Here is a 56,687-nt window from a genome sequence, read left to right on the forward strand (position 1 = left end):
TGTTTCAAAAGGTGTACTTTTTGAGCAGAAAAAAGGGGCCAATCAGAATTGGTATCAGAAGAGATATATTTGGGAAAAATAAGCCATAAGGAGGGACATAGATGGAAGAACATAAAAATCAGAGCAGAGGACTGCTGGAATATCTGGCATCTCATACAGGCTGTATGTATATATCGGATCTGCGCTGCCCGGATCATACAGCGAAACTAAAGGAAATTCTTCCGGAGGTTCCGCTTATGGATTACAGTGCATGGGAATGGAACGATGCTGTTTTTTATATTACGGGCGAAAAGCGAAGCTTTCAGACCCAGAAGGAAGCGCAGGAGCATCTGTGTCAGTATCTGGAGCAAGGCGTGGCGGAGGAAGCGAAATAAGAGACGATCAGGGCAAAGGGAAACCTTTGCTCTTTTTTTTATAAATAATAAATAAATTTTACTGGCGGGAAAAATGAAAAGACAGAAAAACATTGATTTTTCGGGAAGAAAAAGGATTTTTTTAAAAACAGGACGATTCTTGTCTTTTCTTTGAAGAAATGGTATAGTAAAAAAAGGATTTTATGCGTATTTTGACAGAATAAAGAAAAAGGTGTGGAGCAGTATGAACAATCCGATCATTACCCTGGAAGGGGTAGAGAAAAAATATGGAAGCAACCATGTCGTAAAGAATATGAACCTGGAGATCGCCGAAGGGGAATTTCTGACACTGCTGGGGCCTTCCGGCTGCGGAAAGACGACCACCCTGCGTATGATCGCCGGTTTTGAGGAAGCCACCAGCGGCATCATCAAGGTGGAGGGAGAACGTATCGAAAATAAGGAGCCTTTCCAGAGAAACGTCAACACAGTATTCCAGAATTATGCTCTGTTTCCGCATATGACAGTATTCCAGAATGTGGCCTATGGCCTGACCATTAAAAAAGTGCCGAAAAAGGAAATTGAGGAGCGGGTCATGGAAATGCTGCAGATGGTGCAGCTAGAGGGCTATGAGAAAAGAAAGCCCGATGCCCTTTCCGGCGGCCAGAAGCAGAGGGTAGCCATTGCCAGAGCGTTGGTAAACAGGCCCAAGGTGCTGCTTTTGGACGAGCCTCTGGGGGCTTTGGACCTGAAACTGAGAAAGCAGATGCAGATCGAGCTGAAACGGCTTCAGAAAAAGCTGGGAATTACGTTTATCTATGTTACTCATGACCAGGAAGAGGCCTTGACCATGAGCGATCGTATCGCTATCATGCGGGATGGACGCATTGAGCAGATGGCTTCTCCTAAGGAAATTTATGAGCATCCCGCCACAAGATTCGTGGCAGGCTTTATTGGTGAGTCCAATATTTTTGACGGCAAGGTCATTGACGTGAAAGATGGACTGCTGTGCGTGGAAACAGAGGCGGGCAGACTTCTGGTTCGCGGCGAGTATTTCGAAGTGGGCGAACAAATGCATGTATCTATCCGCTCTGAGTATCTGGAGGTTTCCACATCCCATGTGGAAGGATTTACCATAGAGGGCAAAGTCAAAGACTTTATTTATCAGGGGTCTGTGGTAAAGACCGCTGTGGATCTGGCCAACGGCCAGGAAGTAAAGTATTCCCGGTTTGAACAGGACCAGACAGTTTCTCCCGGGGAAAAGGTTTATGTATACTGGCGGCCGGAAAAAGCGGTTGCCATTAAGAAATCAGAGCGGGAGGCGGTGGAATGAGTACATATACGGCACCGAAAAAGAAAAACCTGCTGCCGAAGCTGGCTATGGCCGGACCTGTATCTGTATGGATGATCCTTTTTGTGACCATTCCCATGCTGTATGTCATTTTCATCAGCTTTATGTCCCGTGGGGTCTTTGGGGATGTGGTCTATGAGTTTTCCATGGAAAGCTACCAGACCATTCTGGACCCGACCTATTTCCAGGTTATCCTGAAATCCTTGAAGGCGGCGGGGATGACGACAGTATTATGTCTTTTGATCGGCTATCCTTTTGCCTATATCATTGCCAGAAAGCCTAAGGATGTGGCAGCGAAGATGATTACGCTGCTGATGATCCCTTTCTGGACCAATTCCCTGATGCGTCTGAACAGCTGGCTGCTGCTGTTCCAGACCAGCGGCCCGGTCAATAATTTTCTGGTAAACACAGGGATTGTGGATAAGCCCATCTCCTTTATTTATACGGACGAGCTGGTACTGATCGGTTTGATTACCAATATGCTGCCTTTTGCGGTGCTGCCTATGTACAGCACCATTGAAAAGCTGGAAAAATCCATGCTGGAGGCGTCGGCGGACCTGGGGGCCAACCCCAGAACGACCTTCTGCCGGATTACCCTGCCCATTACCTTCCCGGGCATCTTTTCCGCCATTATCCTGACCTTTATCCCCAGTCTGGGGATCTATACCGTAACGGATATGCTGGGCGGCGGCAAGGTCCTGTTTATTGGTAATATTATCAAAAACCAGTTCGGCTCTATCCGAAACTGGCCTCTGGGGGCGGCGCTTTCCGTGCTTTTGATTGTGGTGACCATGCTGCTGATCTTTATTTACACCAGATTCGCCAAGATCGAAGATATGGAGGTGGTGTAAATGGAGGGCGTATCCAATCGAGCGAAAAAAGAAAGAAGAAACCGTATTCTGGGAGACATTTACGCCTTTTTGGTCTATGCTATCCTGTATATCCCTATTGCGGTAATGATGGCCTTTTCCTTTAACAACCAGAGATACAATTATTATTGGAATGGCTTTACGACCCAGTGGTATGGCAAGCTGCTGAACAACTCGGCGCTGCTTTCCAGTCTGTGGTACAGTTTGATTATCGCGGTACTGAGCACCATTATTTCCGTTGCCATTGGCACCATCGGCGCTCTGGGCCTGAAAAAGTATGAGTTCCGTGGGAAAAAGGCTGTCAACAATATGCTGTATATCCCCATTATCGTGCCGGAAATCGTTATGGCGGTGGCACTGCTGGTTATCTTCATGAAAATCGGCCTGTCTTTGGGGCTGGGCAGTATTTTGATCGGCCACTGCACCTTCTGTATCCCCTACGCGGTGGTAACCATCAAGGGGAGAATCAGCGGCGACAGCAATACGCTGGAAGAAGCGTCCATGGATCTGGGGGCCAACCGTGTCCAGACATTTTTCCGGGTGACACTGCCCAATATTTTCCCCGGTGTTATGAGCGCGGCGTTTTTGTCCTTTACCCTGTCCTTTGACGACGTCGTTATGAGCAATATGCTGGCAGGGGCCAGACAGTCCACGCTGCCGGTGCTGATCCTGTCCATGAACAAGAGCGGCATTACGCCGGATGTGAACGCGTTGGCGACTATCATGATTCTGGTCATCGTTGCGGCGATGATTTTGAATAACATTATCCAAAGCTCTTTGAAGAAAAGAAGAGCAAAGTATTAAAAGGGAGGTCTTTATTATGAAAAAGTTACTGGCAATGCTGCTGGCAGGCGTGATGACACTGTCTCTGGCAGCCTGCGGCGGTTCCACAGACGCGGACACTGCCACAGACGACACAAACGCGGAAGCAAGTACTGAGCTGAATATTTATATGTGGCAGCAGTACATTTCTGACGATCTGATTTCTGCGTTTGAAGAAGAAAACAACTGTACTGTAAACCTGTCCTACATGAGCGACAACGCGGATGCCATCAATAAGCTGACAGCAGGCGGCGGCGACGAATACGACCTGATTATGACCTGTGACGCTTACATGGAATCCCTGATTGCGGGCGGCTATGTAGAAGAAATCAATCTGGACAACGTACCCAATTCCGCCAACATCAACGACGCGTACTGGGTATCCAAAGGCTACTGCGTACCTTACCTGATGAACTACATCTATGTAGTTTATGATTCCGAGACATGTCCTATCGAGATCACAGGTTACAACGACCTGATCGATCCCGCCCTGAAGGGTCAGATCTCCACCATCGACGGCGCTAGAAACCTGTTCCCTATGGCTCTGGTAGCTCTGGGCTATGATCCTAACTCCACCAGCGAGGAAGAAATCGCCGAAGCTTATGAATGGCTGGTAAAATTCAACGACAACGTAGCCGCTTACGGCAACGCGGAACAGAACCTGACCAACGGCACAGTATCCGTTGCAGTTACTTATGACGGCAACGCATCCTGGGCAATGGCAGAAAAAGATACCATCAAGATCGCTGACTTCACAGACGACGCAATCCAGCTGGGTATGGACCTGTATGTAATCCCTACTGGCGCGAAACATGTAGATCTGGCAGAAAAATTCCTGAACTACATCTGCGATCCTGAGGTAATGGCAAAGAACCTGGACGAATTCCCTTACTCCTGCCCGAACGACGCGGCAGTAGCGGCAGCTTCTGAAACATACCAGAACGACCCCGCTAGACAGTTCGATTATAAAGAAAACGTATTCTTCCAGGAAGACGTTGGTGACGCTATCACCATCTACAATGACTACTATCAGAAACTGAAAGTTGGAGAATAAGAATGATGTTAAAGTTTGACGAACAGAAACAAATTGACAGCGTAAACGGCGCGCTGGCTCTGCGCCCGCAGATCGAGGAGATCGTGGGCAAAATCTGCGCCGAGGGATACCGCAATATCTGCTGGCTGGGGATCGGCGGCACATGGGCTTCCTGCCTTCAGGCGGAAGTACATATGAAGGAGATGTCCGCTCTGGATTTCTTTGTGGAAAACGCGGCGGAATACATCACCACCGGCAACAAACGGGTTGGCAAGGGCACCATTGTGATCCTTTCCTCTGTTACCGGCAGCACCATTGAAATGGTGGAGGCTGTAAAGAAGGCCCAGGCAGACGGCGCAAAGGTCTTTGGCTATATTGACAAGGAGACGGCGGCACTGGCGGAAATGGTGGATTACTGCATTTCCTATCCCGCCAATGAACAGCTGAAGTTCTTCATGACAGCGGACGCTTTTATGAAAAACGCGGGCGAGTTCCCGGAATATGACGCTTTTTACGCGGAAATGGACCAGTACCTGGCAAAAGGTCTGGTGGAAGTGGAAAAAGCGGCCGATGACTTTGCCCAGGCTTACGCCGAAAAGCACTGCGAGGATCAGATCCATTATTTCGTAGGGGCCGGCAATCAGTATGGCGCTACTTATTCCTATGCTATGTGCTATTGGGAGGAACAGCACTGGATCAGAACAAAATCTATCCACAGCGCGGAGTTCTTCCACGGCATGCTGGAAATCGTAGACAAAAATACGCCTGTGACCGTATTTATGAGCGAGGATTCCCAGAGAAAGCTGAGCGAGAGAGTAGCGGCTTTCCTGCCGAAGGTCTGCGCAAACTATACCATCATTGATACGAAGGATTACGCCATGGCTGGCATCAGCGAAAAATTCCGCGGCCATATCAGTCATCTGGTGATGCACGCTGTCACCAACCGCATTGATGTGCATATTGAGCGGATCAACTGCCATCCCATGCCCATCCGGAGATATTACAGACAGTTTGATTATTAAAATCTGATTGTCCCAAGGCTGCTGTGAAGAAATTTGCGGCAGCCTTTTTTCACAAAAAACCTCTTGGGAAAAAGGAGGAAGATCATGAGACTGGGATTGTTTACCTGCGGGTACCAGCGGTACTCTCTGGAGAAAGCCTTTGCGGACGCCCGGCGCTTTGGCTATGACTATATCGAGCTTTGGGGCGGTTTCCCCCACGCCTGTGTGGAGGATTTGAAAACGAATACAACGGCACAGATCCGTGCCTTGACAGATAAATACGAAATGCCGGTGGAATGTTTTACGCCGGAGCATAACGCCTATCCCTTCAACTATATGATGGGCAGTGAGGCCCAATGGGAGCGGAGCATGTCCTATCTGGAGGATGCCATCGACGTTACGGCGGAGCTGGGGGCGAAGAAGATGCTTTTTTCCGCCGGACATGCCGGCTACGAAGCAAGGGAGAAAGAAATTTTCGCCCGATTGGAAAAAAGCCTGCGCAGGTTGGCGGATTACGCACAAAAACGAGACGTGACACTGATATTGGAGCCATTGACGGTCTATGAAAGCAACGTCATCTGCGGCCTGCGGGATCTGGACCGGGCCCTGACGGCGGTGGAGCACCCCCATCTGGCGGGGATGTGCGATCTGGCGGTGCCCTTTACGACGGGGGAACCGGCGGCGGAATATGTAAAAAGACTGGGAAAACGGTTCCGGTACCTGCATATCATTGACAACGACGGCGTCAGCGACAGCCATCTACTGCCGGGAGAGGGAAGGATTCCCCTGCGGGAGGTATTGACGGAGATCCGACGGGCAGGATACGATGGGCAGGCTACCATTGAACTGGTGACGGGCTATCTGAAGGAGCCTTCTGTTTACGCGGGACTGGCCATGAAAAGAATACGGGAAGCATTGGAGGAAGACTAATGGAGAAAAAAATCAGAATCGCCGCGGCAGGCGACAACTGTATGGATGTTTATGATAAGGAAGGGACGGCCTATCCCGGCGGGAACCCCCTGAATGTGGCGGTCTATGTGGCAAGACTGGGAGGAGAATCCACCTATGTGGGTGCTGTGGGAACGGACCGCTACGGCGAAATGATGATAGAAGCCATCCGGAAGAAAGGTGTGGATGTGTCCCACTTAAAGGTACTGGAAGGTAATACCGCCGTGACCCATGTGGAGATCGTGGACGGTGACCGTATCCTGGGCGAGTATGAGGAAGGTGTGCTGGCGGATTTCCGGCTGGAAGAAGAGGATCTGGACTTTCTCAGCGGGTACGATATGGTGGTTTCCGGTCTGTGGGGCATGTGCGAGCGGCAGCTGCCGGCCCTGAAAGCGCGGGGAGCGGTCATTGCCTTTGATTTTGCTACCAAGCCGGAGGACCCGGTGGTGGATATCGCCATTGGTTCCGTGGACTACGCTTTTTTCGCCGATGACGAAAAGAATGAGGAAGAACTGAAGGAATTTATGAGAAAAATGTATGCCAGAGGCCCGAAGCTGGTGGTGGTGACCAGAGGCGAAAAGGGCAGTATGGCTTACGACGGGGAGCGGTTTTATACCCATGGCATCGTACCCTGTCAGGTGGTGGATACTATGGGCGCGGGAGACAGCTTTATCGCCGGGTTCCTCTATGCTGTCTGTCAGGGGAAATCTGTTCCCGAGGCCATGGCGGACGGCGCTGCCAACAGCAGTATTACCATTGGCTATGCTGGGGCGTGGTAATGGGGAAAATGCTCTGGACGGCAGAGTTTTCCAATGATATAATGAGATAAAATTTCATATCTACAATCCACAGATAGAGAGGAAGCCGGTGAAAGACCAGCACTGTACTCAGCAACCGTGAGCGCCTTCGGGCGTAAGTCGGGTCGTCTGTATCTGGGGAGTTTATGCGAACCTCTGTGTGGCGGAGCGAAAAGCTCGTGGCAGCATGAACTGCAAATATTGTACGTTTTTTTCCAGCAGTTTGTGTCGAGGTGCGCCTATATTTGGGCGGCCTCGTTTTTTTTCGTACGCCAAAAAAGAGACGGGGCAAATTATGGAAGGAGACGGTATATGAAGAGAAAAGCAGGAAAGACTTTGGCGGCGGCATTTGCTCTGGCGGCGGCTCTCAGCGGCTGCGGCGGCGCCCAGACAGAGCAGGAGACAAAGGACAAGGCAGTGCTGGCGGTCAGCTTTGGCACCAGCTATGAGGACAGCCGGGAAAAAACCATCGGCGCAGTGGAAACGGCCTTACAGACGGCGTTTCCCGATTATGAGGTGCGGCGGGCCTTTACCAGCCAGACCATCATCGACATTCTGGCGGAGCGGGATGACATTCAGATTGACAACGTGACGGAGGCTTTGGAGCAGGCCGTTGCGGACGGGATCGAAACACTGGTGGTACAGCCTACCCATTTGATGAGCGGCTATGAGTATATGGATTTGGCCAAGGAACTGACGGAGTATAAGGATTCCTTTATCCAGGTGGCGCTGGCAAAGCCGCTGCTGAGCGGTGAGGCGGACTTTGACGCAGTGGCGGAGGCCATTGTGGCGGATACGGCCGCTTACGCCCAAGAAGGCACTGCCATCTGCTTTATGGGCCACGGCACGGAGGCCGATGCCAACGGTGTTTATGAGAAATTGCAGGAAGTCCTCCGGGAAAAAGGTCATGAGAATTACTTCATCGGTACTGTGGAGGCGGAGCCTTCTTTCGAGGATGTGCTGGCGGGAATCAAGGCTGGCGGCTATACCCGCGTGGTGCTCCAGCCCTTGATGCTGGTGGCGGGAGACCACGCCAATCAGGATATGGCGGGGGATGGCGAGGATTCCTGGAAAACCTGGTTCACCAAAGAAGGCTATGAAGTGGAATGTGTGATCCGCGGTCTGGGAGAGATTCCGGCCATTCAGGAACTTTATATCACCCATACCCAGGCGGCTGTGGACAGCTTAGAAGAATAAGGACATAGGCGCATGGATACTCTCGTGGAACACCAACAGAAGAGGAGGTTCATGCGCTTTTTTTCAATAAGAAAGGGAGGAAGGACAAAAATGAAAAAATTATGGATGATGGTACTGCTGCTGGCACTGTGCGCCGGATGCGGCACGGGACAGACACAGGATGACGCGGAAAATGCGGCACCCGGAACAGAAGTCAGCCAGACAGACGGCTATACAGAGGGGAAATATTTTATTGATGTAGATTCCAGTTCTACCATGTTCAAAGTAGTCAGCGCCGTATTGAATGTGGAAAACGGCGAAATGACGGCGGATCTGACTTTAAGCGGACAGGGCTACGGCTATTTGTATATGGGCACCGGAGAAGAGGCCCAGCAGGCCCCTGCGGAGGAGTACATCGGCTATATAGAGGGCGCGGACGGGGCCTATACCTATACTGTCCCGGTTGCCGCTTTGGATCAGGAAATTGACTGTGCTGCATGGAGCATCAAAAAAGAAGCATGGTATGACCGTGTGCTGGTATTCCGTTCCGAAACCATCCGACCCTGGGTGGAGGACGGCACCTATACAGTTGAAGCCACATTGGAGGGCGGCGGCGGAAAAAGCACCATCACTTCTCCTCTGACACTGACCATTCAAAATGGGCAGATGACGGCAAGAATCGAATGGAGCAGCCCTTATTATGATTATATGGTAGTGGATTTTGTGGAATATCTGCCGGTGAACACGGAAGGGAATTCCGTTTTTGAAATCCCGGTGAAGCTGGATACGCCTATAGAGATTACGGCGGATACCATCGCTATGAGCGAGCCCCACGAAATCGACTATGTTCTGACACTTTCCGGGGACACCCTCCAGAAAGCCTGAGAAGAAAGGATGGTAGCGGATGAAAGGAAGGTTATTCCGGCTTTGGAAGGCAGCGGTGATATTCCTGCTGATGGCCTTTCTGGCCGCCTGTGGAAAGACAGCCGAGGAAACGGCAGAGGGAGCGGGCCATTCCTGGGAGGAACTGGCTTTTGAGGAAACGGTGCCGCTGGAGTATGCGGAGAATTTTTCCATTACAAAAACAGAAGAGGGCTATGCGCTCATTTCCATTGCGGAGGAAGGCGATTATCTGGTGGTGCCGGAAGGAATGGAGATTCCCGCGGCGGTGCCTGCGGAGGTGGCTGTGATCCAGCAGCCGGTAGAGAACGCCTATCTGGCGGCGACATCTACCATGGCCTATTTTTGCGCCATGGATGGGCTGGACGCTCTGGCCTTTTCCGGCGTGGAGGCGGACGGCTGGTATCTGGAGGAAGCCGGAGAAGCCATGGAAGAGGGCAGGCTGGTGTTTGGCGGAAAATATAATTCCCCAGACTATGAGCGGCTTGTGGCGGAGGGCTGTCCTCTTGCTATTATGTCTACCATGATCTATCATACACCGGAGGTCAAGGAAAATTTGGAGGATTTAGGTATCCCTGTTCTGGTGGATCGTTCCAGCTATGAATCCCACCCTCTGGGGCGGACAGAATGGGTCAAGGTTTACGGGACACTGCTGGGGAAAGAAGCACTGGCGGAAGAACTGTTTTCGGAACAGACAGCCCGGCTGTCGGAAATCCCGGAGGAAGCCGATACCGGCAAGAAAGTGGGATTTTTCTACATCAGCAGCAGAGGATACGCCAATGTGCGCAGGACGGGGGATTATGTATCCCGGATGATCGAGCTGGCGGGAGGAGAATACCTTTTCCCGGATCTGGGCGGCGGGGACAACGCTCTGTCTACCATCAATCTGCAAATGGAAGAATTTTACGCTGCCGCCAGAGAGGCGGATGTGCTGATCTATAACAGCGCCAGCGGCCAGCCCCTGACTTCCATAGAAGAACTGCTGACACTGTGCCCTCTGCTGGAGGACAGCAAAGCGGTGCAGAATGGGGATGTATGGTGTACCGCGGAAAATATGTTCCAGTCTACCATGAACCATGGGGATATGATCGGAGAATTCCGGACGGCCATTCTGGGAGAGGACGACACCGGACTGGAATACCTTTACAGACTGAATTAAGAAAGGAGGGGCAGGATGGAACAGCGGAAAAAACTGACATGGACCATTTGTTTTCTGGCCATGGCCGCGGCGGCGGCAGTGCTTTTTATCTGGAATCTGAACGCCGGCACCGTCCCCCTTTCCGTGGGATATGTGGCGGAGATTCTGCGGGGAGGTCATATGGGAGAGGCAGCCTACCGCATTGTCTGGGATATCCGCCTGCCCCGTATTCTGGCGGCGCTGCTTTTAGGCGGCGCTTTGTCTGTTTCCGGGTTTTTGCTCCAGACCTTTTTTCAGAACCCTATCGCGGGGCCGTTTGTACTGGGGATCTCCTCCGGCGCCAAGCTCATTGTGGCGCTGACTATGATTTTTCTGCTGGGACGGGGAATCATGGTTACTTCCGGCGCCTTGATTCTGGCGGCTTTTGCGGGGTCTATGGTCTGCATGGCCTTTCTTCTGGTGCTGAACCGAAAGGCCGGGAGTATGGCGGTATTGATTATCGGCGGCGTTATGATTGGATATATCTGCTCCGCCGTAACGGATATTGTGGTGACCTTTGCCAGTGACGCTGATATTGTGAATCTGCATAACTGGTCCATGGGCACTTTTTCCGGTACGAACTGGGACAACGTGCGGATCATGACACCGGTGGTGCTGGCCGGTGCGGCGGGGGCTTTCTTCCTTTCCAAGCCCATTTCTGCTTACCAGCAGGGCGAGGACTATGCCAGAAGCGTCGGCGTAAACGTCCGGCGGTTCCGGATCTGGCTGATTTTGCTCTCAGGGCTGCTGTCCGCTTGCGTGACGGCCTTCGCCGGGCCCATTTCCTTTGTGGGTATCGCGGTGCCTCATCTGGTGAAAAGCCTTTTGGGAACATCGAAGCCAATTCTGGTGATTCCCGGCTGTTTTTTAGGGGGCGCGGTGTGCTGTCTGCTCTGCGACCTGATTGCCCGGACCATATTTGCCCCTACGGAGGTCAGCATCAGTTCCGTGACGGCAGTATTCGGCGCGCCGGTGGTGATCTGGCTGCTTGTGACACGGCGGAAGGAGCGTTGAGATGGAAGAGAAAAGAGAAAGAATCCTGCGGGCGGAAGATCTGTCAGCGGGGTATCAGAAAAAGGCCGTGGTACAGGGAGTAACACTCTCTTTGGAAGCGGGAAAAATATTGACGCTGGCAGGCCCCAACGGCAGCGGGAAGTCCACACTGCTCAAAACGGTGGCGGCGCAGCTTTCGCCGGTAGGCGGCATGGTCTGGCTGACGGGAAAGCCTCTGGCGGAGTTTTCCGGCAGAGAATTGGCCCAAAAACTGGCTTTGGTACTGACCATGCAGCTGCGGACGGAGCGCATGACCTGCTGGGACGTGGTGACGGGAGGCAGGTACCCTTACACGGGGCGGCTGGGTCTTTTGTCGGAGCAGGACCGGCTCAAGGCGGAAAAAGCCATGGAAATGGTGGGGGCACTGGAACTGCGGGAGCGGGATTTCAACGCCATTAGCGACGGTCAGCGCCAGCGGGTGCTGTTGGCCAGAGCCATCTGTCAGGAGCCGGAAATCATTGTGCTGGACGAGCCCACCAGCTTTTTGGACATCAAATACAAAATAGAACTGCTGTCGGTGCTGCGGCGTCTGGCGAGAGAGGAGAAAACGGCCATTCTCCTGTCTCTTCATGAGGTGGAGCTGGCACGGAAAATTTCTGATGAGGTGCTTTGCGTCAAGGACGGCGGGATCTTGGAGGCCGGGCCGCCGGAGCTGGTGCTGTCGGAGGAGGGCATCTGCCGGCTCTATGACCTGAAAAGAGAGGAATACCGGGCCTATTATGGGCAGGAACGTCTGGAGCATTATATTGAGACCGGCGGAAAGCGTCTGCGCTGCGGCTATACCACAGGCACCTGCGCCGCTTTGGCGGCGGCCGCGGCGGCACAGATGCTTTTTTCCGGCAGTGCGCCGAAGAAGGTGGGGCTGATTACTCCGAAGGGTATTCCGGTGGAGGTAAGCCCCGTCCATTGTTCTCTGGAACGGGAGACAGCCCGCTGTGCCGTAATAAAGGACGGCGGAGATGACATTGACGCTACCACGGGGGCGGAGATTTTCGCGGAGATAAAGCGGCGGAAAGAACCGGGGATTTTGATACAGGGCGGCAAAGGCGTAGGCCGGGTCACAAAGCCGGGACTGGATCAGCCCGTGGGAGAGGCCGCTATCAACCGTGTGCCCCGGCAGATTATCCGGGCGGCAGTGGAACAGGTCATGGAAACCATGGAAGAGGAAGGCGGCCTGGAGATCACCATTTCTGTGCCGGAAGGCGAAATCATCGCCAAAAAAACTTTTAATCCACAGCTGGGGATTGAGGGCGGCATTTCCATCATTGGTACCTCCGGTATCGTGGAGCCTATGAGTTTACAGGCGCTGCTGGACACGAAAAAGATAGAACTGCGGCAGGTGGCGGTACAAGACCCGAAGCGTGTGGTCTTTACACCGGGAAATTACGGTATGGATTTTTTGCGGGAATATCTGGCAAGGGAAACGGAAGGCGTTCCTGTGGTGGTCTGCTCCAATTTTATCGGAGAACTGCTGGATGCCGCCGGCAGTGACGGAGTGGAACAGGTACTGCTGGTGGGACATATGGGCAAGCTGGTAAAACTGGCGGGGGGCGTTATGAATACCCACAGCCGCTATGCCGACTGCCGGACGGAGCTGTTCTGTGCCCATACCGCTGTCTGCGGCGGCACAAAAGAACTTTGTCAGGCACTGATGGCAGCGCCGACCTCGGACGCCTGTGTGGCGATCCTGCAAAAGGCGGGCCTTTGGGACGCGGTGAGAGACAGCCTTCTGGCAGCCATCCAGCGTCAGCTGGACCGGCGGACGGGCACGGGCTGTCAGGCGGGAGCGGTGCTGTTTTCCAATACCTACGGCCTTCTTGGCATAACGGAACAGGGGGCGGAAATCCTGAAGGATTGGAAGGAAAAGAAAGGAGATGCCTTATGATACATTTTGTGGGCGCAGGCTGCGGCGCGCCGGATCTGATTACCCTGCGGGGAGCGGAATTGCTCCGGCAGGCGGATGTGGTCATTTACGCGGGAAGTCTGGTCAATCCGGCACTGCTGGCGAATTGTAAGGATGGCTGTCAGATTTATAACAGCGCCGAAATGACACTGGAAGAAATCATAGAGGTCATGGCGGCGGCGGAACAGGCGGGAAAGGCTGCCCTGCGGCTTCATTCCGGGGACCCCTGCCTGTATGGGGCCATCCGGGAGCAAATGGAGAGACTGGAAAAATTTGGCATACCTTATGATGAAACGCCGGGGGTTTCCAGCTTCTGCGGCGCGGCGGCGGCTCTGGGCGCGGAGTATACTCTGCCCGGCGTCAGCCAAAGCGTGATTATCACCAGGCTGGCGGGGCGCACACCGGTGCCGGAAGGGGAGGAACTCTGGAGACTGGCGTCCCACGGCGCGTCTATGGTGATTTTTCTTTCCACAGGCATGCTGGAAGAGGTGGAGCGTCAGCTGATGATGGGGGCCTATGACGAGGATACCCCGGCGGCCATTGTCTATAAAGCCAGCTGGCCGGAGGAGCGTGTTCTGCACTGCCGGGTAGGAAATCTGGCCCGGACGGCGGCGGAGGCGGGCATCCGCAAAACGGCCCTTGTTCTGGTGGGAAAGTTTTTGGCAGGAACAAAGGAGCGCAGCAAACTCTATGACCCGGCCTTTACCACGGAATACCGGAAGGGGACGGAAAAATGAGACTGGAATATCTTTCTTTTACGGACCGGGGAGAGAAAATGGCCCGAAAGCTGGCGGCGGCTTTGGGTGGGTCTGTTTCCCGTTGCGGCGTGGAATATAGCCTTTCCGGATGGACGAAACAGCAGTTTCAGGAGGCGGAAGGTCTGATTTTTGTCGGTGCGGCGGGAATCGCCGTCCGGGCGGTAGCGCCGTATCTGCGGGGAAAGGACAAAGACCCGGCAGTGGTGGTTGTAGATGAGCGGGGGCAGTTTGTCATCCCGATTTTGTCCGGTCATCTGGGCGGCGCCAACGATCTGGCCCGTGAGATTGCCGAAGTCTGCGGCGCGGTGCCGGTCATTACCACAGCCACGGACTGCGGCGGCGTATTTGCCATCGACGCATGGGCCAGACACCAGAACTGTGCCGTGGAGGGCGTGAAGGAGATCAAAAGGATTTCCGGGAAACTCCTTTCCGGCGGAGAAACCCGGATCAAAAGTCGCTGGCCTGTTGCGGGGACGCCGCCTTTGGGCGTGACCCTGACAGAAGGAAGTGACTGGGACGCCCATGTGGATATTTGCCGGGGCGAGAAGGAAGGCCTTTGGCTCATTCCCCGGATTGCGGTGTTAGGCATAGGATGCCGGAGGCACACCCCGGCGCAAAAGCTGGAGTCGGTTCTGAAAGAATTGCTGGAAGAGACCGGCGTCAGCGAAAAAGCTCTCTGTCTTGCTGTCAGCATCGACTTGAAACGGGAAGAAGCGGGCATTTTGGAGTTTTGTAAAAATCACGGCCTGCCTTTTCGCTGTTTTTCGGCAGAGGAACTGGCGCAGGCGGCAGGAGAATTTACTCCTTCCGATTTTGTGGAACAGGTGACGGGTGTGGATAATGTTTGCGAGAGAAGCGTGGTACTGGGCGGCGGCAAACTGCTGCGGCGGAAGATGGCCCGGGACGGCGTGACTATGGCGCTGGGGCTACGGCCCTTCGCGCCGGACTGGAGGTGGAAGAATGGGTAAGGTTTTTGTGGTAGGCATCGGCCCCGGCAGCGCGGAGTATATGACGGCGCAGGCCCGGGCCGCGTTGGAAGGGGCGGATGTCCTTTGCGGGTATCATGTATATCTGGAGCTGGTAAAGCCTTTGTTCCCGGAAAAAGAAACTTATATTACCTCCATGCGGCAGGAGCGTCAGCGGTGCCTTTGGGCTCTGGAACGAGCCGCCGGAGGGGATACCGTTGCCATGGTATGCAGCGGTGACGCCGGAGTATACGGTATGGCGGGGCTTTTGATGGAGCTTGGCGATCTGTTTCCGCAGGTGGAGCTGGAAGTGGTGCCGGGGGTGACGGCGGCGCTCTCCGGGGCAGCTGTACTGGGAGCGCCCCTGGGTCATGATTTTTGTGTGATTTCTCTTTCGGATTTGCTGACCTCCTGGGAGGTCATTGAACAGCGTCTGCGTTGTGCCGCCTGGGGAGAATTTGCTCTTTGTATTTACAATCCCTCCTCCCAGAAGCGGGCCGGATATTTGAGGCGGGCCTGTGATATTTTGCTGGACGCGGGAAAGGACGGAAAGACCGTCTGCGGCTGGGTGCGCAATATCGGCAGACAGGGACAGGAAAGCCGTCTGCTGACACTGGAAGAACTGAGGGAGGAACAGCTGGATATGTTTACCACTGTCTTTATCGGGGCGGAAAGCACAAAATACTGTTCCGGCCGGATGGTAACGCCAAGGGGGTATCGTGGATGCTGAAGATTGCCATTTTTGGCGGCACCACGGAAGGTCGTCTCCTTTCCTATGAACTGGCAAAAGAAGGGGCGGCGGTAACGGTGCTGGTGGCTACGGAGTACGGCGCCGAGGAACAGGGAGAAATGGCTGGCATCCGTGTGCTGACTGGGAGGAAAAACACCGAAGAAATGGCGGCGATACTGGCGGGGCAGGCGCTTTGCGTGGACGCCACCCATCCCTACGCCCTGGAGGCCAGCGGGAATATCCGGGCCGCCTGTGAGCAGGCCGGGGTGCCCTATGAACGTCTGCTGCGGCAGGAAAGTCCCATGGCGGAGAGGGCTGTCTATGTGGCGGACGCCAAAGCGGCGGCGGACTATCTGTCCGGACGGGAAGGGAACATCCTCCTGACCACAGGAACAAAGGAACTGCCGGACTTCGGTAGCATAGAGCGGGAGCGGCTGTTTCCCAGAGTCTTGCCTATGGCGGAAAATCTAGCGGTCTGCGAAAGCGAAGGCATCCCCCGCCACAATATCATCGCCATGCAGGGGCCCTTCTGCCGGGAACTGAATGAGGCCATTATGCGGCAGTTTGACATCCGTTTTCTGGTGACAAAGGACGGCGGCAGAGCCGGGGGATTCCCGGAAAAGCTCCGGGCGGCGGAGCGTACCGGCGTTTTGCCGGTGATCCTGCGCAGAAAGGCAGAGCGGGGAAAGAGTTTTGAGGAAATTTTGGCGTTATGCAGGGAGGCGATCAGATGCGGGTCATTTTAACGGCCATGGGCGGCGGCTGGGAGGACAGCCTGACGATGGAATGTAGGAAGGCCTTGGCGCAGGCCGATCTTATCATTGGCGCGAAACGCCTGCTGGATGCACTGCCGGAGGAACTTTCGGCCAAAAAAAAGGCGGCGGTAAAAGCGGAAGAGATTCTGGCGGCGCTGGAGGAAGGCGAAGCGGTCTGCTGTATCCTGTTCAGCGGGGACACGGGATTTTATTCCGGCACAAGACTGCTGCTGCCCCAGTTGGCAGAACGGGGAATTCCGGCGGAGGTACTGCCCGGTGTTTCCAGCGTTCAGATTCTGGCGGCCCGCCTGGGACGGCCCTGGCAGGAGTGGAAACTGGTGTCAGCCCATGGCCTCTCCTGTGATCCGGTGACGGCGGTCATGGAAGGAAAGCCTGTTTTTTTTCTGACGGACGGGAAAAACAGCCCGGCGGATTTGTGCCGGAAACTGACGGAAGCAGGGCTGGGAGAACTGGAAGTTATGACAGGTGAAAATCTGGCAGGGCCGGAGGAGCGCATTGGGAAATGCAGCGCCGCCGAGGCGGCCGAAAAGGTGTTTTCTCCTCTTTCGGTGATGCTGGCGGAGGCGGCGCCCCAAGGGGAATATACCGGGCCGGGCATCCCTGATGACGTTTTCCTGCGGGGAAAGGTGCCCATGACAAAGAGGGAGGTTCGTGCCGCCATACTGGCAAAGCTGGCGGTTCGCCCGGAGGATGTGGTCTGGGATGTGGGCGCCGGTACCGGCAGTGTCAGCGTGGAACTGGCGCTGGCGGCGAAAAAAGGCCGGGTATATGCTGTGGAAATGGCGGAGGAGGCCTGTGAATTGGTTCGGGCCAACCGGGAGAAGTTTTGCGCATGGAATCTGGCTCTGTGCCGGGGCAAAGCGCCGGAGGCGCTGCGGGAGTTGCCGGTGCCCCAGGCCGTCTTTGTAGGCGGAACAAAGGGGGAGATGGGAGAGATCCTTTCTCTGGCGCTGGAAAAGAACCCGGATGTCCGTATCTGTGTTTCCGCCATTACGCTGGAAAATCTCTGGGCCGCCGTGGAGGGACTGCGAAAGCAGGGACTGGAGCCGGTGGTGACACAGATCAGCGTCAGCAAAACAAAGGCGATAGGAGAGCTCCATCTTTTGATGGCAAATAATCCCGTGTTTTTGATTACAGGAGGATGTCATGATTAAACTGCTTGTATCTGCGTTATCTTCCGGCAGCGGAAAAACGGCGGTAAGCTGTGCCCTGCTGGCGGCGCTGCAAAAAATAGGGTTGAATCCCTGCGCCTTCAAATGCGGCCCCGACTATATCGACCCTATGTTTCACCGGGCGGTGCTGGGGGTGGAAAGCCATAATCTGGATCTGTTTCTGGCGGGCGAAACCGGCGTTAGGAAACTGTTTTGCCGCCGGAGCCGGGGACATGGGGCGGCGGTCTGCGAGGGGGTCATGGGGTACTATGACGGACTGGGCGGTGTAACCAGTCAGTGCAGTTCTTATGATACGGCGCGGGCCCTGGGTCTGGGGACGCTGCTGGTGCTGCGGCCCGGCGGTTCCAGTCTGACGCTGGCGGCGCAGGTGAAAGGGCTTTGCGCTTTTCGGCGGGATCATCGGATTCGTGGGCTTTTCCTGAACCACTGCTCCCCCATGCTTTACGCTAGCCTGGGGCCAGTGCTGGAGCGGGAAACCGGCCTGCCGGTGCTGGGGTATCTGCCGCCTATGAAAGCGGCGGAAATGAAAAGCCGCCATCTGGGGCTGTATACGGCGGCGGAAATAGAGGATTTGTCGGCCAGAGTGGAAGCACTGGCGGCACAGCTGGAACGGACGGCGGATCTGGATCGGCTTATGGCGGTGTTTTCTTGTCCGGCGGAAGAGATGTCTGCTTTTCCGCGGGAAAAGAAAAGGGATCGTACCCTCCGGCTGGCGGTGGCCAAAGACAGGGCGTTCTGCTTCTGCTATGAGGAAAGTCTGGATGCCTTCCGGCGGGAAGGCATAGAGCCGGTGTTTTTCTCCCCTTTGGAGGAGAAGGCACTGCCAGAGGGCACGACAGGGCTGTATCTTCCCGGCGGATACCCGGAATTGTACGCCAAAGAACTGGCGGCAAATGGGCAGATGCGCCATGCTGTGCGGAAAGCGGCGGCAGAGGGAATGCCCATTGTGGCCGAGTGCGGCGGTTATCTTTATTTGTGTGAGAAGCTGGAGGATGTTCACGGGAACTGCTTCCCCATGGCAGGGGTGCTGTCGGGGACGGGAAGGAATCAGAATCATCTGGTGCGCTTTGGCTACGCCTATTTGACGGCGGCAGAGGACAGCCTTCTGTTCCGGCAGGGAGAGAGGGTCCCTGTCCACGAATTCCATTATTGGGATACGGAAGAGATGGGAACGGCGTTTTCCATGGAAAAGCCCGTCAGTGGGCGGAACTGGCGGTGCGGCTACGGCACAAAAAGTCTGTATGCCGCTTTCCCCCATTTATATTTCGGCGGGGAAAACAAAATGGCGGAACGTCTGGCGGAGGCTATGGCACAATGGAAGGAGGAACAGCGTTATGGGAATACAGGAAGCATGGGTGACGGAGCGGATCAGGAAGATCACGCCGCCCTCGGAAGAGGCCAGAGCGGAGGCAAAAGCCAGATGGATGGCCTGCGCCCATCCGCTGGGCAGTCTGGGACTGCTGGAAACCATCATGGAGGATGCGGCGGCACTGACCGGTTCGGCAAAGCTGGACATTGAGAAAAAGGCAGTGTTGGTATTCTGCGCTGACCATGGCGTTGTGGCCCAGGGGGTCTCTCAGTGCGACAGCAGTGTAACCACAGCCATTGTGCGCGGTCTGGCGGCGGGGCGGACCGCTGTCTGTAACATGGCGGAACGGGCCGGCTGTCAGGTGATTCCCGTAGATTTGGGCGTGCGGGATCTGCCGCCTGCGGAAGGCGTCCTGTCCCGGCGTGTGGGCAACGGCACGGGAGATTTTACCCTTGGGCCTGCCATGACAAGAGAGCAGGCGGCGCTGGCGATCCGTTATGGCATGGAATTGGTGGAAGAATTGAAAAATCAAGGCGTGGGCCTTCTGGCTACGGGAGAGGCGGGCATTGGCAATACCACAGCCAGCACCGCCATGGCCTGTGTCTGGACGGGACTGCCGCCGGAAAAACTGACCGGCCGGGGGGCGGGCCTTTCCGATGAGGGCCTGCGAAGAAAAATCAGTGCCGTTCAAAAGGCTTTGGAAGTGAACGGGCCGGACGCCAACGACCCGCTGGATGTGCTGGCTAAGGTAGGCGGCTTTGATATTGCCGCCATGTGCGGTGCTTTTTTAGGCGGGGCATTGTATAAGGTGCCGGTGCTGGCAGACGGGTTCATCAGCTCTGTGGCGGCGCTCTGCGCCCTGCGTCTTTGTCCGGCGGCGGAAAAAGCCGTCTTTGCCAGCCATGTTTCGGCGGAACCGGCAGGGCGGCTGTTGTTGGAGCTGTTGGAAAAAAAACCTCTGCTTTCTGCCGGGATGCGGCTGGGAGAGGGCACCGGGGCCGTGGCGGTGATGCCCCTTTGGGATATGGCGGCGGCGGTCTATGAGGACAGCTATACGTTTTCGGAATGTGGCATAGAGGCCTATGTGCCTTTGGGGGAAGAAACATGATGATACTGGTATCGGGCAGGGCGGCCTCCGGAAAGAGCGCCTACGCCGAAGAACTGATTTTGAAATACGGAAAGGGCCGGCGAATTTATATCGCCACCATGGAGCCTTTGGATCAGGAAAGCGAAAAAAGGATCGAACGCCATCGGGCCATGCGTCGGGGAAAAGGCTTTCAGACCATAGAACGGTATTATGATCTGGCGGGGCTGACGGTGCCGGAGGACAGTGCGGTACTGCTGGAATGTCTGGGAAATCTGGCGGCCAATGAACGGTACGGCCCTCAGGGCGCGGGAGAGGACGCCTTTGCCGCTTTGCTGGATGGGGTGGAACATCTGCGCCGTCAATGCGGTCTGCTGGTGGTGGTTGCCAATGATATTTTTTCCGGCGGCAGACAGTACGAAGGGGATACTTTGGGCTATCTGCGGATGCTGGCACTGCTCCACCGGCGGCTGGCGGAGCGGGCGGATGCCGTCTGTGAGGTTGTCTGCGGCATTCCCTGCTATTACAAGGGAGGAGAGCGGTTATGAAAAATTTTTGTGAGACCATCGCGGTGGCTTTTGGAATGTTTTCCGTCGTTCCTGTGCCTCAGCCCATATGGAAAGAAGAAAATATGCGCTATGCCCTCTGTGCCTTTCCGCTGGTGGGACTGGTCTGCGCTTTTCTTTGGTGGGGCTGGGCGGCATTATCAGCGGCCTTTGCGGTGCCGGCGCTGTTAAGGGGGGCGGTGTTCTGTCTTTTGCCGGTGTGGGTTACCGGCGGTATCCATCTGGACGGCTATGCCGATACCTGCGACGCGCTGGCTAGCTATGGCGACGTCCAAAAGCGGCAGGAGATTCTGCGGGACCCCCACTGCGGCGCCTTTGCCCTGATCCGGCTGTGTGCTTATTTTGTGCTGTTCTTTGCTCTTTGTACTTCTTTTTTGCCAGAGAAGCAGGGCCTTTGGGCCATGGGCGGCGCTTTTGTTCTTTCCAGAAGCCTTTCGGCCCTGGCGGTGACACGATTTTCCATGGCGAAGGATACGGGGCTGGCCCATACCTTTGCCCAGACAGCCCGGAAAGAACGGGCAGGCAAGGTATTGATATGCTATCTTCTGCTGATAACGGCGGGGATGATCTATAAAGGCGGACCGGCGGGCGCTTTGGCGGCGGCGGCCGGCTTCTGTGTATTTGGGTATTACAGATGGATGGCGGAAAAACACTTCGGCGGCATCTCCGGCGATCTGGCGGGATGGTTTTTGCAGAAAGCGGAGCTTTGGATGCTGGCGGTAGTGGTGCTTTATCAGATCGGGGAGGCGGCAGTATGATTTTGATTACAGGAGGTCTGTTCAGCGGCAAAAAAACATTCGCCAGAGAACTGCTTCGGGAAGGACAGACGCTGGAGGAGGCGGCTGTCTGGGAGGTACAGGAACTGGTGCGGCAGGAAATGGCGGAGGAAGATGTGGTTTTTCTGGCGGAAGAACTGGCCAAAAAACAGATGGTGCTTTTTACGGAAACCGGCGGCGGAGTGGTGCCCATGGACCCGAAAGAGCGGCAGTGCCGGGAACTGGCGGGACGGCTGGGGTGTCTCCTGGCACAGCGGGCGGAAACGGTGGTGCGTCTGTACTGCGGCATCCCTTTGGTACTGAAAGGAAGGCTGGAAGAATGAAAATATACCTTTTGCGTCATGGAGAGACGGCATACAATGTGGACAAACGCTATCAGGGTACCCGGGACATCCCTTTGTCTCCTAAAGGGCGGGATGCCCTTATTCCCGCAGATATTTCCCCCAAAAAGGTCTATGTTTCCACCCTCTGCCGGGCGGTGGAAACGGCAAAGATCCTTTTCCCGGCAAGTCAGCTGATTTTGGAGGCGGATCTGCGGGAAATGTGCTTCGGCATTTTTGAGGGGAGAAATTATATCGAAATGGAAAAAGACCCGGAATATCTGGCCTGGGTCGGAAACGACTGCAAGGGACGCTGTCCCGGCGGCGAGACCAGAGAGGAATTTACGGCGCGTACCTGTGCCGTGTTCTGCCGGCTGATGGAAGAAGCCTTTCGGGAAGCGGCGGCGGAACTGGTGATTATGGCCCATGGAGGCACGCAGATGGCGTTAATGGAGCAGTATGCCCTGCCGCAGATGGATTATTACCACTGGTGCGGGCCCAATGGCGGCGGCTATGTGCTGACGGCGGAAAAAGCGGAATGGGAGAACTCCCGGAAGATGCGTCTGCTGGGAGAAGTGCGGTATGAGAAAACAGAGGTGAAGACATGATACTTTTGGCGGCAGCAACAGGATTTCTGCTGGATCTTCTGCTGGGGGACCCGAATTGGATGCCCCATCCTGTGGTCTGGATGGGAAAGGCCATTGGAAGGCTGGAGGGATTTCTGAGAAAAATACTGCCGGAAACAGAAAAAGGACAGTTTTGGGGCGGCGTCATTCTGGCGGAGGTCCTGCCCCTGGGAACGGCAGTCTTTTTCGGCGGACTGTGTCTGCTGGGAGCATGGCTCCATCCGGCGGCGGGATTTTTCCTTCAGACGCTGTGGTGCTGGCAGGCGCTGGCCTTGAAAGGGCTGGCGGCGGAAAGCGAAAACGTGCGGCGGGAGCTGGAAAAGAAGGATCTTCCGGCGGCCAGAAAGGCGGTTTCCCGGATCGTCGGCAGAGATACCCAGTCCCTGACGGAAGAAGGTGTCACCAAAGCGGCGGTAGAGACGGTGGCGGAGAATTTTTCCGATGGTGTGGCGGCGCCGCTGTGTTATATGCTGGTGGGGGGCGCGCCGCTGGCTATGGTCTATAAATCCATCAATACCATGGACAGTATGGTGGGCTATCGGAATGAGCGGTATCTTTATTTCGGCAGAGCCGCCGCCAGACTGGATGACGCCGCCAATTTCCTGCCCTCCCGGCTGGCGGCTCTTTTGTGGATCGCCGGGGCGGCTTTGGCGGGCTTTGACGGGAAAAACGCCTGGCGGATCTGGCGGCGGGACCGGAGAAATCATGCCAGTCCCAATTCCGCCCAGACAGAGGCGGCCTGCGCTGGGGCTTTAGGCACCCGTCTGGCGGGGCCGGCCAGCTATTTTGGAAAACGGTATGACAAGCCATATATCGGCGATGCTTTCCGGCAGTCGGAGCCGGAGGATATCCGGCGGGCCAACAGGATGCTGTATATATCCGGCTGGCTGGCGCTGGGGCTGGGGCTTTTGGCAAGAGGGTGCGTAATATGGCTGTGGAGGTGAGTGTATGAAACAGGATTTGGTTCACGGCGGAGACTGGGCGGGCTATGAAAAGACCTATGGGAAACCGCCTTTGGATTTTTCCGCCAATATCAGTCCCTTGGGACTGCCGGAAGGCGTAAGAGAGGCGGTGACGGCGGCTTTGTCCACGGCGGATCGGTACCCCGACCCTCTGTGCAGAGAGCTGACGGCGGCCATTGCCCAAAAAGAAGGCGTACCGGAGGAATGGTGCCTTTGCGGCAACGGGGCGGCAGACCTGATTTTTCGGGCGGTTTACGGCCTGAAACCGAAAAAAGCGCTGGTGCCGGTGCCTGCCTTTGCCGAATACGAAGGGGCTTTGCGGGCGGCAGGCTGTGCCGTGGAGCGTCATCTGCTTCTGGCGGAGAGGGATTTTTCTCTGGGACGGGAGTTTTTGGAGAAAATACGGCCGGAAGTGGACATGGTCTTTCTCTGTCAGCCCAATAACCCTACGGGCCTGACCGTAGAGCGGGCGTTTCTGGAGGAAATACTGGAGCGGTGCCGGCAGGCAGGGGCGGTGCTGGTGCTGGATGAGTGCTTTGTGGATTTTCTGGATAGGCCGGAAGAGGATACTATGATCGGTGAACTGGAAAAGGCGGAACATCTTCTGATATTGAAGGCCTTCACGAAGCTCTATGCCATGGCGGGCATCCGGTTGGGGTATTGTCTTTGTTCCTGCGAAAAACTGCTGGAAAATATGCGGCAGGCGGGCCAGCCCTGGGGCGTGTCCTCTTTGGCCCAGGCGGCGGGTCTGGCGGCTTTGGCGGAAAAGGAATATGTGAGCCGGGTGCGGGCGCTGATTGCGGCGGAGCGGCCCTGGCTGGCCAAACGGCTGGCGGCGCTGGGCCTTCGGGTATTGCCGGGGAAGGCTAATTATCTGATGTTCCAAAGTCCTTGCGCATTGGGAGAGCCTATGGAAAAACGGGGGATTTTACTGCGAAACTGCGGGAATTATCCGGGGCTGGATCAAAGCTGGTATCGGACGGCAGTACGTACCCATGCGGAAAATGAGGTGTTGGTAAAAGCGCTGGAGGAGGTGCTCAGATGAAGCGGGCAAAAGCCATTATGATACAGGGGACCATGTCGGGCGCGGGAAAAAGCCTGTTGTGTGCCGCTTTGTGCCGTGTTTTCCGGCAGGACGGCTATAGAGTGGCGCCTTTTAAGAGCCAGAACATGGCTTTGAACAGCTATGTGACGGCAGAGGGGCTGGAAATGGGCCGGGCGCAGGTAATACAGGCCCAGGCGGCGGGCATCCTGCCTGATGTGCGGATGAACCCCATTTTATTAAAACCCTCCAGCGACACGGGAAGTCAGGTCATTGTCCATGGCGAGGTCTGGGGCCAGATGGCGGCAAAGGAATACTTCCAGCGGAAAAAGGAACTGGTGCCGGAAATTCTGCATGCCTATGACAGTCTGGCGGCGGAATACGATATTATTGTGATCGAGGGGGCCGGAAGTCCGGCGGAAATCAATTTAAAGGCGGAGGACATTGTCAATATGGGTCTGGCGGAGCTGGTGGACGCGCCGGTGCTGCTGGCGGGAGACATTGACCGGGGCGGGGTGTTTGCCCAGCTTTACGGGACAGTGGCCCTGCTGGAGGAGCGGGAGCGGGCACGAATCAAGGGACTTCTCATCAATAAATTCCGGGGGGATGTTTCCATTCTGCGGCCGGGACTGGCTATGCTGGAGGAAAAGACGGGCATCCCCGTTTGGGGTGTGGTACCGTATTTATCGGTGGAACTGGAGGATGAGGATTCTCTGGCGCCCTGTCTGGAGCGGAAGGACGCCAGAAAACCCATTGATATTGCTGTGATTCGTCTGCCTCGGATTTCCAATTTTACGGATTTCGCGCCGCTGGAGGCCCATGAGATCCTGGGGGTGCGCTATGTGGAGCGCCCGCGGGAGCTGGGCCAGCCGGATCTGGTGATCCTGCCGGGGACGAAAAGTACTATGGCGGATCTGCGGTGGCTGCGGCAGAACGGTCTGGAAAGCGCCATACAGAAGCTGGCGGCGAAAGGAACGCCGGTTCTTGGCATCTGCGGCGGCTATCAGATGCTGGGCAGACAGCTATCCGACCCGGAGGGAGTCGAGGACGGTGGAGAACTGCGGGGCATGGGCCTTCTGCCGGCAGAAACGGTGTTTTCTCCCCAAAAACGGCGTACCAGAGTGGCGGCGGTGGCGGAGGACGAAGCCTTCCTGGGATGTTTGCTGGAGGGCTATGAGATTCACAATGGGCGCACGGCAAACGAGGGAAGACCCTTTTGCCGGTTGTCTAATGGCGAGACGGACGGCTGTGTCCGCGGGAATGTCCGGGGTACTTATCTGCATGGACTTTTTGACAGTGGGGAATTGACGGAAAGACTGGCGGCATGGCTTTGCGAGAAAAAAGGGATTCCATGGGAAAGCGCCGCGCCCATGGTCTATGAAACATCTCGGGAAAAGCAGTTTGACCTTCTGGCGGAAGGCATGCGGAAGGCATTGGATCTGGAGGCCGTTTATGGCTGTATGGGGATGGTGAGGAAGAAATGAATCAGGGTTTGATACACCTGTATTACGGGGACGGCAAGGGCAAGACCACGGCGGCCATGGGGCTGGCCCTGCGGGCCATTGCCGCCGGAAAGCGTGTGGTGATGGTCCAGTTTCTGAAAGGCGCCCCTTCCGGCGAGGTCCGGCTTCTGGAAGAGCTGGGAGCCCGGGTTTTCCGGGGAAAAGCGGGGAACGCCTTTGTCTGGCAGATGAGCGAGGAGGAAAAAAGAGCCACTGAGCGAATGCAGACAGAGCACCTGCGGGCGGCGCGGGGAGAAGAGGCGGATATGCTGATTTTAGATGAGGCCTGTGCCGCCTGGCAGCTGGAAATGGTGGACAGGGAACTGCTCAAACAGACAGTCCTGAAAAAACCGGAGGCGCAGGAACTGGTACTGACGGGGCGGGAGCCTGCGGACTGGATGATGGAGGCAGCGGATTACTGCACATGGATGCAGTGCCGGAAACATCCCTATGAAAAAGGCATTACTGCCAGAAAGGGCGTGGAATATTGAAACAGGAGCATCATACACCGGCGCAGATCGAGCGTGCCAGTATGGAGATCATACAGCGGGAACTGGAGGAAAGAGGTATCTGCCTGCCGGAGGAAAACGCCCATGTGATCCGCAGAGTCATTCATACTACGGCGGATTTTGAATATGTGGAGAACCTCTATTTTTCGCCTTCGGCAGTAGGACGGGCCATGGAGACCCTGAAAACGGGGACGGTTATTGTGACGGATACCAATATGGCCAAAGCTGGCGTCAGCAAAGCCGCTTTGAAGAGACTGGGCGGGGAGGTATTCTGTTTTATGGCGGAGCCGGAAGTGACGGAAGAAGCCAGAAAACAGGGGAGCACCAGAGCCGCCGCGGCCATGGAACTGGCGGGAGTCCGGTATCCCAAGGCGGTTTTTGCCGTTGGGAACGCGCCTACGGCATTGCTGAGGCTCTGCGAACTGATGGAGGAAGGACTTCGTCCCGCCCTTGTTATCGGCGTGCCGGTGGGGTTTGTCAATGTGGTGGAAAGCAAGGAGCGGCTGGTAGAAACCTGCCGGAAATATCACATTCCCGTCATTACCGCCATGGGGCGCAAGGGCGGCAGCAACGTGGCAGCGGCCATCTGCAACGCTTTGCTGTATCAGGCAGCGGAACTGATCCAGCCGGAAAAACGGGGCTGGTAAAGGAAACCAGAGAAAAACAGCGGAAAAATCACATGGATTTTTCCGCTGTTTTTGTTATGCCAAAGGCAAATAAGTTTCGTCAAAGAGGGCGGTATACCCGTCAAGATGTTCCCGCAGATCCGCCGGGCCTTCGTAGCTGATGACCAGCATACGGCTCTCTTGGCGCAGGTACAGAATCTGGCGGCCCAGGATTCTCTGCCAGCGGGCTTCATCGCAGCCTTCCAGAGCATAGGTTTCTTTCATCGTCTGGAATTTCCCCGAAAGTCCGGGAAATTCCTTTTGATTGGAAATCAAATCCAGACTGACGGCCTTCGCCAGCAGGGCGGAAGGAAATTCTCCGTAAAAAGTGGTTTGATAGGACGCTATGGTATATTCTGCGTCTCTGGCCTCTTCGTGGATGGAAAAATATACCGGCGCCAGGAAGGCACTCTGGCTGGTTACATAATTCCCGCTGTATTCATCGGAAGGATTGTAAGACGGGAAGGTCCATTCTTCGGTAGAATACAGCGTTTCCATGGGAAGATAGGGAAGAGGGGCGGAGACTTCCGCCAGAGAAAGGCGGAGGGTGTCTTTTTCGTCCATGGCCCGCAGTTTTCCCAGGAAGGGCGTCAGGAAGGCCAGCGTCAGGACAATAAGCAAAATTTCCGCCAGAAGGATCGACCGGTAGGAGCCTTTATGGGAAAGAGAATAGCCCTTTGCTAACATCCTTTTTCGCCGCAGGAGCCGGAAAAAAGGATACAGAACCAGTATGGCGGCCAACAGGAAATAGCCAGTCAGGAACAGAGACAGGCGGGGATAGGTGATGAAAAAAGTGGGCCGGTACAGGGGCATTGCCAGAAAGACGCCCAGCAGTACCAGTATGGCCAGAGAAACGAGGCCGTAGCTCCGAAGCATCCGGCCGTAGGCCCGACTCTGCACCAGAGGATCGCTGTGGATTTCCGGCGCGTCCGCTGTTTCAGCGGCAAAGACATAGAAAAAGTGGGACAGAGGCGCCACATAGCGCCAGCCGTATTCCGCGTAAAGCTCTGTCATTTGCCGGGGAGGCATGCGGGAGGTATCCGGCGCCGCCTCCAGCCGGTAGCGGACAGAAGCGGCCACGTTTTTTTCAAACCGCCACAGAGGCGGAAAATAAGAAACATGTTCCAGAAACCAGCCTTTTTTGGCCATGGTTTCCAAAAAATGCTCTATGGCCTCGGGAAAGGCGGGGGGCAGGAAAAAAGGCAGGAAAAGGCGCTCTGCAAAAGATTTTTTTTCATAAAGATCCCTCCTCTTGGGGATGGTCATTTTCTTCCTGGGCATCCAGCAGACAGCGGCGCAGGCGTTCCACTTCCTCCAGATAGACCTGCCGTCCCCGTTCGGTGATGCGGTAGGTGCGTTTCCGGCCATGGACGGAGGTTTCCCGCAGAAGGCCCTCTTCCTGAAATTTTGCCAGAATGGTATAAAGTGTGCCAGGGCCCAGCTGGATCCGGTCATGGGTCTTTTGCCGGATATATTCCGCCGCGTCCACACCGCAACGCTCTTCTTTCAGAAATGCCATCAGGACATAAAACATGGTTTCGGTCAAAAGCTCCAGAGATTTTTTTGCCATGGGCAGTCACTTCCTTTTAATATCGAGACTCGATATCGTATAACGATATTATATGCGAAAAAAGAGATTTTGTCAAAGGGGGAAAGAGGAGGGGGAATTGCCATTCTGTCCGGGGTTTTGGTGATTTTATTTCATGGAAAGAAAGACAGATGTGCTTTACTTGCGGACGAATTTGGCTTAATATAGTAATAGAAAAAAATGGAAAGGGCAACAGAAGAAAGGAGCAGATGTTATGGCTAAGAAAAAAACAATACTGGATCTGTACAAAATGAAAGAAAACGGCGAGAAGGCGGCATGGATCGTATTATATGACAGCTGCTTCGCTTCTTACGCAGAGGAAGCCGGTGTGGATATGATCCTCTGCGGCGACTCCATGGGCATGATTGTTTACGGCAACGCCGGAACAGTGCCTGTAACGATGGATATGAGCATTGCCCATTGTCAGGGGGTACGCAAAGGCGCGCCCAATACGTATCTGATCGGTGATCTGCCCTTTGGCAGCTATCATATCAGTGCAGAGGACGCCGTAAGAAATGCCATCCGGTTCTATAAAGAGGCGGATGTGGACGCCGTGAAGCTGGAAGGCGGTGTGGCTGTGGCCGATAAAATTAAGGCCATTACCGAGGCGGGCATGGTTGTATTTGGCCATATCGGCCTGACCCCTCAGAGTTCCGCGTCCATGGGTGGTTTCAAGGCCCAGGGCAGAACGGTGGAAAGCGCCAAAGCTATTATTGAGGATGCTATTGCCGTATATAAGGCAGGGGCAAGAACACTGCTGCTGGAAGGTGTACCGGAAGAAATCTGCGCTTATGTACATAAAATGCTGCCCATCCCTGTTTATGGTATCGGCGCCGGCATTGACTGCGATGGTCAGGTTATTCTGGCGGCAGACTCTCTGGGAATGTACAAAAACTTTACGCCGAAATTCGCCAAGAAGTATGTGGATATTGCCGCTATGGCAACACAGGGCATTGAGGACTATGTAAAAGAGGTTAAGGAAGAGGCGTTCCCCGCACCGGAGCATAAGTATAAAATTTCCGGTGACCCCGAGGAATTCGCAAAGCTCTTCGAGGAAATGAAGCCGTTTTTTGAGAAATGATCTGAGTTTGAACTTGTGTAAGGAGGGGTGAATATGCCGAAATTTGCACAAAGAATGCAGGATATGGAAAATACTGCCGTCATTATCCGCGGCCTGTTTAACGCCATGGGCGACCCGGAGACCATTTCCTTCGGCGGCGGCGCACCGGCCAAGGAAGGCTTGCCGGTGGATATTGTAAGGGAAATCTGCGCGGATGTTCTGACAGAAGAAAAGCGGGGGCAGGAAGCGCTGCAGTATGGTGCCGTACTGGGGGTAGCAGACCTGCGGCAGGCCGTTTGTGATGTGCTGCTGGCGCCTAAGGGACTGTCGCCGTCTCCTGATGAAATACTGATCGTAAACGGCGGCCTGGAGACGATGAATCTGCTTTGTCAGGTATTTATTGATCCCGGTGATGTGATTCTGGTGGAATCCCCCACATTTGTTCACTGTGTGGAGATCTTTGAGATGTTCCAGGCCAAATGTATCGCCGTGGAATGTGACGATCAGGGGCTGGTTATGGAGGATGTGGAACGAAAGATCAAGGAGTATCATCCGAAATTTGTTTATGTGATTCCCACTTTCCAGAACCCTACGGGCAAGACTCTGCCTGTGGATCGGAGAAAACGGCTGGCGGAGCTGGGCAGTCAGTATGATGTTATCATTCTGGAGGATGACCCTTATCAGGAGCTGCGTTACAGCGGAGAAGCCCTGCCGCCCATCAAGTGCTTCGATAAAACGGGTCATACCGTATACGCCAACAGCTTTTCCAAGATCTTTTCTCCCGGCAGCAGACTGGGGTTTGTCTATACGAAAAAGGAATGGATCGCAAGGCTCTTTGACGCCAAAACGGCCACCAATTCCCATACATCTACTTTCGCGCAGGTTATCTGTGCCGAGTTCTTCAAACGGGGATATTTCCCGGAACATCTGGAAAAGATCCGGGCTATCCACAGAGAACGCCGGGACGCTATGATGGCGGCCATTGACAAATATCTGCCGGAAGGCACAAAACGGGTATTTCCTGACGGTGGTCTGTTTACCTGGGTGGAACTGCCGGGGAACATCGACACTACCGCGCTGTTGAAGGAAGCCAACGAAAACCATGTACACTATATCGCCGGGGAAGGCTTCTTTACAGAAGGCGGAGGAAAGGGCAAAAACTGTATGCGTATCAGCTTCGGCAATGTGACGCCGGAACAGATCGACGTTGGTATGAAGCGGCTGGGTGACCTGATCCGCTCGAAATTATAAACAAAAGAGAAAATACCGGAATAAAGGAGGGGTTTTATGAGCCAAAAAGGATTATGGAATGAACTGGAAAAATGGAAAAAGGAATACAAATTTGTGGACCTTTCTTATGAAGTGTCCCCGCAGACGCCCCACTGGTCGGGATTCCCGGCAATGAGCGTTGCCATGAAATTTGACTATCCCGATGGGTTCCGGGTACATGAGTTTACTATGGTCAGCCAGTACGGCACCCACGTGGACGCGCCCCTGCATTTTGTAAAGGATACCAAGGGGCTGCATGAAATCCCCGTGGAAGAAATGATCCTGCCTCTGTGCGTCATTGACGTGACGGACAAAGTGGCGGCAAATGTGGACTATGCCGTAACGGAGGAAGATATCAAAAAATGGGAGGAACAGTACGGACGTATCCCTGACCGGGCTTTTGTGGCTATCCGCAGTGACTGGTCCAAACGCACCGATCTGGATAACTGCGATGCCGAGGGAAACAAGCATTATCCCGGCTGGAATATTGAGGCGCTGAAGTTCCTGGTAGAACAGCGGGATGTTGTGGCAGTGGGACATGAGACCTCCGATACGGACGCGCCTGCGGATTCTTCCAAACACGGCTATATCTGTGAATATTACATTCTGGAGCAGAACCGGTATCAGATTGAGCTGATGAAGGATCTGTCAGAAGTGCCGCCGGTAGGCAGCCTGATTTTCTGCGGATTCCCGAAAGCGAAGGACGCGGCTGGATTTACGGCAAGATGTATTGCTGTTTGCCCGAAGGAATAAAAACCGAATTAAATAAAAGGGGGACAGATTCTTTTCGCAAAAGGGAAAGAAGCTGTCTCTTTTTTTCATAATAGGGAAAGCAAAAGCGAAGAAATTTCATGGGTGGTTTAAAAAATTTTCACATGGACACAAACGTTTGTCATGTATCACAAGGAAACAGAAGGAATATTTTGTTTGGAAGGGGGCGGAATAAAAAGAATAAAGGATTTATTCATAAATATAATAGATATATTTCATAGGATAAAAGACGACATGATTTCCCTTTTTTTTCGGGAGAAAAAAGAAATGGCTGGAATACAACAGTTTATATGAAATATTATTCGCTTTACGAAAAAAACACAATGTTTTATGATAAATACATAAACAGTGGTATACAAGAGAGAAGACGCTGAATAGAAGAAAACGACAGAGAAAGGGAAGGTGATCCGTATGAGTAAAAAGGCGACATTTATCTGGTGTATTGGGTTAGGTCTTTTGGACGGTTTGTATTGTATTTTATGTTCTCATCTGCCGCATATTCAAAATTATATGTGGATCGGGTTTATCTCTCTTCCCATTTATTTCTGCGGCGGCGCTGTATTGAAAGAACTGCCGCGGTATTTCTGCTGCGCGGCCAGCGGTGTGCTCTGGGGAGCCCTGACGCTGGTAGTGCTGGGGATGGGACTGTTTGCAAACTCTGATGTGAATATGCTGATTGTAGTTACTGTGATTGTATGCATCTGCTGCTTTGTGCATCTGGGACTTTTGACAGAGGACAAAGCGGGCGGACTGTTCTGCAACTGCCCGATGGTATTTGGCGGATTTGCGGCTATTTTCTCTCAGGGAACAGCGGAGCTGCCCTGGGTCATCGCTACACTGACTATGGGTCTTGTGCTGGGCTGGATCATGGGCGCCATTGCAGCGCCGATCGGAAAAATGGTTGATGGCGCAAAATAAGTAAAGCAGGAAAACAATGTGCGGGAAAACATTTTTTTGAGATTCCAAAAGGGAGAAGACAAGGACGTGCATCAGATAAGAATATGCTGGCGCGCCCTTTTCTCCTTTTTATAGTTGAATTTAATTCATGGAATTTCGTGTAAAAAGAAAGATTTTTTCTGTTCTGAAAAGATGGAATATGCCAAAAAAACTGCGGAAAGGTGGGTGAGAGGTATGTCATTATGGAATTATGAGATATTTGATTTGATTGTTACTACGGGAAATTTGAGAAAAGCGGCAGAATTGATGCATCTTACGCCTTCTGCGGTGAGCCATTCTCTGATGAAGCTGGAGAAGGAATTTGGACTTCCGCTGCTGGTACGGGATCGCAACGGCATTGAACTGACGGAATATGGGAAAGAGCTTCTGCCTCATATCCGCTCCATACTGGCTATGGATAAAAAACTAAAAGAGGAGATTAACAGCATTACGGGAAGACTCCGGGGCAGTGTACGTATCGGTGCCTTCAACAGTATCTGCTGTACCTGGATTCCGCATCTGGTACGGCAGATGCAGACAGAATATCCGGATGTAGAAATCAGTATCATGCAAAACGGCTATGAGGCATTGGAAAGAGGACTTTTGGACGGTATTTTAGATCTGGTTTTTGTATCTATCCCGCCCAAGTACAATATTTCGGCCATCCCTCTGATGCGGGGCAGGCTGCTGTGCATTACGCCTATGGATTTTATCCCGGAAAATAAGGAATATATCACCCTGAAAGAAATCCGCCAGATGCGGATTATTACGCCGGGAACAGGATCGGATTTTGATGCCATCGCTTTTATGAAGGCAAATCATCTGGAACTGAAAACACCCCATAATATCATCGACGACAGTTCCATTATCGCGCTGGTGGAAAGCGGACTTGGCATCAGTATTATACCGGAGCTGGTGCTCCAGCGGCTGAAAGGGCAGGTGGGCATCTACCCCATTGAGGGAGCGCCTTACCGTACCATTGGCCTTGCCACCCAGAAAAATATGTTTGTATCCTCCGCTACGGATGCTATGCTGAAAATGATACTGAATTATGTTCACAGCCAGTATCCGCAGGACCCTCCCTATTTCCGCAAGCAGAACGCGGAAGAGAAGGCGGAGGGAGGCATGGAATAAGGCTTTTGACAGAAGGAAAACAGCTTTTGAAAAAAGAGGATATTGCATGAGACAGTTTGATAGAAAGCAGATATCGCTGGAATCTTTGTGGGAGCAAAGAATTCCGGCGATTTTTTTTGAAAGTGTGTACTTATAAGGGGCGTTGTAACAGTGTTTCTTAAAAAATAGGGGGAAACGATGTTTTCCTGGGTGGAATCAGTTTTTGTGAAGGTGTGGAAATGGGACAAAGACTGGTATAATGATAAAATAGGGATCATAGTATGTACCGAGAAAGGTGCAGGAACTGGTATGACAGGCATATTTAAAACATAAAGGAGGAATGTAGTATGGCAGGTTATGGAGACGAAATCTCTTCCATCAGTTTAGGCAGTATCATTGGGGGCGCTATGTGCGCCATTGTGGAAGCCCAGAGTCAGGCGGCCAGTACCACGGTAAATTTTATTCAGGAGGTAGGCTTCCAGACAGGCAGTGACGGAAAAACAAGAGAGCCTGTTTATGTGGGGTTCCAGTATGAAAAGACGGTGCAGCCGGATATCTCGGAGGATTTATCCGCTTATAAGGTGCAGATTTTGTCAAAAGGGCAGGGGTACAGCAAGGAGCAGAATCTGCAGCTGACAGCGGGCGGACAGGTTTTGGATGCAAGTATTACTTTTGAGAGATCAGGGGCTTTGAAAGCCGTAGTTTTGAACAGTGTGCCCGCAGGTTTGAAGGGGACACTGCCCATCGTGATTCAGGCACAGAATGCGGAGGCACCTCCTTTGCCGGAAGGAGAACAGGCGGCCAGTCTGCAGCTGGTATGCACTCCGGCGGAGGAAAGAAAACAGATCACCAATTTAAAGGTGCCTTTGCTGACTATGGTGCCTATTCCTTTTATCCGTATTGATAACGCCAGCATTGATTTTAATGTAAAGATCAATTCCGTGCAGGAGGCAAAGACTTCTTCTGATCTGACCTATGGCGGCAATGTGGAGGCCAGCGCCAACTATAACGGGTTCTGGTTTAAGACGGGCATCAAGCTGAACGCATCCCTTTCCAATCAGAAAAAATCCAGTATTTCCGATACGGTAAAGAGGGATTATTCTTTGAATGTACATGTCCACGCCATGCAGGACGATATGCCGGCAGGGGTGGAACGGCTGTTGGATCTGCTTTCCGACGCTACATCCATGGAAAACCGTCTGGAAGACAAAAAATAAAAAGGAGAATAGCTTATGATTACATTTGGAGAACTGGCGGGGCTGCTGGCGGCTGATTTTTTGCAGGCTCGCAGAACTGCGGATATGTACAGCGCTTCGTTATCGGAAGAATACCATGTGAACCCGCTGCTGAGGGGGATGCCGGTGCCCCGTTATACCATTGCGGAGGCGGAGATTGATTTGCCACTGCGGATTATGGGGGTCAGAAAGACAGAAATCGGGGAAGAAGAAATGCAGAAGATACTGGATAAGATTCGCCGGGGGTTGCCCACACTGCTCTATCGGAACATCAAAAACTGCTACTATGACAAGCAGGCCGCCGTGGTACGGGAGAAAAGCGGCGTTGTAGAGCCGGAAGAAGTGGGGATTTCCATGAGACAGCAGGAGGAACCCCGGGCGCAGGTAGTACGGCTTAGTCAGGTACCGGAGCTGAGAGCCAGCTATAAGGCCTCTACGGCAGCTATCTGCACGCTGATGAATCAGTATATGGCGACCTATGTAAAGGAAAACAGTATCAGTGAAATGAGACTGCTGGATTTTACGGATGTGTTTATTGAGACCCTTTACCGCGTCTGCAAAGAGGAATTTAGTACTTATCTGGATGTCCAGACACCTTACATCAATAAAGAGGCTTTGAAAAAAATGTGCCAGACCGTAGGCAGCACTATGTTTTTTGAGTTCCGGGAGATTTTTGAGCAGCCGGAAGGCCTTCTGGTATCGGCGGAAACAGGAAAAATGGAGCAGAATTTTGCGCCGGAGCAGCTGATGCGGGTTAAAATGAAGATACGGGAGCAGGATGTGAACTTTGTAGTGGACCAGAACGAGGAAAGCGGCGAAAAAAGACGTTTCCTGACATTGGGCTGAGGTGAGAAAAATGACACCAGCAAAGACAATAGAGGAATTTGAGCGATATTTTGTCCGGATGGCGGAGCTGACAAAGGCCATGGCATCAGAATCCTATCTGGCGGAGGAAAAAACGGTGGATTTTCTGGCAGGATTGGTGACATTGAGCCAGAAGCACCAAATGTCCGTGGCGGCGGATCTGGCGCTGGTACAGGCAAAGGCCCAGACCTACACGCCGGAGGAAGGCGACCGGCCCAACACCAGAAACGGCAGAAGGAAGAAAAATCGTTTTCTGCTGGACTGTCTGACAGAAGCCAAGGAGCGTACAGATCAGTATTTTGCTGTATCACGTCAGCTTCTGGAAGAGAGTGGACAGCTGGCCCGCAAGCTGGCGGCGGTGGCGGCGGCGAAAGGAATGCTGACAGAGGGTCTTCCGTCGGAGGAACTGGCGGAACGGATGCGGCAGGATGGTGAGATGATGCCGGCGCTGACCAGCGTTATTGGGACAGCGGGATATGAAAATACCATTTATTTGCTGGGGCGGGCGGCAAGAGAAGTCCTGCCCCGGAAGAAGGAGGAGAATATATGAATAAAAAAGAATTCGATCAGGTGGTGGGCCTGGCTTGCTTTCTGGAACGATATACGGCTCAGGCTACGCCATGCAGGGATAAAACGTTTTCTTTTTCTAAGGAAGATCAGCTGATCTGGAAGGGATATTTTGAAACCCTCATCAAGCCGGGAATACTGCCCGATGGCATGGCTTTCGGAAAGCCGGACAACAACTGCCCTGACGGCATCGGCACTGACGGCGAGGCCTTCAGTGATGAGTTTTTCCAGTTGTTGATGCAGTGTTATAAATATTTATACAAGGCCCTTTCCTGCGGCGAGATTTTTCTGGAGCATGACGGATGGTATGTGACAGACCGGAAGGGGACACGGTAAGGGGGGAGACGGATGTGCTATGTGACAGTCTGGGACTCCTGTTGGGATGCGATGGAGAAATATAATCAGGCACTTTCCCGGCTGAACAGCCGAATTGGCGGAAATCTGCAGGAACTGTATACTCAGCTTTGGGAATTAGAGCGGTTTTATGTTGACAAAACCCAGACCATATGGACAAGAAACGGGATTTTGTCAGTGCTGAACAGTATAAAGAACAGGGAGTGGTATCAGATGCTGCTTCCGGCGCTGATGGAACTGACAAAGCTCTGCTATCAGCCGAAAGCGGATTATGGCTGGCTGGGGCCTTATACGTTTTTTACTGTGATCGGGAAAAACGCTGCTTTGACAAAACAATTCCTGACTTGTGTTCCGTATTTTCATTACTGCTTTCCAGAGGATACCCCGAGGCTCTGGCAGTATTTGATGACCACAGGAAACTATTATGGCGGAAGTGAAGTAGACGAAGGGGGCAGGCTTTCTCAGTTGATCCTTCGGCGGGTGGAATTGTTTTTTACAGGGTATCGTACCGTATGGAACAGTTTAAAGGAGTTGGAATACCCTCCGACTATGCTGATTTTTACGGAAGGAGATATGCACTGCGGCGGGAAATTGCCTTATATCTTCCGGATGGATGGCAGGCAGTATGTATATAAGCCCAGAAATATGTGCCTGGATAAGCTGCTGATGGATGCGCTGACCGAATGCAATTCCTTTTTGCCGGAGGAACTTAAGCTGCCTGTGCCAGCCATAACGTTTTTGAAGGACAAGAACGAGACGGGATATATGGATTTTGTGACCCATCAAAAGGAAATGACATGGGCTGAAGCGGAAATATATTTCGGGAAACTGGGGGCACTGCTTTGTTTCGCAAAGCTCTTTGGAATCCATGATCTCCATTATGAAAATATTATGGCTACGAAAAAAGGCCCTGTTATCATTGATCTGGAGTGCGCGCTGCTGCCGGAAATAATCCAGCAAACATCCTTTGGAGGAATGTCCCTTCATTTCATTCGAACAGCTTTTGAAAATAGAACAGAGGGGAATGCTGTATTTTCCATAGAAGGGAAGATTTATCCCCTTAAAACGGAACGGGTGCAGAACAAAATACAGGAGGGCTTTACGGGAGCAGCACAGATATTTTTGGAAAATAGGGAAGAAATGATAGCGTTGTATGGAAAGATACTGGACGAAGTGTTTTTCATGCGTTTGACGCCAGTAGCAACCAACGAGTTTTATAATGAAATGGTAAACATAAGTATGTGCGAAAACGCGGGATACAAAGAGATTATATTGAATAGCCTGATGGATACCATAGAAAATAATTTTAATAAAAATAATTTTCATGTTTCCGAAAAGGAGAGAGAAGAAATGATTTCGCTGCTGGAGAGGGATCTGTCCTGGGGAGAAATCCCTCTTCTTCGGTGGCGGAATGAGCCGGGAAAGGAAAGCGTCTGGCTAGACGAAAAAATGATCTGTGAAAAGGATAAGGAGAATCAGGCGCAGCTTCTGGAGAAATTCGCTGCCAAGATCCCATGGCTGGCGAAAGAAAAAGGATGGCAAGCACTGAAAAAGGCGCTGATTGATCCCACTGTGTAAAGCAAAACACAGAAAAGCTCCGCAAAGGCTGACTTTATTTTATAAGAAAATCATTCTATTCCCGATAGAATCGCTGGAAGTCTTTGCGCTGCAATGATGTTAACAATATTTGTTTTCTTATGAGAAAGGCCCTGTGACGGGGCCTTTTTTGCGCGGCATTAGAAAACAGACGGTTTTTTCCATTTTTTTGGGGGAATTGTTGTTTCTTTTGGTACAAGCAAGTATAATAAGGAATAATCCACGAAAAATCAGGAAAGAGTGATGCGAAATGAAAATATCCGAATTATTGAAAAACCCCGCGCTGTCCATTTCTTTTGAGGTATTCCCTCCAAAAAATGACACCGCTTTTGACAATGTGAAGGAAGCTACGGCAAAGATCGCCGCTCTGCATCCTTCCTTTGTCAGTGTGACCTACGGCGCCGGCGGCGGCACCAGCAAGTATACGCTGGATATTGCCAAAAGCATTGAGCATTTGTACGGTGTGCCCACGCTGGCCCATCTGACCTGTGTTTCCTCCAGCAAGGAAACTGTTCATGCCCGTATTGAGGACCTGAAAGAGGCCGGTATTGAAAATGTTATGGCACTTCGAGGGGATCTGACACCGGAACTGGAAAATGCCGACCGGAGCCAGTGGGATTACCGTTATGCCATTGATCTGATCCGGGAGCTGAAGGGAAGCGGTGCGGATTTCTGTATCGGCGGCGCATGCTATCCGGAGATTCACCCGGAAAGTACAGACCAGAGAGAGGACATTCTCCATTTGAAGGAAAAGGTAGAAGCAGGCTGTGATTTTCTGACCACACAGATGTTTTTTGACAATAACCTGCTTTATAATTTCCTGTATAAGATTCGGGAGGCGGGAGTAACGGTACCGGTAGTGCCCGGCATTATGCCGATCACAAACGCCAAACAGCTGGAAAACGCTTTAAAGCTGTCCGGTTCCTTTGTGCCGCAGCGGTTCAAGAGTCTGGTGGATAAGTTCGGTTCTAATCCCGCCGCTATGAAACAGGCCGGCATTGCTTACGCTACCGACCAGATCATCGACCTGTATGCCAACGGCATCCATCATGTACATGTATACTCCATGAATAAGCCGGAGGTAGCGGCCAAGATCATGGAAAATCTGTCGGATATTCTGGGAGAAATCTGATATGGTAATACAGAAAAAGATTTATCTTCCGCCGCCGGTGCAGGAGCGGGAAATCTTCCGCTACGCCGGATGTCGGGAGATCAAAGAGGAATTCCGACAGCAGATGGAGGAATGTCTGGCGGAGACGAAAGGAAAGTTCCAGTATCAGGTCTGCTGGGCGGAGTATCCTGTTCATATAGATGGGGACAAACTGGACTTGACATTTGCCCGGGTAAAGTCGCACGCGTTGGCGAAAAATCTGGCGGGCTGCGAAAAGATCCTGCTGTTTTTGGCGACTATCGGGCTGGGCATTGATCGGCTCATTACCAGGTACAGCCGTGTTTCTCCGGTTAAGGCCCTGTGGTTTCAGGCCATTGGGGCGGAGCGCATCGAAAGCCTCTGCGATCTGTTCTGTGAAGAACGGGACCGGGAACTTCTGCCCAAAGGGCAGCAGCTGCGGCCCAGATTCAGCCCGGGATACGGGGATCTGCCTCTGGCACTGCAAAAGGAGATTTTTTGCGTTTTTGAGCGGGAGAAAACAGGGGTTTTTCTCAATGAAAGCCTGCTGATGACGCCCAGCAAGTCTGTAACGGCCATTGCGGGCATCGGAACAAAAAAAGAGATACAAAAGGAAGAAAAATGCGGCAGCTGCCAGAAGGCGGACTGTCCGTTCAAAAGGTGACGCCTATGAAAATACTGGATTATATGAAGGACCATCTCCTGTTTCTGGATGGGGGCATGGGGACACTGCTGCAGGCAGAGGGCCTGCAGCCGGGAGAACATCCCGAACATTGGAATATCACCCATAAGGATGTTATCGTAAAATTGCAGCGGGCGTATTTTGACGCCGGGAGCAATGTCATCAATACCAATACCTTTGGGGCCAACAGCCTGAAATTTCCCACGGAGGAACTGGATGAGATTCTGCGCTGTGCCATCGAAAACGCCAAGGAGGCCAGAGATACCAGCACAGGGACCCAGGAAAAGTTCGTGGCGCTGGATATTGGGCCTACGGGGCGGCTGCTGAAGCCTTACGGGGATTTTGACTTTGAGGAGGCTGTGGCTGTATTCGCCGAGACGGTGCGTCTGGGGGTGCAGTATGGTGTGGATCTGATTATGATTGAGACCATGAATGACAGCTATGAGACTAAGGCGGCGCTTTTGGCGGCAAAAGAAAACTGTGATCTGCCTGTGTTTGTGTCCAATGCTTACGGCGAGGACGGCAAGCTGATGACAGGGGCGGACGCGGCGGCTATGACGGCTCTGCTGGAAGGCATGGGCGCCGACGCCATTGGCGTGAACTGTTCTCTGGGGCCGAAAGCCCTGGCACCGGTGGTGCGGGACTATTTGAAGTATGCTTCTGTGCCGGTGCTGTTAAAACCCAATGCCGGACTGCCCCGAGAGGTAGACGGAAGGACGGTCTTTGACGTAGGTCCCGAGGAATTTTCCGAAGATGTGGCGGCATTGATCGGAGAAGGTGTGCGTATCGCCGGGGGCTGCTGCGGCACCACACCGGAATATATCCGGACACTGACAGAAAAAACAAAGGATTTTCAGCCGGTGCCTGTGGCGAAAAAGCACTGGACCTGGGTATCCTCTTATACCCATGCGGTTCTTTTTGATAAAAAGCCTGTTCTGATCGGGGAGCGAATCAATCCCACGGGGAAGAAGCGGCTGAAACAGGCTCTGCGGGAAAACGATATGGATTATCTTCTGACAGAAGGCATTAACCAGCAGGAATGCGGTGTGGAGATTTTGGATGTAAATGTGGGCCTGCCGGAAATCGACGAGCCGGAGGTGCTGAAAAGAGCGGTCCATGAATTGCAGGCGGTTTTGGATCTGCCTTTGCAGATCGACACCTCCGATCCTGTGGCTATGGAGGCGGCGCTGCGGCGGTATAACGGCAAGGCTATGATCAACTCCGTCAACGGGAAGGAAGAAAGCATGGAGGCTATTTTCCCGCTGGTGAAAAAATACGGCGGTCTGGTGGTGGCTCTGACCCTGGATGAGACGGGTATCCCGGAAACGGCGGAGGGCAGAGTGGCCATCGCCAAAAAGATTATCCAGCGGGCGGAAAGCTATGGCATCCCCAAAAATGACCTGATTTTTGATACGCTGGCTATGACCGTCAGCGCCGATCCCAACGCGGCAAAGGCCACATTGGATGCCTTGGCGGAGATCCGTCATGGACTGGGCTGCCATACGTCCCTGGGGGTATCCAACGTATCCTTTGGACTGCCCAACCGGGACAACATCAACGGTACCTTCTTTGCGCTGGCCATGAGCCGGGGGCTTTCCGCGGCCATTATGAATCCCTATTCTCTGGATATGATGAAGGCATACTATGCCTTTGGGGCGCTGATGGGGCTGGATGAGAATTTCGAGGCCTATATCGACTTTGCTTCCAAAGCGCTGCCCCATCAGGCGGCGGCAGCGGCGCCAGCCCAGACAGGAGCGGCGCCTGTGGCGGAGGAATATGGTTCTGCCCTGCAGAAAGCCATTGTCAAAGGACTGCGGGAACAGGCCGGAGAACTGACCCAGAAAATGCTGGAAGAAAAAGCGCCGCTGGAGATCGTACAGACGGAGGTTATCCCCGCTTTGGATATTGTGGGGAAGGGCTTTGAGGAAAAGCGGGTTTATCTGCCCCAGCTGCTCATGAGCGCGGAAGCGGCAAAATCCGCTTTCGAGCAGATCAAGGCGGTCATGACGGCACAGCCGGGAACTTCCGCTACGAAATGCGCTTTCGTCATTGCCACGGTACAGGGAGATATCCATGATATTGGGAAAAATATCGTAAAGCTGCTGCTGGAGAATTACGGCTTTGATGTAACAGATCTGGGCCGGGATGTGGCGCCGGAAACGGTGGTGGAGACAGTACAGCGGCTCCACGCGCCGTTGGTAGGACTTAGCGCCCTTATGACCACGACGGTGCCGGCCATGGAGGAAACCATCAAGCAGCTGCGCACAGGCGCGCCCTGGTGCAAGGTAGTTGTGGGCGGCGCGGTGCTGACCCAGGAATACGCGGATCGTATTGGCGCCGACAAATATGCCAAGGACGCCATGGAAACGGTGCGCTACGCCGAGGAAATCGCAGCGGAAGAACTTTGACGGCACGATTTATATAGAGAGAATACAGATATGTAAGGAATAAAGTTTTTTAGAAGAGAATAGACAGAGAAAAGGGGATGTTCCAATGAAAAGAATCTTCTGTATCCTGATGGTGACAGTCATGTGTTTGGGGGCGGCCTGTTCCGCAGAACAGGCGGAAACTGCCGCAGTGGACGAAGGGGTGTTTCTGGAAGAAATCGCGCCCAATATTCTTTGTTTGGATTCCTGCGAACTGGAAATGTTTGGTGCGGATGTGGATTTTGAGGAAGAGTATTTTTGTGTCTACGAAAGTGAGCAATCTTACGATAACGGATGGGGGCCTGTCGCGAAGCTTTATCAAGAAGGCGAGGAAGCGACGGTTTCGGAATATTTCCCTGATCCGGTCATGTCGTCCTATTATCCTGTGAGAAATTTCCAGACCAATGAGGAAGTCAGAGCGCATTTGGAGGAATTTTTGTCGCCGGAAATCACGGAGGAAAAATTCCACGATGATTTTTTGGAATATGACGGGAAGCTCTATTTAGTGAGAGGCGCCAGAGGGTACGGAGCGATTACCTGCGATAAGGAAAGTGTGGCTTTTTTGGAAAAGCAGGGAGATTCTTATTACGCAACCATGGATTATCTGTATTTTGGAGATTATGATTACACAGTAAAGCTGGAGTTCCAAAAGAAAGATGGAAAATGGATGTTAATGCAGATTTCCAAAATGCCGGCATAGCCATTTGAAAAAACAGGCGAGAAAATGACGCGGATCAATCATGCCGTACCAAGTGAATATGATCTATGAAAAACCCCTTGTGTTTTTACACAAGGGGTTTTTTGCGGGAACTTATTTCAAAATGTCTTTTAAGAAGCTGTCGCCTTCAAATTCCGCGTCCAGTCCCAGATAGTCGGAAATGGTTTTGCCCAGATCGGTGAAGGATTTTCTTACGCCCAGATCCACGCCTTCCTTCACATGTTTGCCCCATACCAGCAGGGGAACATATTCTCTGGAATGGTCGGTGCTGGGGGTAGTGGGATCACAGCCGTGGTCGGCAGTGATAAAGAGGATATCCTCGTCCTTCATATTTGCCATGATTTCCGGCAGTTTGCTGTCGAAATATTCCAGCGCGCCGGCATAGCCCTCTACGTCGTTGCGGTGGCCGTAGATCATGTCTGTATCCACCAGATTGGTGAAGAGAATGCCTTCAAATTCCTCTTTGGTATAAAGAATGGTTTTGTCGATACCGTCATTATTGTTGGTGGTATGGTCTGTTCTGGTCATGCCTCTGTGCTCGAAAATATCCTCGATTTTGCCGATGGCAGTCACATTCATGCCTTTGGCCTTTGCCAGATCCAGTATGGTGGTGCCGGTAGGCTCCAGAGAGAAATCCTTTCTGTTTTTGGTACGGGTATAATTGCCGTGTTCTCCGATGAAGGGTCTGGCGATGACACGGGCAACACCATAGTCCCCTGTCAGCAGTTTTCTGGCGGTTTCGCAGATTTTATAGAGCTCCGGCACGGGAATAACGTCCTCGTGAGCCGCAATCTGGAATACGCTGTCGGCGGAGGTATAAACGATGGGGGAGCCTGTTTTTACATGCTCATCCCCCAGATCCTGAATGATAACGGTGCCGGAGGCGGCATAGTTGCCCAGGGTTTTTCTGCCGATGGCCTGTTCAAAGGCATCCATCAGCTCTTTGGGAAAGCCGGTATCTGTAAAGGTAGGGAAGGGTTTTTCCGTGACTACGCCGGCGATTTCCCAGTGGCCGGTGGTGGTATCCTTACCGATGGAGCGTTCGCCCATTTTGCCGAAGGCGCCTTTGGGCGCGTCTACCTTGCCCAGCAGATGGATGTCTTCCCCCTGAATATTGCCCAAACCGAGAGCAGCCATGTTTTTCAGCTCTGTCTGAGGTCTTGCCTTTTTGATATTGACTAAGGTATTGCTGCCAACATCGCCGAAATCTGCCGCGTCGGGCAGTTCACCGATGCCTACGCTGTCCAGTACGATAATAATGGCTCGTTTCATATAATCATTCATCCTTTCTTGTTATTCACTGATGATTTCTAAAACCAAAGGCGGCGGAGACACTGTTTCCGGGCCCATGGAAATGGCGGAACGGAGAATCTCGGCGGCGGAGGCTGCTTTTTCCGCTGTACCGCTGTATACGGTGGCAAGGAGGTCGCCTTTTTCCACCGGGTCACCCAGCCGTTTTTCCATGACAATGCCGGCGCCGAAATCCAGAGGCTGGCCCTTATAGGCCCGGCCCGCGCCGGTTTCCTGTGAGGCCCGTCCGATTTTCGCCGTGTTCATGTGGGTAATGAAGCCGGACTGTTCCGCACGCACCTCCAGTGCGCAGGGAGAAAGCGGCAGGCTGCTTTCGTCGGAGAGGATGCGGACGTCACCGCCCTGCTGTTCCAAAAGCTCCCGGAATTTTGCCAGACCCTGGCCGTTTTCGATTTGTTTTGCCAGAAGGGCTTTGCCTTCTTCTACCGTTGGTACACGGTTAGCCAGCAGGAGCATATGCGCTCCCAGCAGGAGAGAAACCTCCAGCAGATCGCCTTTGGTATGACCTTTGAGGACCTCTATGGCCTCCAGCACCTCTAAACGATTGCCGATCTTCATGCCTAAGGGTTGGTCCATGCCGCTGATGACGGCGGTAACCTTCCGGCCCACATGGCGGCCCATGGAGACCATGACCTGCGCCAGTGCCCGGGCGTCCTCCTGTGTTTTCATAAAGGCGCCGCTACCGCATTTGACATCCAGCACGATGCCGTCCGCTCCGGCGGCGATCTTTTTGGACATGATGCTGGCGGCGATGAGCGGGATGCTATCTACGGTGCCCGTTACATCCCGGAGGGCATAGAGTTTTTTGTCTGCCGGGGTCAGGTTGTCCGTCTGGCTCATGAGGACGATGCCGCTTTGTCTGCCGTATGCCAGCGCCTGTTCTTCTGTAACGTCAACCCGAAAGCCGGGGATGGATTCCAGCTTATCAATGGTGCCGCCGGAAAAACCCAGTCCTCTGCCGCTCATTTTTACGACGGGAACGCCAACGGAGGCCACCAAAGGTGCCAGAATCAGTGTGGTGGTGTCAGCGACGCCGCCGGTACTGTGTTTATCAACCTTAAATCCGGGGACAGAGGACAGGTCGAAGGTTGCGCCGGAATTGGCCATTTCTTTTGTCATCACTGCGGTTTCCTCCGGCGTCATGCCATTGAGAAGGATGGCCATAAGCAGTGCGGAGATCTGGTAATCCGGCAGAGAACCGTCCGTTACCCCTTGGATAAAGAAGGAAATTTCCTGGGAAGTAAGTTGCTGCTGATCGCGTTTTTTAATAATAATATCCTGAAAATCCATAAAAAACCCCCTTTCTTTTGGAAAAAGTATAGCATATATCCGAGGAAAAGACTAGAATTATTTCTTGTGCCATTCCTGGGAGAAGGAGTATAATCAAAACAAAAACGGGAAGGAAGTGCTGTATATGAAACAGATCAATGAGATTTATTTCAGCCCCTGCGGCACCACGAAAAAAGCTGTGGACCAGATCGCCGCTGCCTGGGCGGAGGAAGAAAAGAAGGCGTGGGATCTGTCCGCGCCGGAGGGCGGCAGTCTGCGGGCAGAGTTTCCTGCGGAGGAAATCTGCATTGTGGGGATGCCCGCCTATGGCGGCAGAGTGCCTTTGACGGCGCTGGAACGGCTGGCAAATCTGAAGGGGAAAAATACCCCGGCTATTGCGGTGGTGACTTATGGCAACCGGGCTTTTGACGATACCTTGGCGGAACTGTGCCAGATTTTGACGGCGCAGGGCTTTGTTGTCTGCGGGGCTGTGGCGTCCGCCACAGAACATTCTATTATGCCTCAGTTTGGCGCGGGACGGCCCGATGAGCGGGACTGCGCGGAGCTTAGAGAATTTGGAAAGCAGATTCGGGAGAAAATAGAGGCAGGGGAGACCGGGTGTCCTCAGGTGCCGGGGAAGGAACCCTTTGTGGAACGTCACGGCGGCGGTATTGTGCCGGTAACTTCCAACGCCTGTGAGGGCTGCGGTCAATGCGCGGCGGAATGTCCTGTGGGGGCTATTTCCAAAGAAGAACCATGGAAAACGGACAAGGACGTCTGTGTTTCCTGTATGCGCTGTATCCATGTCTGTCCCCGGAAGGCCAGAATGGTGCCGGAGCCGGTGGCGGCGGCATTGGTGGAGCGGCTGGGTAAGCTTTGTGCCGGAAGAAAGGAAAACAGCTTGTATCTATAAAAAAATAGAACGATGTTTTTTATGAAAAATTTTTTCAAACAGGTGCCATGAAAAAGAGCGGCAATAAAAAATCGCTGAAATTCTTGCGGAAACAAGGATTTCAGCGATGATTTTTTTTCTGGGAAAATGGGTTTGGAGATTATTTTTCCGCAAAAAGATACTTTTCTACGATTTCCGCCGCGTCCGCCATACAGCCGGAACAGCTTCTGAGCATAACGCCTGTATCCATGCCCTTCAGCTCACGGCAGATGATGGTCTGGTTCTTTTTCTTGAAATCATCGGTCATGGTCTGGATGGTGTTGTAGCAGTCCAGTTTTGTTTTGGGGTGTTCCAGATTTACATCGGATAATTTCAGGCCTACCAGATAAGCCATGGCGGATACGGCGCCGCAGGTACCCATGACACCCATGCCGCGTCCGAAACATTCTACGGCACGGAAGGCGTCCTTTTCCTCTACGCCCAGCAGGTCGCAGTAAGCACAGGCAACCGCCTGCGCACAGTTATATCCTTTTTTATGGTTTTCTTCCACACGGGAAATTCTGTCTGTCATTGGTCAAAACTCCTTTCAAAAAACAAAATACGACAGGGAAATGATAAAAAAACAAGCCGGATAGAACAGGGAATCCTCCATGTTCCATCCAGCTTCATTCTTCATGCTTAAAATTACAGGCTGTTTACCAGCTTTGTCAGGGAAGATTTCTTTCTTGCCACTGCGTTTTTGTGGTAGATCCCTTTGATATAAGCTCTGTCGATAGCGGAAGCAGCGCCTTTCAGAGCAACGGAAGCAGCTTCCTTGTCGCCAGCGTTTACAGCAACGATTACTTTCTTCATCGCTGTTTTTACCTGAGACTTGATCATTTTATTTCTCAAAGTCTTTTTGTTGATTACTTTAATTCTTTTCTTAGCAGATTTGATATTAGCCAATTTGTTTTCCTCCTAAAAATTTTTTTGTGGTTTCTCTTTTCCGATATTGGGGAATATCGCTTTTCTAAACTACATATTAACCACCTTGAGGACAGGATTCCTCCGACACGGTTGGGCTGGAAACAGACATAATTCCGCCCGTGGTTAATTCAACACCATATATTCTACCTGATGATTCCCAAGAAGTCAATGAATATATTTAAAATCTGCGGAAAAAATAAGGGAAAATACAGGAAGGCGGGATCAGGATTGCATCAAAACGAGGAAAAATTTGCGGCGCGGACGGATTTGGCCATTGAAGCCAGGGAATTGGCCAGGGAAAAAAGCAGAGAGGAAAAAGAACCAGACGGGGTGGAAGTGGAAAATTTGGAGGAGGAAGATTATGTGCTGACCAGAGTGCGCATCCGAAACGAGGCGGGAAGCCGGATCATGGGGAAACCGGTAGGCAGTTACATCACTCTGGAGTCCCAGAGCCTGAAGGAAAATGATATTTTTTCCCATGAGGCCATTACAAAGGCGCTGGCCCGGGAACTGCGGGAACTGGCCGGGCTGGAGGAAGGAGATACGGTGCTGATTGCCGGACTGGGCAACTGGAACATTACGCCGGACGCACTGGGGCCAAAGGTAGTATCCAAGGTGCTGGTGACAAGGCATTTGGGAGAAAGCCTGCCGGAGGAGATTTTGCGGACGGTTCGTCCTGTGGCGGCGGTCAGTCCCGGTGTTATGGGCATTACGGGTATTGAGACCGGCGAGATTATCAAGGGAATTGTGGAAAAGATGCGGCCGAAACTGCTGATTGCTGTGGACGCTTTGGCCGCCAGAAAAACGGGGCGGATCAATGCCGCTATACAGCTTTCCGATACAGGGCTGGCGCCGGGGGCGGGCGTTGGGAACAAGCGCAAGCTGCTTTCTAAGGAGACACTGGGGATTCCGGTCATCGCCATCGGTGTGCCTACGGTGGTGGACGCGGCGACACTGGTCAATGATACCATGGATCGTATGCTGGAGGAAATGAGCCGCCACACGGAGAAAAATACACCCTTTTATGAAATGCTGCGGTCCATGGAAGGAGAGGAAAAATATGAACTGATTACAGAACTGCTGGACCCCTACGCGGAGAACATGTTTGTGACGCCGAAAGAGGTAGACGCCGTCATTGACCGCCTTTCCGGCGTAATTGCCAACGCGGTTAATCTGGCGCTGCATCCCGGGATTACCATGGAAGATTTGCAGCAGTTTCTGGCGTAAAAGAAGATATGGTTTTGTTATAGATGAAAAAAACGAAAAAAACAGGGAACAAATTCCTGTTTTTTTTCGTTAAACAGAAAATAAAAGGTTGATTTTCTTCTGCCTTATGCTGGGAAACAGGCTGGTTTGTTGCAAATACAGGTTTTTTGTAGTATAATTCAGATATTGAAGTCGAAAGCAAGAGAAGGAGAATAGAATGGAAGAAGCTGCAATCGTTGTGATGTTGAAGGATCAGACAACCGGCTTTTTGGATAAGGAGCTGGGATGCTATACTGTCGCGGAAGGCGCGGAAAACGTCTTTCAGGTATATGCGGCTGAGAAGGAAAATGAGATCAGAGTGGTATTGAAGCTGACTTGTGAAAAGGAACTCAGTGACTGGGAGTATGACGCCGTATTTGATTATTACGATATGGAAACACTTGCGGCGCTGGTGGATTCCATAGAGGAAGAAGAAGGCCATTTCAACCCTGTCTGGAAGACGGAGTTTTCTTTTTCTCAGGAGGCGGATCAGATGGAAGAGAAGCTTTCCGCGATCCTGGAGGCCCATAAACGGGAACTGGATTCCGTTTATGAGGTGATCGCAGATAAAAGGGATGATTATTGTGAAGAATAAAAGATTCAGATATGTCTGCCTGCTGGCCAGCGTCTGTCTGTTTCTTACCAGTGGCTGCGGTCTGTTTTCAAGAGAACAGGAAGCAGCTGTGGATGATACCAAACAGGAGGACACGGAGACAGTGCCTATGCCGAATGTGGAAACAGAGGGCGAGCAGTCGGAGGACAAGCTGGAGGAGACGGCGCCCCTGGATGAGGAGGAGCAGGTGATTCTGCCGCAGACGGCGGAGGAGCAGAAGAAGCAGCAGAGCCAGAAGAATCAGACGGGCACCAAGCCTGCGCCTGTAACGGAAACGAAGCCGTTCTGGCAGAGCGAGAACACCATGCAGGTCAATAATTTGAAATCCGTGGCAACGGCGGCGAAAAATAATTATAACGCTTTGGGGGAAAAGCTGGGCTGGATCTCCAAAAATGGGAAATTATACGCTTATTACGCGGGAAGTTACATAACGACGGATACACTGGTAGCCAATGGGTATCTGGAAAAGGGGCTTTCCTCTTCCAGCTATGATATTTTGCTGATCCGCGGCAGTGATCTGGCGGCCTATGAAGGGGCCAGTGTGCCCCAGGAGAATATGGGGCTGACGATATTCGCGGCCATGAAGCAGAGCGACGGGCAGTATCTGATCGCTTCTTCCAGCGGGAAGGCCGGGCTTATCAGCGCTACGGATTACAACAGGCTGTTAAACAGCTACAATCAGAATCATGGCACAATCAGCCGTTTGTCCTCCTCTTCTTCAGAGTATGGGCAGCTGCTGGGATTTATCGGGCTGTATGAAGGGCAGCTGGAGGAATATTTTGTGCGGGAAATCCGCAAAGACGGAAAATACGCTGTGGTGACATTTTCCGGAAAATCCAATACGGCCAATATCAAACAGCATGTTTTGCGCAACGACAACAATTTCTGGGAAGTGGTATATCCCAATGTGCAGAATGAGATCTATCCTGTATACAGCATCAATCGTGTGCTGCCGGATTTTGACCCCAAGCTGCTGACGGATTATAACGTAGCTTCCTGGAAGGCCTACATGTCTTCCAACCAAACAGGGGCAGTCAATGCCATGTTTACCAATAACTATATTAAGGATAACAGTCAGATCTATTATCAGTGCGGAACCAGCAGCTATGTATATTTCGTACTGCAAAACGGAGCCAGATATGTGGCTTACCGGGAGTACGATCTGTGGAGAGTAATCCATGTGGCCAGCGACTATGAGGCGAAAAACTTTATCGCCGAAAGAACCGGACAGGATTATGGGTTTATCATATTGGACGATTAAGGACGGGAAAACGGATGAAGGAAGCGAACAGGTTCCTTTGTCCCGGTTTTTCACTGGCGCAGACCATAGAAAGCGGCCAGTGCTTCCGTTGGAAAAAATGGGAAGAAGGAAGGTATACTGTCCTTTCCGGCGCGCGGCAGGTCACACTGGCGCAGGCGGGGGACAGTATTCTTTTTTTGGACGAGGTTTCCGAAGGGGAAGCGGCCTACTGGCGGAATTATTTTGACTGGGACAGGGATTACGAACAAATCAAAAAAGAATTGTCGGCAAAGGATCAGGTTATGGCTATGACCATCCCCGCCGGTAGCGGCATCCATATCCTGCGGCAGGAGTTTTTCGAGACGCTGATGGGATTTATCATTTCCCAGAATAACCATATCCCACGGATCAAAGGGATCATGGAGCGTATCTGTCAAAGCTGCGGCGAAGAAATCGGGGCGGGAGTCTATTCCTTTCCGACACCGGAGCAGCTTGCGACGGTTACAGAAGAGGAGTTTCGGTGGCTGGGCGCGGGTTTTCGTGCCAGATATCTTGTGGACGCTGTGGGAAAAGTAGTTTCCGGTCAGATACGGGAGGAAGATTTGCGGCAGATGGAAACGGCGGAAGCGAAAGCGGCGCTGATGACCATTTGCGGCGTCGGGGAAAAGGTGGCGGACTGTGTGCTTCTGTTTGGACTGGGCCGCTGGGAGGTTTTTCCCACGGATGTATGGATTCGGCGGATGATGGAACAGCTGTATTTCCGGGGGAAGGAAGCGAGTCTGAAGGAAATACAGAAAAAGGCGGAGAAGAAATTCGGGGCGTACCGTGGGCTGGCCCAGCAATATCTGTTCTATTACGGAAGAGAGGGGCAGGGCCACGGCGGAAGGAGGAAAGCAGATGACAAAGACAAACGCCATGCGGCAGCTGGAAGCGGCGGGAATTGCCTACCGGACAGCGGAATATGAATATGATGAGAACAATCTTTCCGGGCTTCACGCGGCGGAACAGATCGGCATCCCGGCGGAGCAGGTCTTTAAGACTTTGGTTACCAGAGGGGATAAGACAGGGATTCTGGTATTCTGTATCCCGGTGGATATGGAGCTGGATCTGAAAAAAGCGGCGGCGGTTTCCGGCAATAAAAAGCTGGAAATGACCCATGTGAAGGAACTTCTGGCTTTGACGGGCTATATCCGGGGCGGCTGTTCTCCCATTGGCATGAAGAAAAAATATCCGACCTATGTGGACGAAACGGCGATTTTGTTTGACGAGATTGCCGTCAGCGCGGGGATGCGGGGCGAGCAGATTATACTCTCGCCGGAGGATCTGATTGCTTTTGTAGAGGCAAAAGAGGCGGACGTAACAAAGGAAATGGCATAAAAACGGATTTGATAAACTAGAAAAGCTGAACGCTTTGCGGTGCAAAGTGTTCAGCTTTCTTTTGTTTGTTAATGAAGATGTCTGAAACGCCGGGGATATTTTCAATGGCTCATGCAAAAGTTCCGGCATTTTATATATTCAGAATAAGCGCACCGCCTGGCTCATGCCCCGGCTGACGCCATTCTCCATGGTCTCGATCCGGCAGTAAAGGGGCTCGGAAGAGGCGTACGTCATGGAAAAAGCATAGGGGAATCCCCAGAGCCAGCGGTCTCCGCCTTTGGTGGGGTTGCTCATTTTAGTAAAAGGACCATCCGCGGAAGAGGAAAGATATACCCGATAATCGTCAGCGCCGAATACTGGCTCCCAGCTGACCTGGACGGTGGTCCCGCTGGTGGTGATCCTTACATTCCTGGGGGCGGAGGGGGTATAGACATAGTTTTTCATCTCCGAAATGGGCAGGGACATGTTTCTGGGAACCGCCAGAACCTTTTGGGCGGGAATGGCGAAATAAAGATCCTCGCTCATGGAGCTGCAAAGACCCAGCCATTTCCCCTGGGCATTGAACACGCCGCCGCCGCTGCTGCCGAAATTCAAAGGGGCGGTAAAGGAAAGGATATCCTGATTGTAATGGGACAATGTGCCGCTGGTCTGGATATTACGGTTTCCCTGGGGAGAGGAAACGGTGACAACGCTTTGACCCTCTGCTAAGGCTGTGGTTATTTTTACGGGAGAAAGCCCTGTTTTCTCAATTTGCAAAAGGGCGATATCCGCCTGGGGGTCCAGTCCCACAACGGTGGTCTTTCCCTGATATACAGTACCGTCATCAAATATGATTTGCAGCATGGAGGTTCCTTCGATGACATGATAATTGGTGGCAATGAGACCGTCAGACGAAAGAATCACACCGCTGCCGCTGAATTGGCTGCCCTGGAGCATGACCACGGAATCCGAAATGCTGTAAGGTGTTTCCGTATCCCGCAGAATCTCTACGGTGGCGGTATCGCCTTTCCAGAATACGGCGGCGCCACTGTATTCCGATACGAAGCGCAGCGGAACGAAGGCGAGGTTTTCTATGATACGGACGGGGACATCCAATACGACCGGCTGATCGTTCACGGTGGCGTAAGAGGAGTTAACCTTCATATATAACTGAGTGTTCCCTTTTTTGGCGGTGAGGCTTTTTTCGGCATCGTTCCAAAGAACTGTGTAGCCCAGAGGCTCCATCAGATCCCGCATAGGCAGAAGGACTCTGTCGTTTTCCAGAATGGGGGCCATTCGGCAGGGCAGGGCCTTGCCGTCCAGAGAGACCTGAATCTCTTTGGCGCAGACCGGGGAAATGAAAAACAGCAGCAGTAGGCAGAGCATAAGATATTTTAGAAATCTTGCCATAGGCGTCCTCCTTTCGGGCGGGATTGTTCTCTGCGGTCTGAGACGCAGAGGACTTTCTGTGCGTTATTATATCATATTCTATGGACGGGAGGTATCCCCTTCTTTTTGGGGAGAATTTGCCTTTGAGGAAAAGGTGTGTTATGCTCAGAGACGGGAGGTGAGAAAATGTTTGAGAGAATTACCGCAAAGGAAGATTTTGCAAGGGTCTATCCAATAATGGCGGCATCCTTCCCGGAGACGGAACTGCGGGATGAAGCGGGACAAAGGGCGCTTTTGGAGCGGGAAGGCTATCGGCTTTACGGCATAAAAGAGGCGGATGACGGGTATTTTGCCGTCATCGCCGCATGGGAACTGGCGGAAGATTTCGTTTATCTGGAGCATTTCGCGGTGGCAGAGGGAAAACGCAACGGCGGCATCGGCGGCCGCCTGCTGGAGGAATTCCTGGCCTGGTATGGAAAAAAAGCGGTGCTGGAGGTAGAGGTGCCGGAGGATGTGCTGACCAAAAGACGGGTAGGATTTTACGAAAGACATGGGTTTTATTATAATGAATATCCCTATTTGCAGCCGCCCATGCGTCCCGGACAGGGTATGCTGCCGCTGCGGCTCATGACCAGACCTGCGCCCATCCAAGAGGAAGAATATCAGCGGTATCGGCGGCTGATCTATAGACAGGTATACCGCTACTTCGGGGAATAGGTGAAACAGAATACTATACAAAGTGTATTAAAAGAAAGACGTTTTGACAGAGGAGAGTTGTAAAAATTCACCAAATGTAGAGAAAATAAAAAAATCGGCAGGAAAAAAAGAGGGATTTCTGTTCTTTTAGAGAATACTACAAGCATAAAGCGAATGGCTTTACTGCAAATAATCTTACAATTCACGAAAAGGAATATCACCGACAAATGAAGGGGGAGATTGCGATGGTTCAGATTCTTGCAGGCGAAAAAGGTGAAGGTAAAACAAAGAAATTGATCGACATGGCAAATGAGGCAGGTAAGGCTGCAAATGGCTGTGTGGTTTTCGTAGACGATGACAACAGCCGTATGTATGATCTGCATTACAGTGTTCGTTTTGTAGATACACCAAAATTTATTATGGAAGATCCTCAGGTATTCAGAGGATTCGTCTGTGGTATCCTTTCTCAGAATAGCGACATTGAAAAGATCTATGTAGATGGTTTGAACCATATCGTAGACCGGATCAGTGATCAGGACTTTGTAGCTTTCGTAGAAGAACTGGAAAAGACATCCAAAGAAGCGGAAATGGATCTGATTATGATTATCAGCCGCAGAACAGACTTGCTTCCCGCGGAAGTACAGAAATATCTGATCTAACAATCAAACAAAAAAGAAAGGCCGTTTTTCCAAATGGGAAGGACGGCTTTTTTTATTGTGGCAAAATGTTGTATGAGAAGAGGGAAAAAGAAGTGGGATTTCTTGTCAAACAAATTCTGGCGGAGCGGCCAAACAGCGAGGCCTTCTTTTTTTGCCCAAAAGTCATAAGGACGGAGAAAACCTTTATTTTTCAGGAAAAAACAGGAAGAGAGAAAAAAGAGGTATGGGCAAGAGGGACATTGTATATTATCAGAAACATGACTGTATTCGCTTTACTTTATAGGAATACTTGTGTTAAAATAAACCTAAAGATAGTATATTGTATGCAAAATAGACAAAGAAAGTTGGCAAATTGCTGTAATAATCTAGAAAAGACAAGAAAGGTGAGGAAAAAATGAACAAATTTCAGCAGATGTATCTGGAAAAAAGGAAAACACCGGCAGAAGTTGCCCTTTATGTAAAGTCTGGCGATGTATGCGCTTGTCCGACCGGACTGGAAGAGCCCACAGCCATTTGTGAGGCAGTGGCCGACAGAGCTATGCGCGGGGAATTGACCGGCGTAGTGCATCACGCAACCCTTTCCGTAAAAGGCGGCCCCTTTATGAAACCGGAATTAAAAGGAAAGTATGAATATATTTCCTGGTTCACCGGCGGCCCCGGCAGAAAAGGCATCCAGGAAGGGATTCATACCTATATCCCTTGTAATTACAGCGATATTCCCGGCTACTGGACCAATGTACAGCCCAGACTGGATGTATTTTACGCGGAAGTTTCTCCTATGGATAAACACGGCTATTTCAGCTGCCCTATGGCAGGCGCGGAAGTCGTTGCCATGAGAGACAAAGCAGCCATTATCCTGCTGGATGTCAACGATCAGATGCCCCGTGTTATGGGCGACTGCCTGATTCATATTTCTCAGGTAACAGCACTCTGCGAATCTTCCAGACCTCTGCTGGTACTGAATAACCCTCCTCTGTCCGATGACGATAAGAAAATCGGCCAGATGATCGCGGACGAGGTAGTAGACGGCGCTACACTGCAGCTGGGCATCGGCGGTATCCCCAATGCCGTAGGTGTACTGCTGAAAGATAAGAAGGATCTGGGCCTGCATACAGAAATGTTTACAGACAGTATGGTAGACCTGATTGAATGCGGCGCTGTAACCAATATGAAAAAACCGATTCATGTGGGCAAGACCATTGCCACACTGGCATGGGGCTCCAAGAAAATGTATGATTACATGGACGATAACCCGGCTTTTGAGATGCATCCTGTCAGCTACACAAATAACCCTTATGTCATCGCGCAGCATGACAATTTTGTATCCGTAAACTCCTGTATTGAAGTAGACCTCTTCGGTCAGGTATGCTCCGAAAGCATCGGCACAAAGCATTACAGCGGTTCCGGCGGCCAGCTGGACTATGTAAGAGGCGCCAATATGTCCAAGGGCGGCAAGGGCTTTATCGCGATGCTTTCCACCACAAAGGGCGGCACCATTTCCAAGATCAAACCCGTTCTGACGCCCGGTTCTATCGTAACCACACCCAAGAACGAAGTGGACTTCCTGGTAACAGAAAACGGCATCGTTCGTCTGAAGGGCC

At 52.5% G+C, this 56,687-nt stretch carries 58 protein-coding genes and 1 pseudogene (1 of these 59 running past the window's edge); 52 read left to right on the top strand and 7 right to left on the bottom strand.

All coding sequences use genetic code 11. From position 1 onward, the window contains the following. Positions 1-101: 101 nt before the first annotated feature. The 29 genes and pseudogenes from H9X84_RS09085 to H9X84_RS09225 all read left to right on the top strand — a co-directional run bounded on the left by H9X84_RS09085 (position 102) and on the right by H9X84_RS09225 (position 27,124). Positions 102-374, top strand: a complete 273-nt coding sequence (locus H9X84_RS09085) for a hypothetical protein (RefSeq protein ID WP_205133945.1) — start codon at positions 102-104, stop codon at positions 372-374. A gap of 223 nt (positions 375-597) precedes the next feature. Continuing rightward, complete coding sequence (locus tag H9X84_RS09090; RefSeq protein ID WP_205133944.1) at positions 598-1,683, top strand: ABC transporter ATP-binding protein; 1,086 nt, start codon at positions 598-600, stop codon at positions 1,681-1,683. Next, positions 1,680-2,552 (top strand): ABC transporter permease, encoded by an 873-nt coding sequence (locus tag H9X84_RS09095; protein WP_205133943.1) that lies wholly within the window; start codon positions 1,680-1,682, stop codon positions 2,550-2,552. The genes H9X84_RS09090 and H9X84_RS09095 overlap by 4 nt, the downstream gene beginning before the upstream one ends. Next, on the top strand, positions 2,553-3,374 hold the full coding sequence (locus tag H9X84_RS09100; protein WP_205133942.1) for an ABC transporter permease: 822 nt from the start codon (positions 2,553-2,555) through the stop codon (positions 3,372-3,374). Positions 3,375-3,390: 16 nt separating this feature from the next. After that, on the top strand, positions 3,391-4,446 hold the full coding sequence (locus tag H9X84_RS09105) for a polyamine ABC transporter substrate-binding protein (RefSeq protein ID WP_207750552.1): 1,056 nt from the start codon (positions 3,391-3,393) through the stop codon (positions 4,444-4,446). A gap of 2 nt (positions 4,447-4,448) precedes the next feature. Further along, positions 4,449-5,447, top strand: a complete 999-nt coding sequence (locus tag H9X84_RS09110; protein WP_330612318.1) for an SIS domain-containing protein — start codon at positions 4,449-4,451, stop codon at positions 5,445-5,447. Positions 5,448-5,531: 84 nt separating this feature from the next. Further along, complete coding sequence (frlC, locus tag H9X84_RS09115; RefSeq protein ID WP_205133941.1) at positions 5,532-6,356, top strand: fructoselysine 3-epimerase; 825 nt, start codon at positions 5,532-5,534, stop codon at positions 6,354-6,356. Further along, complete coding sequence (frlD, locus tag H9X84_RS09120) at positions 6,356-7,153, top strand: fructoselysine 6-kinase (protein ID WP_205133940.1); 798 nt, start codon at positions 6,356-6,358, stop codon at positions 7,151-7,153. The genes frlC and frlD overlap by 1 nt, the downstream gene beginning before the upstream one ends. 330 nt (positions 7,154-7,483) lie before the next feature. After that, positions 7,484-8,368 (top strand): sirohydrochlorin cobaltochelatase, encoded by an 885-nt coding sequence (locus H9X84_RS09125; protein WP_205133939.1) that lies wholly within the window; start codon positions 7,484-7,486, stop codon positions 8,366-8,368. 90 nt (positions 8,369-8,458) lie between these two features. Beyond that, positions 8,459-9,232, top strand: coding sequence for a hypothetical protein (locus tag H9X84_RS09130; protein WP_243423685.1), 774 nt, complete (start codon positions 8,459-8,461; stop codon positions 9,230-9,232). 19 nt (positions 9,233-9,251) lie between these two features. Further along, positions 9,252-10,406 carry an ABC transporter substrate-binding protein gene (locus H9X84_RS09135; RefSeq protein WP_205133937.1) on the top strand — a complete coding sequence of 385 codons (1,155 nt, stop codon included), beginning with the start codon at positions 9,252-9,254 and terminating at the stop codon, positions 10,404-10,406. A gap of 15 nt (positions 10,407-10,421) precedes the next feature. After that, a complete protein-coding gene (locus tag H9X84_RS09140) occupies positions 10,422-11,438 on the top strand; it encodes an iron ABC transporter permease (protein WP_205133936.1) in 1,017 nt (338 codons plus the stop codon). Position 11,439: 1 nt separating this feature from the next. Continuing rightward, positions 11,440-13,362: a cobalt-precorrin-5B (C(1))-methyltransferase CbiD gene (gene cbiD, locus H9X84_RS09145; RefSeq protein WP_205133935.1), complete on the top strand. Its 1,923-nt coding sequence runs from the start codon at positions 11,440-11,442 to the stop codon at positions 13,360-13,362. Continuing rightward, positions 13,359-14,117: a precorrin-4 C(11)-methyltransferase gene (cobM, locus tag H9X84_RS09150; RefSeq protein ID WP_205133934.1), complete on the top strand. Its 759-nt coding sequence runs from the start codon at positions 13,359-13,361 to the stop codon at positions 14,115-14,117. Before cbiD ends, cobM begins: the two co-directional genes overlap by 4 nt. Then, the gene (locus tag H9X84_RS09155; RefSeq protein ID WP_205133933.1) at positions 14,114-15,106 is read left to right on the top strand and encodes a cobalt-precorrin 5A hydrolase; all 993 of its coding nucleotides are present in this window, start codon (positions 14,114-14,116) and stop codon (positions 15,104-15,106) included. The genes cobM and H9X84_RS09155 overlap by 4 nt, the downstream gene beginning before the upstream one ends. Beyond that, positions 15,099-15,833, top strand: a complete 735-nt coding sequence (gene cobJ / locus H9X84_RS09160) for a precorrin-3B C(17)-methyltransferase (protein ID WP_205133932.1) — start codon at positions 15,099-15,101, stop codon at positions 15,831-15,833. The genes H9X84_RS09155 and cobJ overlap by 8 nt, the downstream gene beginning before the upstream one ends. Further along, entirely contained in the window at positions 15,827-16,579 is a 753-nt protein-coding gene (gene cobK / locus H9X84_RS09165; protein ID WP_330612317.1) for a precorrin-6A reductase, read from the top strand. Before cobJ ends, cobK begins: the two co-directional genes overlap by 7 nt. Beyond that, a complete protein-coding gene (gene cbiE, locus H9X84_RS09170; RefSeq protein ID WP_205133931.1) occupies positions 16,564-17,763 on the top strand; it encodes a precorrin-6y C5,15-methyltransferase (decarboxylating) subunit CbiE in 1,200 nt (399 codons plus the stop codon). Before cobK ends, cbiE begins: the two co-directional genes overlap by 16 nt. After that, positions 17,756-19,069: pseudogene (locus H9X84_RS09175) on the top strand (cobyrinate a,c-diamide synthase); the annotation flags it as partial. The gene cbiE and the pseudogene H9X84_RS09175, both read left to right, overlap by 8 nt. 46 nt (positions 19,070-19,115) lie before the next feature. Continuing rightward, positions 19,116-20,198, top strand: a complete 1,083-nt coding sequence (cobT, locus tag H9X84_RS09180) for a nicotinate-nucleotide--dimethylbenzimidazole phosphoribosyltransferase (protein WP_205133930.1) — start codon at positions 19,116-19,118, stop codon at positions 20,196-20,198. Then, complete coding sequence (locus H9X84_RS09185; RefSeq protein WP_205133929.1) at positions 20,195-20,722, top strand: bifunctional adenosylcobinamide kinase/adenosylcobinamide-phosphate guanylyltransferase; 528 nt, start codon at positions 20,195-20,197, stop codon at positions 20,720-20,722. The genes cobT and H9X84_RS09185 overlap by 4 nt, the downstream gene beginning before the upstream one ends. Beyond that, on the top strand, positions 20,719-21,498 hold the full coding sequence (locus tag H9X84_RS09190) for an adenosylcobinamide-GDP ribazoletransferase (protein ID WP_205133928.1): 780 nt from the start codon (positions 20,719-20,721) through the stop codon (positions 21,496-21,498). Before H9X84_RS09185 ends, H9X84_RS09190 begins: the two co-directional genes overlap by 4 nt. After that, positions 21,495-21,839, top strand: a complete 345-nt coding sequence (locus H9X84_RS09195; protein ID WP_205133927.1) for a bifunctional adenosylcobinamide kinase/adenosylcobinamide-phosphate guanylyltransferase — start codon at positions 21,495-21,497, stop codon at positions 21,837-21,839. The genes H9X84_RS09190 and H9X84_RS09195 overlap by 4 nt, the downstream gene beginning before the upstream one ends. Further along, complete coding sequence (locus H9X84_RS09200) at positions 21,836-22,444, top strand: histidine phosphatase family protein (protein ID WP_205133926.1); 609 nt, start codon at positions 21,836-21,838, stop codon at positions 22,442-22,444. The genes H9X84_RS09195 and H9X84_RS09200 overlap by 4 nt, the downstream gene beginning before the upstream one ends. Next, a complete protein-coding gene (gene cbiB, locus H9X84_RS09205) occupies positions 22,441-23,406 on the top strand; it encodes an adenosylcobinamide-phosphate synthase CbiB (protein ID WP_205133925.1) in 966 nt (321 codons plus the stop codon). The genes H9X84_RS09200 and cbiB overlap by 4 nt, the downstream gene beginning before the upstream one ends. Positions 23,407-23,410: 4 nt before the next feature. Further along, on the top strand, positions 23,411-24,469 hold the full coding sequence (locus tag H9X84_RS09210) for a pyridoxal phosphate-dependent aminotransferase (protein WP_205133924.1): 1,059 nt from the start codon (positions 23,411-23,413) through the stop codon (positions 24,467-24,469). Next, positions 24,466-25,950 carry a cobyric acid synthase gene (locus H9X84_RS09215; RefSeq protein ID WP_205133923.1) on the top strand — a complete coding sequence of 495 codons (1,485 nt, stop codon included), beginning with the start codon at positions 24,466-24,468 and terminating at the stop codon, positions 25,948-25,950. The genes H9X84_RS09210 and H9X84_RS09215 overlap by 4 nt, the downstream gene beginning before the upstream one ends. Next, positions 25,947-26,459 carry a cob(I)yrinic acid a,c-diamide adenosyltransferase gene (locus H9X84_RS09220; RefSeq protein WP_205133922.1) on the top strand — a complete coding sequence of 171 codons (513 nt, stop codon included), beginning with the start codon at positions 25,947-25,949 and terminating at the stop codon, positions 26,457-26,459. The genes H9X84_RS09215 and H9X84_RS09220 overlap by 4 nt, the downstream gene beginning before the upstream one ends. Further along, a complete protein-coding gene (locus H9X84_RS09225) occupies positions 26,453-27,124 on the top strand; it encodes a precorrin-8X methylmutase (RefSeq protein WP_334298077.1) in 672 nt (223 codons plus the stop codon). Before H9X84_RS09220 ends, H9X84_RS09225 begins: the two co-directional genes overlap by 7 nt. 54 nt (positions 27,125-27,178) lie before the next feature. Here H9X84_RS09225 and H9X84_RS09230 read toward each other — a convergent pair whose 3' ends face one another. Continuing rightward, positions 27,179-28,423 carry a DUF2812 domain-containing protein gene (locus H9X84_RS09230; RefSeq protein WP_330634405.1) on the bottom strand — a complete coding sequence of 415 codons (1,245 nt, stop codon included), beginning with the start codon at positions 28,421-28,423 and terminating at the stop codon, positions 27,179-27,181. Further along, positions 28,377-28,712: a PadR family transcriptional regulator gene (locus H9X84_RS09235; protein WP_205133919.1), complete on the bottom strand. Its 336-nt coding sequence runs from the start codon at positions 28,710-28,712 to the stop codon at positions 28,377-28,379. The genes H9X84_RS09230 and H9X84_RS09235 overlap by 47 nt, the downstream gene beginning before the upstream one ends. Positions 28,713-28,944: 232 nt before the next feature. On the opposite strand from H9X84_RS09235, the gene panB reads away from it, so the two are divergent. From panB to H9X84_RS09305, 14 genes are all read left to right on the top strand, one after another. Next, complete coding sequence (panB, locus tag H9X84_RS09240; RefSeq protein ID WP_205133918.1) at positions 28,945-29,811, top strand: 3-methyl-2-oxobutanoate hydroxymethyltransferase; 867 nt, start codon at positions 28,945-28,947, stop codon at positions 29,809-29,811. A gap of 33 nt (positions 29,812-29,844) precedes the next feature. Continuing rightward, positions 29,845-31,041 carry a PLP-dependent aminotransferase family protein gene (locus H9X84_RS09245; protein ID WP_205133917.1) on the top strand — a complete coding sequence of 399 codons (1,197 nt, stop codon included), beginning with the start codon at positions 29,845-29,847 and terminating at the stop codon, positions 31,039-31,041. Positions 31,042-31,077: 36 nt separating this feature from the next. Continuing rightward, positions 31,078-31,812 (top strand): cyclase family protein, encoded by a 735-nt coding sequence (locus H9X84_RS09250; protein WP_205133915.1) that lies wholly within the window; start codon positions 31,078-31,080, stop codon positions 31,810-31,812. 429 nt (positions 31,813-32,241) lie between these two features. Continuing rightward, entirely contained in the window at positions 32,242-32,748 is a 507-nt protein-coding gene (locus tag H9X84_RS09255; protein WP_205133913.1) for a DUF1097 domain-containing protein, read from the top strand. 213 nt (positions 32,749-32,961) lie between these two features. Further along, positions 32,962-33,900, top strand: coding sequence for a LysR family transcriptional regulator (locus H9X84_RS09260; protein ID WP_205133912.1), 939 nt, complete (start codon positions 32,962-32,964; stop codon positions 33,898-33,900). A 326-nt stretch (positions 33,901-34,226) separates the two neighbouring features. Further along, positions 34,227-35,096 (top strand): DUF2589 domain-containing protein, encoded by an 870-nt coding sequence (locus tag H9X84_RS09265; protein ID WP_205133911.1) that lies wholly within the window; start codon positions 34,227-34,229, stop codon positions 35,094-35,096. A gap of 15 nt (positions 35,097-35,111) precedes the next feature. Continuing rightward, complete coding sequence (locus H9X84_RS09270) at positions 35,112-35,960, top strand: hypothetical protein (protein ID WP_205133910.1); 849 nt, start codon at positions 35,112-35,114, stop codon at positions 35,958-35,960. A 10-nt stretch (positions 35,961-35,970) separates the two neighbouring features. Further along, positions 35,971-36,528, top strand: a complete 558-nt coding sequence (locus tag H9X84_RS09275; RefSeq protein ID WP_205133909.1) for a hypothetical protein — start codon at positions 35,971-35,973, stop codon at positions 36,526-36,528. After that, entirely contained in the window at positions 36,525-36,881 is a 357-nt protein-coding gene (locus H9X84_RS09280; protein ID WP_205133908.1) for a hypothetical protein, read from the top strand. The genes H9X84_RS09275 and H9X84_RS09280 overlap by 4 nt, the downstream gene beginning before the upstream one ends. A gap of 12 nt (positions 36,882-36,893) precedes the next feature. After that, positions 36,894-38,477 carry a DUF4135 domain-containing protein gene (locus H9X84_RS09285; RefSeq protein WP_205133907.1) on the top strand — a complete coding sequence of 528 codons (1,584 nt, stop codon included), beginning with the start codon at positions 36,894-36,896 and terminating at the stop codon, positions 38,475-38,477. A gap of 268 nt (positions 38,478-38,745) precedes the next feature. Further along, positions 38,746-39,627 carry a methylenetetrahydrofolate reductase [NAD(P)H] gene (gene metF, locus H9X84_RS09290; RefSeq protein ID WP_205133906.1) on the top strand — a complete coding sequence of 294 codons (882 nt, stop codon included), beginning with the start codon at positions 38,746-38,748 and terminating at the stop codon, positions 39,625-39,627. A 1-nt stretch (position 39,628) separates the two neighbouring features. After that, complete coding sequence (locus H9X84_RS09295) at positions 39,629-40,288, top strand: Vitamin B12 dependent methionine synthase activation subunit (RefSeq protein WP_205133905.1); 660 nt, start codon at positions 39,629-39,631, stop codon at positions 40,286-40,288. Then, entirely contained in the window at positions 40,246-42,714 is a 2,469-nt protein-coding gene (locus H9X84_RS09300; RefSeq protein ID WP_330612316.1) for a homocysteine S-methyltransferase family protein, read from the top strand. Before H9X84_RS09295 ends, H9X84_RS09300 begins: the two co-directional genes overlap by 43 nt. Before the next feature lie 85 nt (positions 42,715-42,799). Further along, positions 42,800-43,432 (top strand): hypothetical protein, encoded by a 633-nt coding sequence (locus H9X84_RS09305; protein ID WP_205133904.1) that lies wholly within the window; start codon positions 42,800-42,802, stop codon positions 43,430-43,432. Positions 43,433-43,543: 111 nt separating this feature from the next. On the opposite strand, the gene H9X84_RS09310 is transcribed toward H9X84_RS09305, so the two are convergent. Further along, a complete protein-coding gene (locus H9X84_RS09310) occupies positions 43,544-44,722 on the bottom strand; it encodes a phosphopentomutase (protein ID WP_205133903.1) in 1,179 nt (392 codons plus the stop codon). A gap of 21 nt (positions 44,723-44,743) precedes the next feature. Further along, the gene (locus H9X84_RS09315; RefSeq protein WP_205133902.1) at positions 44,744-46,051 is read right to left on the bottom strand and encodes a thymidine phosphorylase; all 1,308 of its coding nucleotides are present in this window, start codon (positions 46,049-46,051) and stop codon (positions 44,744-44,746) included. Positions 46,052-46,175: 124 nt separating this feature from the next. Between H9X84_RS09315 and H9X84_RS09320 the strand changes: the two genes are divergently transcribed. Beyond that, a complete protein-coding gene (locus H9X84_RS09320; protein WP_205133901.1) occupies positions 46,176-46,943 on the top strand; it encodes a 4Fe-4S binding protein in 768 nt (255 codons plus the stop codon). 139 nt (positions 46,944-47,082) lie between these two features. Here H9X84_RS09320 and H9X84_RS09325 read toward each other — a convergent pair whose 3' ends face one another. Beyond that, positions 47,083-47,493, bottom strand: a complete 411-nt coding sequence (locus tag H9X84_RS09325) for a C-GCAxxG-C-C family protein (protein ID WP_205133900.1) — start codon at positions 47,491-47,493, stop codon at positions 47,083-47,085. Positions 47,494-47,606: 113 nt separating this feature from the next. Further along, positions 47,607-47,867, bottom strand: a complete 261-nt coding sequence (rpsT, locus tag H9X84_RS09330; protein ID WP_205133899.1) for a 30S ribosomal protein S20 — start codon at positions 47,865-47,867, stop codon at positions 47,607-47,609. A 249-nt stretch (positions 47,868-48,116) separates the two neighbouring features. On the opposite strand from rpsT, the gene gpr reads away from it, so the two are divergent. The 5 genes from gpr to ybaK all read left to right on the top strand — a co-directional run bounded on the left by gpr (position 48,117) and on the right by ybaK (position 52,363). Beyond that, positions 48,117-49,115: a GPR endopeptidase gene (gene gpr, locus H9X84_RS09335; protein WP_243423682.1), complete on the top strand. Its 999-nt coding sequence runs from the start codon at positions 48,117-48,119 to the stop codon at positions 49,113-49,115. 196 nt (positions 49,116-49,311) lie between these two features. Continuing rightward, positions 49,312-49,728 (top strand): DUF6762 family protein, encoded by a 417-nt coding sequence (locus tag H9X84_RS09340; RefSeq protein WP_205133897.1) that lies wholly within the window; start codon positions 49,312-49,314, stop codon positions 49,726-49,728. Beyond that, entirely contained in the window at positions 49,718-51,007 is a 1,290-nt protein-coding gene (locus tag H9X84_RS09345; protein ID WP_205133896.1) for a hypothetical protein, read from the top strand. Before H9X84_RS09340 ends, H9X84_RS09345 begins: the two co-directional genes overlap by 11 nt. A gap of 14 nt (positions 51,008-51,021) precedes the next feature. After that, positions 51,022-51,951: a DNA-3-methyladenine glycosylase family protein gene (locus H9X84_RS09350; protein WP_205133895.1), complete on the top strand. Its 930-nt coding sequence runs from the start codon at positions 51,022-51,024 to the stop codon at positions 51,949-51,951. Continuing rightward, complete coding sequence (gene ybaK / locus H9X84_RS09355) at positions 51,884-52,363, top strand: Cys-tRNA(Pro) deacylase (protein WP_205133894.1); 480 nt, start codon at positions 51,884-51,886, stop codon at positions 52,361-52,363. Before H9X84_RS09350 ends, ybaK begins: the two co-directional genes overlap by 68 nt. Before the next feature lie 138 nt (positions 52,364-52,501). On the opposite strand, the gene H9X84_RS09360 is transcribed toward ybaK, so the two are convergent. Further along, the gene (locus H9X84_RS09360) at positions 52,502-53,752 is read right to left on the bottom strand and encodes a stalk domain-containing protein (RefSeq protein ID WP_205133893.1); all 1,251 of its coding nucleotides are present in this window, start codon (positions 53,750-53,752) and stop codon (positions 52,502-52,504) included. Between the two features lie 165 nt (positions 53,753-53,917). Between H9X84_RS09360 and H9X84_RS09365 the strand changes: the two genes are divergently transcribed. The 3 genes from H9X84_RS09365 to H9X84_RS09375 all read left to right on the top strand — a co-directional run. After that, positions 53,918-54,448 (top strand): GNAT family N-acetyltransferase, encoded by a 531-nt coding sequence (locus H9X84_RS09365; RefSeq protein WP_205133892.1) that lies wholly within the window; start codon positions 53,918-53,920, stop codon positions 54,446-54,448. Between the two features lie 224 nt (positions 54,449-54,672). Continuing rightward, complete coding sequence (locus tag H9X84_RS09370; protein WP_205133891.1) at positions 54,673-55,086, top strand: hypothetical protein; 414 nt, start codon at positions 54,673-54,675, stop codon at positions 55,084-55,086. Between the two features lie 394 nt (positions 55,087-55,480). After that, on the top strand, positions 55,481-56,687 hold the 5' portion of the coding sequence (locus tag H9X84_RS09375) for an acetyl-CoA hydrolase/transferase family protein (RefSeq protein WP_205133890.1). It continues 101 nt past the right edge of the window; the window shows 1,207 of its 1,308 coding nt (coding positions 1-1,207); its start codon is at positions 55,481-55,483; its stop codon lies off the right edge, out of view.

This window comes from Anaerotignum lactatifermentans (assembly GCF_016902535.1).
Taxonomy (GTDB): Bacteria; Bacillota; Clostridia; order Lachnospirales; family Anaerotignaceae; genus Anaerotignum; species Anaerotignum lactatifermentans_A.

Coding starts and splice junctions, on each gene's coding strand:
- H9X84_RS09085 (WP_205133945.1), top strand. CDS start 102: ATGGAAGAACATAAAAATCAGAGCAGAGGACTGCTGGAATATCTGGCA.
- H9X84_RS09090 (WP_205133944.1), top strand. CDS start 598: ATGAACAATCCGATCATTACCCTGGAAGGGGTAGAGAAAAAATATGGA.
- H9X84_RS09095 (WP_205133943.1), top strand. CDS start 1,680: ATGAGTACATATACGGCACCGAAAAAGAAAAACCTGCTGCCGAAGCTG.
- H9X84_RS09100 (WP_205133942.1), top strand. CDS start 2,553: ATGGAGGGCGTATCCAATCGAGCGAAAAAAGAAAGAAGAAACCGTATT.
- H9X84_RS09105 (WP_207750552.1), top strand. CDS start 3,391: ATGAAAAAGTTACTGGCAATGCTGCTGGCAGGCGTGATGACACTGTCT.
- H9X84_RS09110 (WP_330612318.1), top strand. CDS start 4,449: ATGATGTTAAAGTTTGACGAACAGAAACAAATTGACAGCGTAAACGGC.
- frlC (WP_205133941.1), top strand. CDS start 5,532: ATGAGACTGGGATTGTTTACCTGCGGGTACCAGCGGTACTCTCTGGAG.
- frlD (WP_205133940.1), top strand. CDS start 6,356: ATGGAGAAAAAAATCAGAATCGCCGCGGCAGGCGACAACTGTATGGAT.
- H9X84_RS09125 (WP_205133939.1), top strand. CDS start 7,484: ATGAAGAGAAAAGCAGGAAAGACTTTGGCGGCGGCATTTGCTCTGGCG.
- H9X84_RS09130 (WP_243423685.1), top strand. CDS start 8,459: ATGAAAAAATTATGGATGATGGTACTGCTGCTGGCACTGTGCGCCGGA.
- H9X84_RS09135 (WP_205133937.1), top strand. CDS start 9,252: ATGAAAGGAAGGTTATTCCGGCTTTGGAAGGCAGCGGTGATATTCCTG.
- H9X84_RS09140 (WP_205133936.1), top strand. CDS start 10,422: ATGGAACAGCGGAAAAAACTGACATGGACCATTTGTTTTCTGGCCATG.
- cbiD (WP_205133935.1), top strand. CDS start 11,440: ATGGAAGAGAAAAGAGAAAGAATCCTGCGGGCGGAAGATCTGTCAGCG.
- cobM (WP_205133934.1), top strand. CDS start 13,359: ATGATACATTTTGTGGGCGCAGGCTGCGGCGCGCCGGATCTGATTACC.
- H9X84_RS09155 (WP_205133933.1), top strand. CDS start 14,114: ATGAGACTGGAATATCTTTCTTTTACGGACCGGGGAGAGAAAATGGCC.
- cobJ (WP_205133932.1), top strand. CDS start 15,099: ATGGGTAAGGTTTTTGTGGTAGGCATCGGCCCCGGCAGCGCGGAGTAT.
- cobK (WP_330612317.1), top strand. CDS start 15,827: ATGCTGAAGATTGCCATTTTTGGCGGCACCACGGAAGGTCGTCTCCTT.
- cbiE (WP_205133931.1), top strand. CDS start 16,564: ATGCGGGTCATTTTAACGGCCATGGGCGGCGGCTGGGAGGACAGCCTG.
- cobT (WP_205133930.1), top strand. CDS start 19,116: ATGGGAATACAGGAAGCATGGGTGACGGAGCGGATCAGGAAGATCACG.
- H9X84_RS09185 (WP_205133929.1), top strand. CDS start 20,195: ATGATGATACTGGTATCGGGCAGGGCGGCCTCCGGAAAGAGCGCCTAC.
- H9X84_RS09190 (WP_205133928.1), top strand. CDS start 20,719: ATGAAAAATTTTTGTGAGACCATCGCGGTGGCTTTTGGAATGTTTTCC.
- H9X84_RS09195 (WP_205133927.1), top strand. CDS start 21,495: ATGATTTTGATTACAGGAGGTCTGTTCAGCGGCAAAAAAACATTCGCC.
- H9X84_RS09200 (WP_205133926.1), top strand. CDS start 21,836: ATGAAAATATACCTTTTGCGTCATGGAGAGACGGCATACAATGTGGAC.
- cbiB (WP_205133925.1), top strand. CDS start 22,441: ATGATACTTTTGGCGGCAGCAACAGGATTTCTGCTGGATCTTCTGCTG.
- H9X84_RS09210 (WP_205133924.1), top strand. CDS start 23,411: ATGAAACAGGATTTGGTTCACGGCGGAGACTGGGCGGGCTATGAAAAG.
- H9X84_RS09215 (WP_205133923.1), top strand. CDS start 24,466: ATGAAGCGGGCAAAAGCCATTATGATACAGGGGACCATGTCGGGCGCG.
- H9X84_RS09220 (WP_205133922.1), top strand. CDS start 25,947: ATGAATCAGGGTTTGATACACCTGTATTACGGGGACGGCAAGGGCAAG.
- H9X84_RS09230 (WP_330634405.1), bottom strand. CDS start 28,423: ATGCCCAGGAAGAAAATGACCATCCCCAAGAGGAGGGATCTTTATGAA.
- H9X84_RS09235 (WP_205133919.1), bottom strand. CDS start 28,712: ATGGCAAAAAAATCTCTGGAGCTTTTGACCGAAACCATGTTTTATGTC.
- panB (WP_205133918.1), top strand. CDS start 28,945: ATGGCTAAGAAAAAAACAATACTGGATCTGTACAAAATGAAAGAAAAC.
- H9X84_RS09245 (WP_205133917.1), top strand. CDS start 29,845: ATGCCGAAATTTGCACAAAGAATGCAGGATATGGAAAATACTGCCGTC.
- H9X84_RS09250 (WP_205133915.1), top strand. CDS start 31,078: ATGAGCCAAAAAGGATTATGGAATGAACTGGAAAAATGGAAAAAGGAA.
- H9X84_RS09255 (WP_205133913.1), top strand. CDS start 32,242: ATGAGTAAAAAGGCGACATTTATCTGGTGTATTGGGTTAGGTCTTTTG.
- H9X84_RS09260 (WP_205133912.1), top strand. CDS start 32,962: ATGTCATTATGGAATTATGAGATATTTGATTTGATTGTTACTACGGGA.
- H9X84_RS09265 (WP_205133911.1), top strand. CDS start 34,227: ATGGCAGGTTATGGAGACGAAATCTCTTCCATCAGTTTAGGCAGTATC.
- H9X84_RS09270 (WP_205133910.1), top strand. CDS start 35,112: ATGATTACATTTGGAGAACTGGCGGGGCTGCTGGCGGCTGATTTTTTG.
- H9X84_RS09275 (WP_205133909.1), top strand. CDS start 35,971: ATGACACCAGCAAAGACAATAGAGGAATTTGAGCGATATTTTGTCCGG.
- H9X84_RS09280 (WP_205133908.1), top strand. CDS start 36,525: ATGAATAAAAAAGAATTCGATCAGGTGGTGGGCCTGGCTTGCTTTCTG.
- H9X84_RS09285 (WP_205133907.1), top strand. CDS start 36,894: ATGTGCTATGTGACAGTCTGGGACTCCTGTTGGGATGCGATGGAGAAA.
- metF (WP_205133906.1), top strand. CDS start 38,746: ATGAAAATATCCGAATTATTGAAAAACCCCGCGCTGTCCATTTCTTTT.
- H9X84_RS09295 (WP_205133905.1), top strand. CDS start 39,629: ATGGTAATACAGAAAAAGATTTATCTTCCGCCGCCGGTGCAGGAGCGG.
- H9X84_RS09300 (WP_330612316.1), top strand. CDS start 40,246: ATGCGGCAGCTGCCAGAAGGCGGACTGTCCGTTCAAAAGGTGACGCCT.
- H9X84_RS09305 (WP_205133904.1), top strand. CDS start 42,800: ATGAAAAGAATCTTCTGTATCCTGATGGTGACAGTCATGTGTTTGGGG.
- H9X84_RS09310 (WP_205133903.1), bottom strand. CDS start 44,722: ATGAAACGAGCCATTATTATCGTACTGGACAGCGTAGGCATCGGTGAA.
- H9X84_RS09315 (WP_205133902.1), bottom strand. CDS start 46,051: ATGGATTTTCAGGATATTATTATTAAAAAACGCGATCAGCAGCAACTT.
- H9X84_RS09320 (WP_205133901.1), top strand. CDS start 46,176: ATGAAACAGATCAATGAGATTTATTTCAGCCCCTGCGGCACCACGAAA.
- H9X84_RS09325 (WP_205133900.1), bottom strand. CDS start 47,493: ATGACAGACAGAATTTCCCGTGTGGAAGAAAACCATAAAAAAGGATAT.
- H9X84_RS09340 (WP_205133897.1), top strand. CDS start 49,312: ATGGAAGAAGCTGCAATCGTTGTGATGTTGAAGGATCAGACAACCGGC.
- H9X84_RS09350 (WP_205133895.1), top strand. CDS start 51,022: ATGAAGGAAGCGAACAGGTTCCTTTGTCCCGGTTTTTCACTGGCGCAG.
- ybaK (WP_205133894.1), top strand. CDS start 51,884: ATGACAAAGACAAACGCCATGCGGCAGCTGGAAGCGGCGGGAATTGCC.
- H9X84_RS09360 (WP_205133893.1), bottom strand. CDS start 53,752: ATGGCAAGATTTCTAAAATATCTTATGCTCTGCCTACTGCTGCTGTTT.
- H9X84_RS09365 (WP_205133892.1), top strand. CDS start 53,918: ATGTTTGAGAGAATTACCGCAAAGGAAGATTTTGCAAGGGTCTATCCA.
- H9X84_RS09370 (WP_205133891.1), top strand. CDS start 54,673: ATGGTTCAGATTCTTGCAGGCGAAAAAGGTGAAGGTAAAACAAAGAAA.